This is a genomic window from Stenotrophomonas sp. NPDC077421, assembly GCF_049545505.1.
GTDB lineage: Bacteria > Pseudomonadota > Gammaproteobacteria > Xanthomonadales > Xanthomonadaceae > Stenotrophomonas > Stenotrophomonas nematodicola.
Genome location: NZ_JBMWDP010000026.1, coordinates 1 through 57,671, shown reverse-complemented (window position 1 = coordinate 57,671; position 57,671 = coordinate 1). Strand labels below are relative to the sequence as shown.

At 69.1% G+C, this 57,671-nt stretch carries 44 protein-coding genes and 1 riboswitch (1 of these 45 running past the window's edge); of the genes, 40 read left to right on the top strand and 4 right to left on the bottom strand.

Annotated elements, in window-relative coordinates; all coding sequences use genetic code 11:
- The 28 genes from purL to ACPEH1_RS14100 all read left to right on the top strand — a co-directional run.
- Positions 1-2,909 carry the 3' portion of a phosphoribosylformylglycinamidine synthase gene (gene purL / locus ACPEH1_RS14235; RefSeq protein WP_423715962.1) on the top strand. The gene continues 1,021 nt to the left of window position 1, outside the view, so the window shows 2,909 of its 3,930 coding nt (coding positions 1,022-3,930); its start codon lies beyond the left edge, outside the window; its stop codon occupies positions 2,907-2,909.
- Between the two features lie 447 nt (positions 2,910-3,356).
- Positions 3,357-10,934, top strand: a complete 7,578-nt coding sequence (locus tag ACPEH1_RS14230; RefSeq protein WP_423715961.1) for an ESPR-type extended signal peptide-containing protein — start codon at positions 3,357-3,359, stop codon at positions 10,932-10,934.
- A 158-nt stretch (positions 10,935-11,092) separates the two neighbouring features.
- On the top strand, positions 11,093-12,952 hold the full coding sequence (locus ACPEH1_RS14225; protein ID WP_026070909.1) for a S8 family peptidase: 1,860 nt from the start codon (positions 11,093-11,095) through the stop codon (positions 12,950-12,952).
- A gap of 123 nt (positions 12,953-13,075) precedes the next feature.
- The gene (gspE, locus tag ACPEH1_RS14220; protein ID WP_423715960.1) at positions 13,076-14,803 is read left to right on the top strand and encodes a type II secretion system ATPase GspE; all 1,728 of its coding nucleotides are present in this window, start codon (positions 13,076-13,078) and stop codon (positions 14,801-14,803) included.
- 37 nt (positions 14,804-14,840) lie between these two features.
- A complete protein-coding gene (xpsF, locus tag ACPEH1_RS14215) occupies positions 14,841-16,061 on the top strand; it encodes a type II secretion system protein XpsF (protein ID WP_262071570.1) in 1,221 nt (406 codons plus the stop codon).
- A 47-nt stretch (positions 16,062-16,108) separates the two neighbouring features.
- Positions 16,109-16,537 carry a type II secretion system major pseudopilin GspG gene (gspG, locus tag ACPEH1_RS14210; RefSeq protein WP_017357535.1) on the top strand — a complete coding sequence of 143 codons (429 nt, stop codon included), beginning with the start codon at positions 16,109-16,111 and terminating at the stop codon, positions 16,535-16,537.
- Positions 16,537-17,037: a type II secretion system protein XpsH gene (xpsH, locus tag ACPEH1_RS14205; protein ID WP_166473631.1), complete on the top strand. Its 501-nt coding sequence runs from the start codon at positions 16,537-16,539 to the stop codon at positions 17,035-17,037. Before gspG ends, xpsH begins: the two co-directional genes overlap by 1 nt.
- A complete protein-coding gene (gene xpsI, locus ACPEH1_RS14200) occupies positions 17,034-17,462 on the top strand; it encodes a type II secretion system protein XpsI (protein WP_017357533.1) in 429 nt (142 codons plus the stop codon). Before xpsH ends, xpsI begins: the two co-directional genes overlap by 4 nt.
- Positions 17,459-18,100 (top strand): prepilin-type N-terminal cleavage/methylation domain-containing protein, encoded by a 642-nt coding sequence (locus ACPEH1_RS14195; protein WP_153164921.1) that lies wholly within the window; start codon positions 17,459-17,461, stop codon positions 18,098-18,100. Before xpsI ends, ACPEH1_RS14195 begins: the two co-directional genes overlap by 4 nt.
- The gene (locus ACPEH1_RS14190) at positions 18,097-18,963 is read left to right on the top strand and encodes a general secretion pathway protein GspK (RefSeq protein WP_017357531.1); all 867 of its coding nucleotides are present in this window, start codon (positions 18,097-18,099) and stop codon (positions 18,961-18,963) included. The genes ACPEH1_RS14195 and ACPEH1_RS14190 overlap by 4 nt, the downstream gene beginning before the upstream one ends.
- A complete protein-coding gene (locus tag ACPEH1_RS14185) occupies positions 18,960-20,120 on the top strand; it encodes a PilN domain-containing protein (protein WP_423715959.1) in 1,161 nt (386 codons plus the stop codon). The genes ACPEH1_RS14190 and ACPEH1_RS14185 overlap by 4 nt, the downstream gene beginning before the upstream one ends.
- Complete coding sequence (gene gspM, locus ACPEH1_RS14180; protein WP_136003626.1) at positions 20,095-20,853, top strand: type II secretion system protein GspM; 759 nt, start codon at positions 20,095-20,097, stop codon at positions 20,851-20,853. Before ACPEH1_RS14185 ends, gspM begins: the two co-directional genes overlap by 26 nt.
- The gene (locus ACPEH1_RS14175) at positions 20,843-21,649 is read left to right on the top strand and encodes a hypothetical protein (RefSeq protein WP_423715958.1); all 807 of its coding nucleotides are present in this window, start codon (positions 20,843-20,845) and stop codon (positions 21,647-21,649) included. Before gspM ends, ACPEH1_RS14175 begins: the two co-directional genes overlap by 11 nt.
- A gap of 9 nt (positions 21,650-21,658) precedes the next feature.
- Positions 21,659-23,860, top strand: a complete 2,202-nt coding sequence (gene gspD, locus ACPEH1_RS14170) for a type II secretion system secretin GspD (protein ID WP_136003631.1) — start codon at positions 21,659-21,661, stop codon at positions 23,858-23,860.
- A 65-nt stretch (positions 23,861-23,925) separates the two neighbouring features.
- The gene (locus tag ACPEH1_RS14165; protein ID WP_017356672.1) at positions 23,926-24,780 is read left to right on the top strand and encodes a glycosyltransferase family 2 protein; all 855 of its coding nucleotides are present in this window, start codon (positions 23,926-23,928) and stop codon (positions 24,778-24,780) included.
- On the top strand, positions 24,777-25,622 hold the full coding sequence (locus ACPEH1_RS14160) for a glycosyltransferase family 2 protein (protein WP_017356673.1): 846 nt from the start codon (positions 24,777-24,779) through the stop codon (positions 25,620-25,622). Before ACPEH1_RS14165 ends, ACPEH1_RS14160 begins: the two co-directional genes overlap by 4 nt.
- A 111-nt stretch (positions 25,623-25,733) precedes the next feature.
- Entirely contained in the window at positions 25,734-26,909 is a 1,176-nt protein-coding gene (gene pncB, locus ACPEH1_RS14155; protein WP_017356674.1) for a nicotinate phosphoribosyltransferase, read from the top strand.
- 172 nt (positions 26,910-27,081) lie between these two features.
- Positions 27,082-28,266, top strand: a complete 1,185-nt coding sequence (wecB, locus tag ACPEH1_RS14150) for a non-hydrolyzing UDP-N-acetylglucosamine 2-epimerase (RefSeq protein ID WP_017356675.1) — start codon at positions 27,082-27,084, stop codon at positions 28,264-28,266.
- Positions 28,263-30,479: a hypothetical protein gene (locus tag ACPEH1_RS14145; protein WP_423715957.1), complete on the top strand. Its 2,217-nt coding sequence runs from the start codon at positions 28,263-28,265 to the stop codon at positions 30,477-30,479. Before wecB ends, ACPEH1_RS14145 begins: the two co-directional genes overlap by 4 nt.
- Positions 30,480-30,485: 6 nt before the next feature.
- Entirely contained in the window at positions 30,486-32,630 is a 2,145-nt protein-coding gene (locus ACPEH1_RS14140) for a glycosyl transferase family protein (RefSeq protein WP_423715956.1), read from the top strand.
- Positions 32,627-35,446 carry an NfrA family protein gene (locus ACPEH1_RS14135; RefSeq protein WP_423715955.1) on the top strand — a complete coding sequence of 940 codons (2,820 nt, stop codon included), beginning with the start codon at positions 32,627-32,629 and terminating at the stop codon, positions 35,444-35,446. The genes ACPEH1_RS14140 and ACPEH1_RS14135 overlap by 4 nt, the downstream gene beginning before the upstream one ends.
- A gap of 20 nt (positions 35,447-35,466) precedes the next feature.
- Complete coding sequence (locus tag ACPEH1_RS14130; protein ID WP_423715954.1) at positions 35,467-36,504, top strand: alginate O-acetyltransferase AlgX-related protein; 1,038 nt, start codon at positions 35,467-35,469, stop codon at positions 36,502-36,504.
- A gap of 4 nt (positions 36,505-36,508) precedes the next feature.
- Entirely contained in the window at positions 36,509-37,633 is a 1,125-nt protein-coding gene (locus ACPEH1_RS14125; RefSeq protein ID WP_423715953.1) for an alginate O-acetyltransferase AlgX-related protein, read from the top strand.
- 13 nt (positions 37,634-37,646) lie between these two features.
- Entirely contained in the window at positions 37,647-39,227 is a 1,581-nt protein-coding gene (locus ACPEH1_RS14120) for an MBOAT family O-acyltransferase (protein ID WP_017357449.1), read from the top strand.
- A 13-nt stretch (positions 39,228-39,240) separates the two neighbouring features.
- Entirely contained in the window at positions 39,241-39,471 is a 231-nt protein-coding gene (locus tag ACPEH1_RS14115) for an acyl carrier protein (protein WP_017357450.1), read from the top strand.
- 29 nt (positions 39,472-39,500) lie between these two features.
- Positions 39,501-40,976 carry an AMP-binding protein gene (locus ACPEH1_RS14110; protein ID WP_136003644.1) on the top strand — a complete coding sequence of 492 codons (1,476 nt, stop codon included), beginning with the start codon at positions 39,501-39,503 and terminating at the stop codon, positions 40,974-40,976.
- Entirely contained in the window at positions 40,973-41,659 is a 687-nt protein-coding gene (locus ACPEH1_RS14105) for an alginate O-acetyltransferase AlgF (protein WP_136003646.1), read from the top strand. Before ACPEH1_RS14110 ends, ACPEH1_RS14105 begins: the two co-directional genes overlap by 4 nt.
- A 3-nt stretch (positions 41,660-41,662) precedes the next feature.
- Entirely contained in the window at positions 41,663-42,796 is a 1,134-nt protein-coding gene (locus ACPEH1_RS14100; RefSeq protein WP_017357453.1) for an acyl-CoA dehydrogenase family protein, read from the top strand.
- Positions 42,797-42,802: 6 nt separating this feature from the next.
- Here ACPEH1_RS14100 and ACPEH1_RS14095 read toward each other — a convergent pair whose 3' ends face one another.
- From ACPEH1_RS14095 to ettA, 3 genes are all read right to left on the bottom strand, one after another.
- A complete protein-coding gene (locus ACPEH1_RS14095; protein ID WP_313241873.1) occupies positions 42,803-43,819 on the bottom strand; it encodes a DUF4434 domain-containing protein in 1,017 nt (338 codons plus the stop codon).
- A gap of 44 nt (positions 43,820-43,863) precedes the next feature.
- Positions 43,864-45,180 carry an NCS2 family permease gene (locus tag ACPEH1_RS14090; protein WP_153164911.1) on the bottom strand — a complete coding sequence of 439 codons (1,317 nt, stop codon included), beginning with the start codon at positions 45,178-45,180 and terminating at the stop codon, positions 43,864-43,866.
- A gap of 473 nt (positions 45,181-45,653) precedes the next feature.
- On the bottom strand, positions 45,654-47,318 hold the full coding sequence (gene ettA, locus ACPEH1_RS14085) for an energy-dependent translational throttle protein EttA (RefSeq protein WP_017356142.1): 1,665 nt from the start codon (positions 47,316-47,318) through the stop codon (positions 45,654-45,656).
- 236 nt (positions 47,319-47,554) lie between these two features.
- On the opposite strand from ettA, the gene ACPEH1_RS14080 reads away from it, so the two are divergent.
- The 7 genes from ACPEH1_RS14080 to ribD all read left to right on the top strand — a co-directional run bounded on the left by ACPEH1_RS14080 (position 47,555) and on the right by ribD (position 52,553).
- Positions 47,555-48,028, top strand: a complete 474-nt coding sequence (locus ACPEH1_RS14080) for an RcnB family protein (protein WP_136003653.1) — start codon at positions 47,555-47,557, stop codon at positions 48,026-48,028.
- Between the two features lie 148 nt (positions 48,029-48,176).
- A complete protein-coding gene (gene glyA, locus ACPEH1_RS14075; protein ID WP_423715952.1) occupies positions 48,177-49,430 on the top strand; it encodes a serine hydroxymethyltransferase in 1,254 nt (417 codons plus the stop codon).
- Position 49,431: 1 nt separating this feature from the next.
- Positions 49,432-49,896, top strand: a complete 465-nt coding sequence (locus ACPEH1_RS14070; RefSeq protein WP_153164910.1) for a hypothetical protein — start codon at positions 49,432-49,434, stop codon at positions 49,894-49,896.
- The gene (locus tag ACPEH1_RS14065) at positions 49,889-50,323 is read left to right on the top strand and encodes a hypothetical protein (RefSeq protein WP_017356146.1); all 435 of its coding nucleotides are present in this window, start codon (positions 49,889-49,891) and stop codon (positions 50,321-50,323) included. The genes ACPEH1_RS14070 and ACPEH1_RS14065 overlap by 8 nt, the downstream gene beginning before the upstream one ends.
- 26 nt (positions 50,324-50,349) lie before the next feature.
- Positions 50,350-50,784, top strand: a complete 435-nt coding sequence (locus ACPEH1_RS14060) for a hypothetical protein (protein ID WP_017356147.1) — start codon at positions 50,350-50,352, stop codon at positions 50,782-50,784.
- Positions 50,785-50,879: 95 nt separating this feature from the next.
- Entirely contained in the window at positions 50,880-51,401 is a 522-nt protein-coding gene (gene nrdR, locus ACPEH1_RS14055; RefSeq protein ID WP_017356148.1) for a transcriptional regulator NrdR, read from the top strand.
- A gap of 69 nt (positions 51,402-51,470) precedes the next feature.
- On the top strand, positions 51,471-52,553 hold the full coding sequence (ribD, locus tag ACPEH1_RS14050) for a bifunctional diaminohydroxyphosphoribosylaminopyrimidine deaminase/5-amino-6-(5-phosphoribosylamino)uracil reductase RibD (protein WP_423715951.1): 1,083 nt from the start codon (positions 51,471-51,473) through the stop codon (positions 52,551-52,553).
- Between the two features lie 81 nt (positions 52,554-52,634).
- Here ribD and ACPEH1_RS14045 read toward each other — a convergent pair whose 3' ends face one another.
- Positions 52,635-53,258 (bottom strand): autotransporter outer membrane beta-barrel domain-containing protein, encoded by a 624-nt coding sequence (locus ACPEH1_RS14045; RefSeq protein WP_017356150.1) that lies wholly within the window; start codon positions 53,256-53,258, stop codon positions 52,635-52,637.
- Between the two features lie 161 nt (positions 53,259-53,419).
- Positions 53,420-53,564, top strand: a riboswitch (FMN riboswitch).
- Between the two features lie 78 nt (positions 53,565-53,642).
- Between ACPEH1_RS14045 and ACPEH1_RS14040 the strand changes: the two genes are divergently transcribed.
- From ACPEH1_RS14040 to thiL, 5 genes are all read left to right on the top strand, one after another.
- Positions 53,643-54,269 (top strand): riboflavin synthase, encoded by a 627-nt coding sequence (locus ACPEH1_RS14040; protein ID WP_017356151.1) that lies wholly within the window; start codon positions 53,643-53,645, stop codon positions 54,267-54,269.
- On the top strand, positions 54,266-55,363 hold the full coding sequence (gene ribB, locus ACPEH1_RS14035; RefSeq protein ID WP_017356152.1) for a 3,4-dihydroxy-2-butanone-4-phosphate synthase: 1,098 nt from the start codon (positions 54,266-54,268) through the stop codon (positions 55,361-55,363). Before ACPEH1_RS14040 ends, ribB begins: the two co-directional genes overlap by 4 nt.
- A 166-nt stretch (positions 55,364-55,529) precedes the next feature.
- Positions 55,530-55,997, top strand: a complete 468-nt coding sequence (ribH, locus tag ACPEH1_RS14030; protein ID WP_017356153.1) for a 6,7-dimethyl-8-ribityllumazine synthase — start codon at positions 55,530-55,532, stop codon at positions 55,995-55,997.
- Positions 55,994-56,473 (top strand): transcription antitermination factor NusB, encoded by a 480-nt coding sequence (gene nusB / locus ACPEH1_RS14025; protein ID WP_017356154.1) that lies wholly within the window; start codon positions 55,994-55,996, stop codon positions 56,471-56,473. Before ribH ends, nusB begins: the two co-directional genes overlap by 4 nt.
- Before the next feature lie 4 nt (positions 56,474-56,477).
- Entirely contained in the window at positions 56,478-57,443 is a 966-nt protein-coding gene (gene thiL / locus ACPEH1_RS14020; protein WP_229296511.1) for a thiamine-phosphate kinase, read from the top strand.
- Positions 57,444-57,671: the final 228 nt, after the last annotated feature.

Below are 57,671 nucleotides of genomic sequence, written 5' to 3'. Positions count from 1 at the left end.
CGTGGGAAGCGCCGCGCGCGCTGAACCCGCGCATGGCCCCGGCGCTGGACATCATGCTGGACGGCCCGCTCGGCGGCGCCGCGTTCAACAACGAGTTCGGCCGTCCCAACCTGCTTGGCTACTTCCGCAGCTTCGAGCTGCCCGAAGGCGAGGGCCTGACCCGCGCCTACGACAAGCCGATCATGCTGGCAGGTGGCCTCGGTGCCATCGACCAGGTCCAGGTCGAAAAGCTCAGGCTGCAGCCGGGCGACGCGGTGATCGTGCTCGGCGGTCCGGCGATGCTGATCGGCCTGGGCGGTGGTGCCGCCAGTTCGGTGGCCTCGGGCGAAAGTGCCGAAGACCTCGACTTCGCCAGCGTGCAGCGCGACAACCCGGAAATGGAACGCCGCTGCCAGGAAGTGATCGACCGCTGCGTCGCGCTGGGCCTGGACAATCCGATCCGCTGGTTCCATGACGTCGGCGCCGGTGGTCTCTCCAACGCGATTCCCGAACTGCTGCACGACTCGGGCGTGGGCGGCGTGATCGACCTGGGCAAGGTGCCCACCGACGACCCGTCGCTGTCGCCGATGCAGCTGTGGTGCAACGAATCGCAGGAGCGCTACGTGCTTGGCGTGCCGCAGGCGCGCCTGGCCGAGTTCGCCGCGCTGTGCGCGCGTGAACGCTGCCCGTTCGCCGCCGTTGGCGTGGCGACCGCCGAAGAACGCCTGGTGGTGGCCTACGGCGCGACCGTGGACAACATCCCGGCCGACGCGCCGATCGACCTGCCGATGGACGTGCTGTTCGGCAAGGCGCCGAAGATGCACCGCGATACCGTTCACCCGGCGCCGCCGCGCTGGCCGGCGCTGAAGACCGCCGGGCTGGACCTGCATGACGCCGGCCTGCGCGTACTCGCGCATCCGTCGGTGGCGTCCAAGAACTTCCTGGTCACCATCGGCGACCGCAGCGTTGGCGGCCTGACCGCGCGCGAGCAGATGATCGGTCCGTGGCAGCTGCCGCTGGCCAACGTCGCCATCACCCTGGCCGGGTTCGACACCGTGGCCGGCGAAGCGATGGCGATCGGTGAGCGCACCCCGCTGGCGCTGCTGGACGCGGCCGCGTCGGCACGCATGGCGGTGGGCGAAGCCATCACCAACCTGTGCGCCGCTCCGGTGGACGCGCTGGAGACGGTGAAGCTGTCGGCCAACTGGATGGCTGCGGCCGGCCACAACGGCGAAGACGCGCTGCTGTACGACGCCGTGCGTGCGGTGGGCATGGAGCTGTGCCCGCAGCTGGACCTGAGCATTCCGGTCGGCAAGGACTCGCTGTCCATGCAGGCGCAGTGGCACGACGCCGGTACCGCGCACAAGTCGGTCTCGCCGGTTTCGCTGGTGATCTCCGCGTTCGCGCCGGTGGCCGACGCCACCACCCAGCTGACCCCGCTGCTGGACCGCGATGCCGACAGCGAGCTGTGGCTGATCGGCCTGGGCGCCGGCAAACAGCGTCTGGGCGGGTCGATCCTGGCCCAGGTGCATGCCGACCACAGCGCGCTGCCCGCGTTCGCCGGTGCCGTACCGGACCTGGACGATCCGCAGCGCCTGCGTGCGTTCTTCGAGCTGATCCGTGACGCGCGCCAGGCCGGCCTGCTGCTGGCCTACCACGACCGCAGCGATGGCGGCGCGTTCGCCGCGCTGTGCGAAATGGCCTTTGCTTCGCGTCTGGGCATGGACATCACCCTGGATGCCTGGGGCGATGATCCGTTCCGCAGCCTGTTCAACGAAGAACTCGGTGCGGTGGTGCAGATCGCCAAGGAAGACCGCGCCGCGTTCGCCGATCTGGTCGAGCGCCATGCGCTGACCGAATGCGCGCAGCGCATCGCACGGCCGACCACCGCGCCGGTGGTGCGGGTGTCGCTGCAGGGCGAAAGCCTGGTCGAGTGGCGCTGGGAAGCACTGTTCGATGCCTGGTGGTCGGTGACCCACGCCATGCAGAAGCTGCGCGACAACCCGGACAACGCCGACCAGGAGCGTGCGGTCGCGCGCAGCTTCACCGCGCCGGGCCTGAAGCCGAAGCTGACCTTCGACCTCAACGAGGATGTGGCGTCGCCGTATCGGGATGCACCCGTGTCGCGGGCGCAGGAGGGGCAGGAGCGGCGCATCAACATCGGCGCGCGTCCGCGCGTGGCGGTGCTGCGCGAGCAGGGCGTCAATGGCCAGATTGAAATGGCCAACGTCTTCGAACGTGCCGGTTTCCGCACCTTCGACGTACACATGAGCGACCTGATCGAAGGCCGCGTCGCGCTGTCGGACTTCACCGGGCTGGTTGCCTGTGGTGGCTTCAGCTACGGCGACGTACTCGGTGCGGGCCGCGGCTGGGCCACTTCGGTGCTGGAGCGCACGGCGCTTCGTGACGCCTTCGCGGCGTTCTTCGCGCGGCAGGACAGCTTCGCGCTGGGTGTGTGCAACGGTTGCCAGATGATGAGCCAGCTCAAGGACATCATCCCGGGTGCCGAGCATTGGCCGCAGTTCCGCCGCAACCGCAGTGAGCAGTTCGAAGCGCGCACCGCCCTGCTGGAAGTGGTGGAATCGCCCTCGATCCTGCTGCGTGGCATGGCCGGCTCGCGCCTGCCGGTGGCCGTGGCGCATGGCGAAGGCCAGGCGGTGTTCGCCTCCGCCGTGGACCAGGCGGCCGCCCGCGTCGCGCTGCGTTACGTGGACGGCGATGGCAATGTGGCCAGCCAGTACCCGCTCAACCCGAACGGGTCGCCGGACGGCATCACCGGCCTGACCACCACCGACGGCCGCGTCACCATCATGATGCCGCACCCCGAGCGCACGCCGCGCGCGGTGAATCTGAGCTGGCATCCGGCCGAGTGGACCGGCGACTCGCCGTGGCTGCGGATGTTCCGCAACGCACGCGTATGGTGCGGATGATCAACCCTACTGTTGCGAATGGTTGCACTGTGAAAGTCGCATGAAGAAAGTCGCCGGTATCACCGGCGACTTTTTTTTGCGCCGCGATTTTCATCGCTGGCAATGAGTTACAGCGCGTTACATGGCCGAAATCCGTTTTCACGTGGTTTCACACTGTTATAACGAAATAACCGAGTATCGCGTCGAAAATGTGACGAAACACACGGTCATATGTTTTTCCACGTCAATGTCTTGACGGATTTGGCACGGTAAGTTAACACTGCATTCTCATTTCGACAGCGTTCAGTCAGCAGTAACCGCACGGAAAGCGAGCAACGCTGTACGTCTCTGCCTGCCGTTCGGCATAACGCAGTAAATCAAGCGAAAACGCCCCCAGGGGACGTTGGGCCACGCGGCCCGGCGTTGGCGTCGCTTTGCCTAAAACCAGCCTAATCAGGAGCCGTATCGATGAATCGGATTTATCGCAAGGTCTGGAACAAAGCACTGGGGCAGATGGTCGTCGCCTCGGAATTGGCCAGCAGCCAGTCCCCGGGGGGAGTCATCGATCAGCGCCGATCCACTGGCGGCCGCAACGCCACGTTGCTGTCGGCCGCCATCGCCTTGACGCTTGGCCTCGGCGCGGCTGTTGTCACGCCAACCGCCCGTGCGCAGTCGGTTGAAGTGGGGGGCAACGCGAACTGCGTGGTGCTCAACAGCAAGATCCTCGACAGCTGCGTGGTCGACGGCAGCGCCAGCGCCACCGGCACCAATGCGGTGGCCATCGGCAGCAGCAGCACCGCGTCGGCGGCCAACAGCGTGGCGCTGGGCGCCGGCTCGCGCGCCAACCGCGCCAACACGGTGTCGGTCGGCGATGCCGGCAAGGAGCGCCAGGTCACCAACGTCGCGGCCGGCACCGCCGCCACCGATGCGGTGAACAAGGCGCAGCTGGACAAGGTCGCGGTCGCCGCCGAAGGCGCGACCCGTTACTTCAAGGCCGATGGTGACGGCGACGACACCGATGCGGCCCGTATCGATGGCGAGGGTGCGCTGGCGGCCGGCGCCAGTGCCACTGCAGAAGGCGACGGAGCAACCGCGTTGGGGCGCGGCAGCCAGGCGCTGGCCAATGCGACTACGGCCGTGGGCAGTGACGCGATCGCCGCCGGCCTCGGTGGCAGCGCCTTCGGTCAGAACGCACTGGCCTTGGGCGATGCGAGCACCGCCGTGGGGCAGAGTGCGGTCGCTGTCGGCCTCGGCGATGTCGCGCTCGGCGCGTCGGCCGTCGCGGCCAGCGAAAACGGCGCGGCGACCGCCATCGGCGGCCTGGCCGAAGCCAGTGCCGATGGCGCGACCGCTGTCGGTGGTGGCGCGCTCGCCATCGGCCTGGGCAGCACCTCGCTTGGCCGCGGTGCCGGCAGCGGCGGCGAAGCCTCCGTGGCGGTCGGCGCGTTCAGCGTGGCCGTCGGCGATTTCAGCGCCACCCTCGGCGCCAACTCCGCCGCCGTTGCGGTCGGCAGCGTGGCGCTCGGTGCCGGCTCCTACGCCGACCGCGTGGACACGGTGTCGGTCGGCAATGCCGACAACGGCCTGCGCCGGCAGATCACCAATCTTGCCGAAGGCACCGAAGCCACCGATGCGGTGAACAAGGCCCAGCTGGATGAAGTGGGCGCGGTGGCCGCCACCACCGACAAGTACTTCCAGGCCAGTGGCAGCGCCGACAGCGATGCCGGTGCGTACGTCGATGGCGACAACGCCACGGCAATCGGCGAAGCATCCAATGCACTCGGCAACGGCGCCACCGCACTGGGCAGCGGCGCCACGGCCGTGGCGCAGAACGCCACGGCGGTCGGCTACAACGCCGTGGCCAGCGGCCAGAACAGCGCGGCCTTCGGCAACAACGCACAGGCCAACGGCCCGGGCAGCGTGGCCGTCGGCGGTGCAGCAGTGGATGCCGACGGCAATCCGCTGATCACCAATGGGGGCGTGCCGGTGGATACCGGCGCCACCAGCGCCGGCGTCGGTGGCACGGCCGTCGGTGCCAGCGCCGAAGCATCCGGGTTCGCAGCCTCGTCCTACGGTGTCGGCGCATACGCAGGCGGTGCGCAATCGTCGGCGTTCGGTGCGGTCGCCAATGCGACCGGTGACTATTCCACGGCGGTCGGCACGCAGAGCGTGGCCACCGGCGCGAGCAGTACCGCCATCGGCGGTCCGGCCGATCTGCTGCCGGGGCTGGGCTTCTTCGTGCAGACCCAGGCCAGCGGCGAAGCCGCCACGGCCGTCGGTGCCGGCGCCATTGCCAGCGGCGATTACGCGGTCGCCAACGGCACCCTGAGCGAAGCATCGGGCACCGAAGCGACGGCGGTCGGCTACTTTGCCTATGCACCGGGCGAGGGAGCCTCGGCGCTGGGCGCGGAAAGCTGGGCCAGCGGCGACCTGAGCACCGCCGTGGGCTTCTACAGCACCGCGCGCGGCGCCAACAGCGTGGCGCTGGGGGCAAACTCCACCGCCACCCGCGACAACACCGTTTCGGTGGGCGATGTCGGCAACGAGCGGCAGATCACCCACGTGGCCGCCGGTACCGAGGCGACCGACGCCGTCAACAAGGCGCAGCTCGATGGCGTGGCGCAGGTCGCCAACGTCACCGCCAACCGCTTCAAGGCCAACGCCTCCGACGGCAGTGACGTGGGTGCCTTCGCCGACGGCGATGGCGCGCTGGCCGCCGGCGAAGCGAGCAACGCGCTCGGTGCCGGTGCCGCTGCGCTGGGCAACGGCGCCAGCGCGGTGGGCGATGACACGGTGGCCGTCGGTCGCAACGTGGCCGCCAACGGCAACGGCAGCGTCGCCATCGGTGGGCTCGGGCAGGCGTACGACGCGTACAACCAGCCGCTGGTCGATGCCGACGGCAACGCGGTCCTGGTCGGCACCACGGCCGTCGCGGACGCGGTTGCGGTGGGAGCCGGTGCACAGGCCACCGGTGCACTGAGCAATGCCTTCGGCAGCGGCGCGCAGGCCACGGGCGACAACAGCCTGGCTGGCGGCTACAAGGCCCGCGCGACCGGCGACTACAGCGTCGCTCAGGGCGACAACGCCTTCGCCAGCGGTGAGGAATCCACCGCGACCGGCGCCTATGCGTGGGCAACGGCAGACGGCGCGACCGCCTTCGGTGCGAGTGCGTGGGCCACCGAAGCCAATGCCACGGCCGTAGGCCAGTCGGCCTGGGCCAGCGGCACCGGTTCCACCTCCATCGGCTACAACAGCTGGGCACGCGGCAGCAGTGCCACCGCGCTCGGGCGTGGTGCGTTCGGCTATGGCGACAACAGCGTCGCGGTCGGCTTCCAGGCGTTGGGCAACAGCATCAACAGCATTGCCATCGGCACCAACGTGGTGGCCGGCGGCGAGAGCGCGATCGGCATCGGTGCCGGCAGCGCGGCCAGTGCCAGCAATGCGGTCGCGCTCGGTGCCGGCTCGGTGGCCGATCGTGCGTACACGGTGTCGGTGGGCAGCGATGCACGCCAGCGCCAGATCACCCAGGTGGCCGCCGGTACCGAAGGCACCGACGCGGTCAATCTGGACCAGTTGAACGCGGCAACCGACCAGTTCCAGGCCAGCGGTGATGGCGTGGCGGTGGCCGGTGGTGAAGAGAGCGTGGCCGCCGGTGCCAACGCCGCCACCGATGGCGACTACGCCACGGCCGTGGGCTCCAGCAGCTACGCCGGCGCTGACGGCGCCTCCGCGCTGGGCAGTGGTGCGTTCGCATTGGCCAACAATGCCAGCGCGGTCGGCTTCAATGCGCTGGCCAGTGCGGCCAACGCGGTTGCGGTGGGTGCCAACGCGCAGGCCACCGGCGAGTACGCCACCGCCAGCGGTGCCGAAAGCGAAGCCTCCGGCGAGCAGAGCACCGCCACCGGTGCGGCCAGCATCGCCTCCGGTGCCGGCAGTCTCGCCGGCGGTGCGCTGTCCGAAGCGGCCGGTGAAGAATCGGTGGCGCTGGGCTACTTCAGCACCGCCAGTGGCGAGGGTGCCACTGCGGTCGGTGCCGAGAGCGTGGTCAGCGGTACGCTCGCGGCCGGCTACGGCTTCGCCTCCGAAGCCACCGCCAACTACGCCACCGCGATTGGTGGCTATGCCGTCGCCTCGGCCTTCAATGCCACCGCGCTCGGCAGCTTCGCGCAGGCCACCGGCTCCAACAGCGTGGCTGTGGGTGGCGATGCCGAAGCCTCCGGCGCCTACAGCACCGCCACCGGCCAGGGCAGCCTGGCCAGCGGCACCAACAGCGTGGCCGTCGGTGGCGCCCTGTTCGGTCTGCTGCCCACCGAGGCCTCCGGCAACTATTCCACTGCCGTCGGTGGTGGGGCGTGGTCGCCGGGTGTGAACAGCACGGCACTGGGCAATGCAGCCACCTCCAGCGGCGCCAACAGCGTTGCCCTCGGCGCCGACTCCATCGCCGACCGCGACGATACCGTGTCGGTCGGCAGCGCCGACGCGCAGCGCCAGATCACCAACGTGGCTGCCGGCACGCAGGACACCGATGCGGTCAACGTGGCGCAACTGAAGGAGGTGGCAGCGGTGGCCGAAACCACCAGCAAGTACTTCCAGGCCAGTGGCAGCGACGACAGCGATGCCGGTGCACTGGTCGACGGCGACAACGCGCTGGCGGCCGGCGAAGCGGCCAACGCCATCGGTGACGGCACCACCGCGCTCGGCAGCGGAGCCAATGCGCTGGCGGACAACGCCACCGCGATCGGTGTCGATGCTCTGGCGACCGGCGCAGGTGCCTCGGCCATCGGCAGCAATGCCCAGGCCACCGGCGAAAACAGCGTGGCGGTGGGTACCGGTGCCAGCGCCAGCGAGCTGGGTGCCAGTGCGATCGGCACTGCGGCACAGGCCTCCGGCGCCTACAGCACCGCCACCGGCGCCGAGTCGATCGCCAGCGGCCAGCAGGCCACCGCCACCGGCTTCCGCAGCAGCGCCAGCGATGCCGGCGCCACCGCCTACGGCAGCTACAGCGAAGCCAGCGGGCGTCTGTCGGCGGCACTGGGCTACGGCGCCATCGCCTCCAGCAACCTGGCCACGGCGGTCGGCACCTCGGCGACCGCGTCCGGTGCCAGCGCGGTCGCGCTCGGCGAATCCAGCGAGGCTACCGGCGATGAAAGCGTGGCCATCGGCGGCTCGACCTTCTACGGTCTGCTGCCGGCACGCGCGTCGGGCACGGGGGCGGCGGCCTTTGGTGCCGGCGCATGGGCCACCGACGACTACGCCACCGCGATCGGCTGGAATGCATGGGCCGATGCGGCCAGCGCCACCGCGCTGGGTGAAAGCGCAGTGGCCAGTGGCGTCAACAGCGTCGCCCTGGGCGCCGGGTCGACCGCAGACCGCGACAATACCGTCTCGGTGGGCACGGCCACCGCGCAGCGTCAGATCACCAACGTGGCGGCGGGTACCGAAGGCACCGACGCGGTCAATCTGGACCAGTTGAATGCCGTGGCCGATGTGGCCGAGGAAACCAACCGGTACTTCAAGGCGTCGGGCAGCGGCAACGGCGATGATGTCGGCAGCTATGTCGACGGTGCCTACGCCACGGCGGCAGGTGAGGCGGCCAACGCCTTCGGCACCGGCGCATCGGCATACGGCAGCGGCGCGCTGGCGTCCGGCCGCAACGCGTCGGCCTCGGGCTTCAACGCGTCGGCCACGGCCGATTCGGCCACCGCGATCGGTGGTGCGCTGTACTACGAGGACGCCAACGGCAACGTGGTGCTCGACCAGGCCACCAGTGCCAGCGGTATCGGCGCCACCGCGCTGGGCGCCGGTGCACAGGCAGAGGGCGTGTTCAGCACCGCCACGGGTGCGGCCGCCACCTCGGCCGGGCTGCAGTCGGCCGCGTTCGGCTTCAGCGCCGAGGCGGGCAGCGACTACAGCACCGCCGTGGGCGCCTTCAGTGCCGCCACCGGCGTGCGTACCACCGCGCTCGGTTACGGTGCCGAGGCCAGCGGCGACTACGCTGCCGCGCTGGGCTGGGGCAGTGCCGCGTCGGGCAGCTATGCCAACGCGATCGGCTACGCGTCGCAGGCCAGCGGCGCCAACAGCCTGGCCGCCGGCGCCAACGCCTGGGCCACTGCCGCGCAGAGCACGGCGGTGGGGCAGCTGGCGTGGGCGACCTCGGCCGGTTCCACCGCACTGGGCCAGGACAGCTATGCCTACAGCGGCATCAATGCCACCGCGCTGGGCAAGAGCGCCTCGGCCAGCGGCGAAGGCAGCGTCGCGCTTGGCGCCGGTGCACGAACCAGCGAGGCCAACGTGGTCTCGGTCGGCGGCGGCAACGGCACCACCGGTCCGGCAACCCGCCGCATCACCAACGTGGGTGCGGGCGTCAACGCTACCGATGCGGTCAACAAGTCGCAGCTGGACAGCGTGGCCGCCACTGCCGATGCGGTAGGCAAGCACTTCCAGGCCAGCGGCAGCGGCGTCGCCACGGCGAGCGGCACCGACGCACTCGCCGCCGGTGCCGGTGCGACCGCCAGCGCGACCCGCAGCAGTGCGCTGGGTACCGCTGCGGTGGCGTCGGCCACCGGAGCCACCGCGATCGGCGCCGATGCATCCGCACGCGGCACCAACAGCACGGTGATCGGCCGCCAGGCCTCCACCAATGCGACCAACGGCGTGGCCATCGGCAACGGCGCCTTCGCCAGCAACGGTGCCAACAGCATCGCCATCGGCTCTGCGGCGGGCGTGTCCGGCGCCAACGCGGTCGCGCTGGGTGCCGGTTCGCGCGCGGTGGAAGCCAACGTGGTCTCGGTGGGCGGCGGCAACGGTACCGATGGTCCGGCCACGCGCCGGATCGTCAACGTCGGCGCCGGTCGCATCGCCGAGGGCAGCACCGATGCGGTTACCGGCGGGCAGCTCAACACCACCAACCAGCGCGTGGGCGCGGTGGAAACCCGCGTGGGCGATATCGACACCCGCATCGGCACGGTGGAGAACGTGGCGGCCAATGCGCTCACCTATGACGACAGCAGCCGCGACACGTTGACCCTGGCCGGTCTGCAGGGCACCACGCTGGAGAACGTGGGCAACGGCTCGATCGCGTCCGGCAGCCGCCAGGCGATCAACGGCGGCCAGCTGTTCCAGTCGTTGAGCGATGCTGCCAGCTTCCTCGGCGGCGGTGCCAGTGTGGGCATGCAGGGCGTGTTCGTGGCGCCCAACTACGTGATCCAGGGCGCCAGCTACGCCAACGTCGGCGATGCATTGGGTGCGCTCGACCGCAAGGTCACCGAGCTTGACCAGCGCATGGCCGGCAGTGGCGGCACGGCACGGGCACGCGGTGCCGGTGCCACGGTGGCCAGCGCCAGTCTGGCCACCGTGGAAACGGCCGTACCGCTGTCCAGTGATACGGCGCTGGCCGACGTGCAGGGCACGCCGACCGCCGCCAGCGTGGGCGGCAGCCAGGCTTACGTGGCACCGTCCGCCGCCGCCTCGTCTGCCGTGAACGCGGTGGCGATGGGCGAGGGCGCGGTTGCCAGCGGGGCCGCGTCCACCGCGATCGGTCAGGGGGCGTCGGCGACCGCAGCCAACTCGGTGGCGCTGGGCCAGGGCTCGGTCGCCGACCGCGCCGACACGGTCTCGGTCGGTGCCACCGGCAACGAACGCCAGGTCACCCATGTCGCGGCCGGTACCCAGGCCACCGACGCGGTCAACAAGGGCCAGCTCGACGGTGGCATCGCCAGCGCCAACAGCTACACCGACCAGCGTTTCACCACGATGGCCGACAGCTTTGACATCTACAAGGGCGAGATCGACCAGCGCCTCCGTCACCAGGATCGCCGCATCGACCGCCAGGGCGCGATGAGCGCGGCGATGCTCAACATGGCCACCAGTGCCGCCGGCGTACGCACGCAGAACCGCGTCGGTGTCGGCATCGGGTTCCAGGGCGGCGAATCGGCGCTGTCGCTGGGCTACCAGCGCGCCATCAGCGAGCGCGCCACGGTCACCCTGGGCGGTGCGTTCAGCAGCGATGACAGCTCGGTCGGCGTGGGTGCCGGCTTCGGCTGGTAAGCGTGTGGACGGGGCGGCACCGGCAGGGTGTCGCCCCGGGAAATGCAAGGCCTGAGGGGGCGGGTCACGGGAACCCTGGCCAGGGCCGGCCAGTGGTTGTCGCATGGAGTGTTGGCCTGAACAGTCGTTTGATCCATGACCTTGAAGAGGACTTCAACGTGATCAGTAAGCAGAACCTTCGCATCAACGTACTGGCAGCCGCGCTGCTGTCGATGTCGGTCGGCACCGGTGCCGCGTTTGCCGGCACCCTTCGCGCCGAAGAGCCGGTACGCGCGGCCACTGTCGCGCAGCAGGTCAGCGACGGCATCATCATCAAGTACCGCAGCGGCACCGCTGCTGCGTCCGACCGCTCGGCCAAGCTGCAGGTGGTGCATTCGGCGCTGTCGCGGGCGAGCCTCAACGGTGGCACCGTGCGCGCCAACGCGCTCAGCCCGCAGGTGGTGCGCACGCTCGGCGTGGGTGCCGACCTGATCCGCCTGCAGAGCCGGCTCGGCGGCGCCGAACTGCAGAAGGTACTGGCCGAACTGTCGGCCGATCCCTCGGTGCAGTACGCCGTGGCCGACGTGCTGATGCAGCGCGCCGACCTGCGCGCCAAGGCCGACGCCACCCCGCAACTGGTGCCCAACGACCAGTACTACCAGCAGTACCAGTGGCATTTCCACAACGCCGTGGGCGGCATCAACGCACCGGCCGCCTGGGACGTGTCCCAGGGTGAGGGCGTGGTGGTGGCGGTGATCGATACCGGCATCGTGCCCAACCATGTGGACTTCACCGGCAATCTGCTGGAGGGCTACGACTTCATCAGCAACGCGGCGCGCTCGCGTCGCCCCACCAATGACCGCGTGCCCGGCGCCCTGGACTACGGCGACTGGGTGGAAAACGACAACGAGTGCTACCAGGGCTCGCTTGCCGATGACAGCTCCTGGCACGGCACGCACGTGGCCGGTACCGTGGCCGAAGCGACCAACAACGGCATCGGCATGGCCGGTGTCGCGTACAAGTCCAAGGTGCTGCCGGTACGCGTGCTCGGCAAGTGTGGTGGCAGCCTGTCGGATATCGCCGATGCGATCACCTGGGCGTCCGGCGGCACCGTGGCCGGCATTCCGGCCAACCCCAACCCGGCCGAAATCATCAATATGAGCCTGGGCGGCGGTGGCGCGTGCGATCCGGTCTACCAGGCCGCGATCAACGGTGCGGTGCAGCGCGGCACGGTGGTGATCGTGGCGGCAGGCAACGACGGCGGCCCGGTGGCCAACGCACGTCCGGCCAACTGCAACAACGTGGTGGCCGTCGGTGCCACCCGCATCACCGGTGGCATCACCTACTACTCCAATTACGGCCCGGCAGTGGATCTGTCCGCACCGGGTGGCGGCGGCAGCGTCGACGGCAACCCGGGCGGCTTCGTCTGGCAGGCCGTGTCCAGCAGCACCACCTCGCCGGATCTGGGCACCTCCACCTACGGTGGCAAGGGCGGCACCTCGATGTCCTCGCCGCACGTGGCCGCCGTGGCCGCGCTGGTGCAGAGCGCCTTGATCGCCAACAACCGCGACCCGCTGACCCCGGCGGCGATGGAGACCCTGCTCAAGGAGACGGCCCGTCCGTTCCCGGTCAGCATTCCGGCGTCCACCCCGATCGGCACCGGCATCCTCGATGCCAAGGCCGCGCTGGACAAGGCGCTGGAAGAGCCGTGCACCGAGGACTGCGGCCCGACCGCGACGCCGCTGACCAACAAGGTGGCGGTGGGCGGCCTGAGCGGCGCCGGTGGCAGCGAAGTGCTCTACAGCTTCGAGGCCCAGGCCGGCAAGGTGCTCAGCCTGCTGACCTACGGTGGCAGCGGCAACGTGTCGGTGTACGTCAGCCAGGGCAAGGAACCGACCGCGACGGCCTACGACGCCAAGTCGACCCGTCCGGGCAACAGTGAAACCGTGCGCTTCACCGCGCCGGTGGCGGGCACGTACTACATCAAGCTGGTCGGCGAGTCCGCGTTCAGCGGCGTGAGCATCGTCGCCAACCAGTAAGCGTATCGCCCTGCTGCGGGAGTCCGTCTTGTGACGGGCTCCCGCTTTTGCATTCCGCACCGGGGAATCCCGCGTAGGATCGCGACGAACTGCTAAAGTCGCAGGGGTTGCCAGGAGAGCTTCGTGAACGCGGTTGCCCACGGTCCCACTGCCGAATCCGCAGCGGAAACACGACTAGTCGACGTATTGCTGCAGAAGGGGCGCCTGAAGGAAGGCGACCTCGCGCGCGCGCGTCCGTTGCACCGTGAATCCGGCGGCAGCCTGCTGCAGCTGCTGGTGCGGCTGGGTCTGGTGTCCGAGCGCGACCATGCCCAGACCAGCAGCGAGGTGCTGGGGCTGCCGTTGCTGGATGCCAAGGCGGTTCCGGAAAGCCCGCCCGAGGCCCTGCTCGAAACGCTGCCGCTGTCGCTGCGTTTTCTCAAACAGTTTCACGTCTGCCCGCTGGCGCTGCAGGACGGCGTGCTCGACCTGTGGGTCTCCGACCCGCAGGACCCGTACGCCGCCGAGGCGGTGCAGCTGGCCACCTCGGTTCCGGTGCGCCTGCACGTGGGGCTGCGCTCGGAGATCGACGATCTGATCGAACGCTGGTTCGGCCAGGGCCGCAGCGCGATGGGCGCGATCATCGAGACCGCTGACGGCGAAGGCGCTGCGGTGGACGACATCGAACATCTTCGCGACCTGGCCTCCGAAGCGCCGGTGATCCGCCTGGTGAACCTGGTGATCCAACGCGCGGTGGAACTGCGCGCCTCGGACATCCACATCGAACCGTTCGAGAACCGCCTGAAGGTGCGCTATCGCGTCGACGGTGTGCTGATCGACGGCGAAAGTCCGCCGGCCAATCTGACCGCGGCGGTGATCAGCCGCGTCAAAATCATGGCCCGGTTGAACATTGCCGAACGCCGCCTGCCGCAGGACGGCCGCATCATGCTGCGCGTGCAGGGCAAAGAGCTGGACCTGCGCGTGAGCACGGTCCCCACCGCGCACGGCGAGAGTGTGGTGATGCGCCTGCTCGACCGGGACACGGTGGTGTTCGACTTCCAGCGCCTCGGCTTCACCGACGCCTTCCTGCCGCAGTTCCGCCGGGTGCTGGAACAGCCGCATGGCATCCTGCTGGTTACCGGCCCGACCGGATCGGGCAAGACCACCACGCTGTACACCGCGCTGAGCCAGCTGAACACCGCCGACGTCAAGATCATCACCGTCGAAGACCCGGTGGAATACCAGATCGAAGGCATCAACCAGATCCAGGCCAAGCCACAGATCGGGTTGGATTTCGCCAACGCCCTGCGCAGCATCGTGCGCCAGGATCCGGACATCATCATGATCGGCGAAATGCGCGATCTGGAAACGGCGCGCATCGCCATCCAGTCCGCGCTCACCGGCCACCTGGTGCTGTCCACGCTGCATACCAACAACGCCGCCGGTGGCATCACCCGCCTGCTCGACATGGGCGTGGAGGATTATCTGCTGACGTCCACCATCAACGGCATCCTCGCCCAGCGCCTGGTGCGCCGCCTGGAGCCGTCGCATGCGCTGCGCTATCCGGCCTCGCCGGAGGAGATCGAGAAGTTCGGCCTGCGCCGCCTGCAGCCGCAGGGCGAGATCTTCCTGTACCGCGCGCAGCCGTCGGCGGCAGCGCCCACCGGTTACCTGGGGCGCACCACGATCATGGAGTTCCTGGTGATGAACGACGAACTGCGGCGTGCGGTGATGCGGCGTGCCGGCATGGGCGAGATCGAGCAGATCGCACGCGCCGCCGGCATGCGCACCATGTATGAAGATGGCCTGTCCAAGGCGCTGCAGGGCCACACCACCCTTGAGGAAGTGCTGCGCGTGACGGAGGAATCCTGATGCGCCGCGCGTGCCGGCAGCGGAGCGGCGGCTGAGCATGCCCCAGTACCGCTACAAGGCGCTCAACGCCCACGGTGAGCTGTTCGACGGGCAGATGGAGGCCGCCAGCCAAGCCGAGGTCGCCGCGCGGCTGCAGGACCAGGGCCACGTGCCGATGGAAGCGCGGCTGGCCAGCGACGGCGTGGCCAGCGCATCGTCGTGGGCCACGCTGCTGCGGCGCAAACCGTTCGACGGCGCCGCGCTGGTGCAGTTCACCCAGCAGCTGGCCACGCTGCTCGGCGCGGGCCAGCCGCTGGATCGCGCGCTGACCATCCTGCTGGAGCTGCCCGAGGACGAGCGCAGCCGCCGGGTGATCACCGAGATCCGCGACATCGTGCGTGGGGGCGCCGCGCTGTCCACCGCACTGGAACGCCAGCACGGCCTGTTCTCGCGGCTGTACATCAACATGGTGCGCGCCGGTGAGGCCGGCGGCAGCCTGCACGACACCCTGCAGCGCCTGTCGGACTACCTCGAACGCAGCGCCGAGCTGAAAGGCCGGGTGATCAACGCGCTGATCTATCCGGCGATCCTGCTGGCCGTGGTCGGCGGCGCGCTGCTGTTCCTGCTCGGTTATGTGGTGCCGCAGTTTGCCACCATGTACGAAAGCCTGGACGTGGCCTTGCCCTGGTTCACCCAGTGGGTGCTGGCGGCCGGCACGGTGGTGCGTGAAGGCTGGATCGCAGTGATCGTGGTCCCGGCGCTGGTGGCGCTGGTGATCGAGCGCAAACTGCGCCAGCCGGCGTTCCGCCTGGCGCTGGATGGCTGGCTGCTGCAGCGCCGCGGCATCGGCGCGCTGGTGGCCAAGCTGGAAACCGCGCGGCTGGCACGCACCCTCGGCACGCTGCTGCGCAATGGTGTGCCGCTGCTGTCCGGCCTGGGCATCGCCCGCAACGTGCTGGGCAACCGCGCGCTGGCGGCCGACGTGGACGCGGCCAGCGACGAGGTCAAGAACGGCAACGGCCTGTCCGCCTCGCTGGCGCGCGGCAAGCGCTTCCCACGTCTGGCCCTGCAGATGATCCAGGTCGGCGAGGAATCCGGCGCGCTGGATACCATGCTGCTCAAGACCGCCGACACGTTCGAACAGGAAAGCGCACGCGCGATCGACCGCCTGCTGTCGGCGCTGGTACCGGTGATCACCCTGGTGCTGGCCTCGGTGGTCGGGCTGGTGATCGTGGCCGTGCTGGTGCCGCTGTACGACCTCACCAACGCCATCGGCTGAGCGCCGCCGGCCCATCCCCGACCGACCCGATCCAAGGAGCCCACTGCATGCAACGCCGCCTGATCCGCTTCTCCTCGCCGCGCAACCAGTCGGGCATGAGCCTGCTGGAAATCATCATCGTCATCGTGCTGATCGGCGCGGTGCTTACCCTGGTCGGCAGTCGCGTTCTCGGCGGCGCCGACCGCGGCAAGGCCAACATCGCCAAGGCCCAGGTGCAGACCGTGGCCGGCAAGATCGAGAACTACCAGCTGGACACCGGCAAGCTGCCGGCCAAGCTCGACGACCTGGTCACCCAGCCCGGCGGCAGCAGCGGCTGGCTCGGCCCGTACGCCAAGCCGGCCGATCTCAACGATCCGTGGGGCCACGCGCTGGAGTACCGCGTGCCCGGCGAAGGCCAGCCGTTCGAGCTGATCAGCCTCGGCAAGGACGGCAAGGTCGGCGGCAGCAGCTACGACGCGGACATCCGTTACGAGTGATCGAGGCGGCCGCCCCGCACCCGCCGCGCCACCACCGCGCTGCCCCGCGGACGGGCGCGCGTGGCCTGTCGCTGCTGGAAATGCTGCTGGTGGTGGCCCTGATCGCGGTGGTCGGGCTGATCACCGCCAGTGGCATGCGGGGGGGCATCGACGGCATGCGGCTGCGCAACGCCGGCAAGGAAATGGCCAACCAGCTGCGCTACACCCGGACCCAGGCGATCGCCACCGGTGAGCAGCAGCGCTTCGTGGTGGACCCGAAGGCGCGTACCTGGACCGCCGCCAATGGCCGCCACGGCACCCTGCCGGCGACGCTGGAGGTCCAGGTCAGTGCGGCGCGCGAAGTCGCCCCCGGGCCCGGCCAGGCCGCCATCGCGTTCTATCCCGATGGCGGCGCCAGCGGGGGACGGATCGCATTGAGCGCGCGCGATGCGGTGTGGGACATCCAGGTGGGCTGGATCACCGGCGAGGTGCGCTCGGGCATGCGGCGGGACCGTCCATGAAGCGCCAGCGCGGCTATTCGCTGCTGGAAGTGATCGTCGCGTTCGCGCTGCTGGCGCTGGCGTTGACCCTGCTGCTGGGCAGCCTGTCCGGCGCGTCGCGACAGGTCGGCCAGTCCGATCTGCGGACCCGCGCGGTACTGCATGCGCAGTCGCTGCTCGAGGCCACCGGCATCGACGCGCCGCTGCAACCGGGGCAGACCCGCGGTGAGTGGGAGGACGGCCGCTACCGCTGGCAACTGCAGGTGGAGCCGTTCGTGGACGCGCGTGGCGATACCGCGCCGTCGGTCATCGACCCCGCTGCGCCGCGCCTGGCCCGGATCACCCTGCAGGTGCGCTGGGGCGACGGTGGCGGCGAGACGCTGCAGTGGCGCAGTCTGCGCCTGCTGCCGCCGGCAACGGCCGCAGTGCCGGGGGCACCCCGATGAGGCCGCTGGCGGTTCACACCCGCGCAGGGTTCACCCTGATCGAAGTGCTGCTGGCCACCGCACTGCTGGTGGGCGGGCTGGCCCTGGCGTTCGCTACGATCCGCTCGGCGATGGCGATCAGCCAACGGGGCGAAGCGGTGGCCGCGCACAACGAGCGCATGCGGGCGGTCGAAGGGTTCCTGCGGCGCCGCCTGGCAATGGCCACGCGCACCGCCACCACGCCGCCGGACCCGACCCGCGAGCCGGTCTACTTCGCCGGTGACGCGCAGCACATGCTGTTCGTGTCCGAACTGCCGGGCTATCTCGGCCGGGGCGGGCCGTATGTGCACGAACTCGCGCTGCGCCCCGATGGCCGCAATCAGCGGCTGGACCTGACGCTCACCCTGGTGCAGAACGGCGAGCGCATCGAGGAAACCCCGCCGCGCGCCCCCGAACTGCTCGTCGATGGCCTGCGGGGCGTGCACTTCCGCTATCGCGGCATCGACCCGCGCACCGGCGACGTCGGCGCCTGGCAGGACCGGTGGGACGATACCCGGCGCCTGCCGCTGCTGGTGTCCATCGATGTGCAGCCCGCACAGGGGCCGGCCTGGCCCACGCTGGTGGTGGCGTTGTCGCAGCAGCAGGCCGCGCGCCCATGACGCGGCGCATGCGGGGGGCCGCGCTGGTACTGGTGCTGTGGCTGATCGCGCTGCTGACGGCCGTGGTGGGCGCGTACGCGCTTACCGCCCGGGTGGAGCATCTTCAGCAACGCGTGGTCGGCGATGACGCAATCGGCCAGGAGCATGCGCGGGCGGGGCTGGAATACGCGCTGCACCGCCTGCAGCCCACCGCCACGCAGCCGGCGTGGGTACCCGATGGCCGGCGCTACCGGTGGCAGTTCGACGAACGACGTATCGACCTGCGTATCGTCGATGAGAACGGCAAGATCAATCTCAACCTTGCCGATGCGGCGTTGTTGTCCGGCTTCCTGCGCGCGCTGGGTGAACCGCCGCCACGTGCCCAGCAGTTGGCCGGGGCGATCCTGGACTGGCGCGACGCCGACAACCTCAAGCAACCCGGCGGCGGCGCCGAAACGGCGGACTACCGGGCAGCCGGGCTGCCGTATGGCGCGCGCAATGCGCGCTTTGACAGCCTGGGCGAACTGCAGCGGGTGCTCGGCATGGATGCGGCGCTGTATGCGCGCATGGAGCCGATGCTGACGCTGTACAGCCGCCAGTCGCGGCCGGACCCTCGCTTCGCCGCCGGTCCGGTATTGAGCGCGCTGGGGCTGGATGCCGAGCGGCTGCTGGCCGAACGCGAGCGTGCGCAGGCGGCGGTCGAAGCCGGTGTTCCTGTCGCACCGCTTGCCAGCGGCGGCGGCACCTATAGTATCGAGAGCCGCGCCACGGACGCGCGGGGCCGTGTTTCGGTGTTGCGCGCCGTCGTGCGGATGGGGTCGGCGGGTACGCCGGGAAGGGTCTACACAGTGTTTCGCTGGGAACAGGGAATGGCAGCACGATGACGGCATGGCGTGACAGTCTGGTGCGGGCGCAGGGGCAGATGGCGCCGGGTGTGGGCCGTGGCCTGCGCTGGTGGCGGCGTTCGCTGCTGGCGTGGTTGCCGGCGCGCTGGCAGTGGGCGCTGGGCTGGTCGCGCTCGCGCCTGCTGCTGTCCGTGCAGGCGGGGCAGGTGCGCCTGATGCAGGAAACCGGCGCGATGATCGGCCCGGTCGTGGACGTGCCGCTCTCGACGTCGCCCACTGCGCTGGACAGTCTCCGCGACGCACGCCTGCGTACCCTGCCGCGGCATTGGCTGCTGCCGGCCTCGGCGGTGCTGCGGCGGCCACTGCGGCTGCCGGCGGCCGCGGCCGAGCGGCTGCACGACGTGGTGCGTTTCGAGATCGACCGGCAGACGCCGTTCGATGCAAGCCAGGTCGCCTTCGACGTACGCGAGCTCGGCGTGCTCGACGACGGCCAGCTCCAGGTCGAACTGGTGGTGGTGCCGCTGCAGGCGCTGGCGCAGTGGGCGCAGCAGTACGGCGCGTGGTCGCAGGGGCTGGCCGGACTGGATGCGGTCGATGCAGCCGGCGTGCCGCTCGGCGTGAACCTGCTGCCGCCGGCACAGCGCCAGGCCACGCGCGATCCGATGCGGCGCTGGAACCTGCTGCTGGGCGCGGCCAGCGTGCTGCTGCTGGTACTTGCTGGCCTGCAGCTGCTGGACAACCGCCAGGCGGCGGCCGAGCGCCTGCGGGCGCAGGTCGATGCAGCGGCGCGCGACGCCCGCCAGGTGGCGGCCGAACGCCAGCAGCTGCAGTCGCTGGTGGACGGTGCGGCGTTCCTGGAACAACAGCGCGGGCGCCATGCCAGCAGCGTGGAAATCTGGAACGAGCTGACCCGGCTGCTGCCCGACGGAACCTATCTGGAGAAGCTGTCCATCGAAGGCAACACGCTGCAGTTGATCGGGCTCAGCCGTGAAGCCTCGCAGCTGGTGCCGCTGCTGCAGGTGTCGCCGTTGTGGCGCAAGGTCAACCTGACCGGTGTGCTGCAGGCCGACGGTGGCGCCGCCGGCCGCGACCGCTTCACGTTGACCGCCGAGCTGCAGCCACTGCCCGGCCAGGGCACCGCCTCCATCCCGTCAACGTCGGAGGGTGCCGATGGCGCAACCAACGACACGCCGTGACCGCTGGCTGGCGCTGGCACTGCTGATCGCGGTGATCGGCGTGGCCTACCTGCTGCTGGTGCACCCGTGGTTTACCCAGCCGCTGCGCGCCATCGATGCCGACATTGCCGGGCTGCAGGAGCGCCAGCAACGCGTGCAGGCCCAGCTGCAGCAGCGCACACAGGTGGCGCAGGGCCTGGCGCAGGCACGCGCGGCGCTGCAGGGACGCCCCGGTTTCCTGCGCGAGGCCACCGCCGAATCCGCCGCCGCCGCGCTCTCCACCCGCCTGCAGGATGCGGTTGCTTCGGCCAGCCCGGGCAATCGCAGCTGCACGATCAGCAACCGCTCGCCCCTGCCTGATACCACGCCGGATGCGCGCTTTGCACGGGTGGCGCTGCAGGTGCGGCTGCGCTGCGGCATACCGGAAATGGCGGCGGTGCTGCACACCCTGGAAACCGGCACGCCGCGTCTGTTCATCGACAATCTCAACCTGCTCGCGCAGCGCTTCCAGCAGTCGCCCAGCGAAACCGGGACGGGGCTGGACGTGTCGTTCGAGCTGGTGGGGTATCTGGACGACACCGCGACCGATGGCATCGCGCAGGCGCCCGTTGCGGCCGACGCCGCCGGTGCCGCGGCATCCGCCGCAGCGGTCGCCGCGCCGTCGATGGGGGATGCGATGGCCATGCCCGCCGCACCGATGGACGCGGACGGTGGCGACGCGGTGCCGGATGAGGAGGGCGCGCATGAAAATTGACGTGGCGCCCCTGCGCACCTGGTGGTTGGCTGCGGTACTGGCCTGGGCCGCGGCAATCTGGCTGGCGACCCTGTTCGGGCTGGGCGGTCGCCTGGGTCCGGCGCCGCCGCCCGGACGCGGCGCCGCCGCGCTGCCGGTCCTGCCGCCTGCGGCCCCCGAGCGCATGGCCACGGCCGCGAGCTACGCCGACATCGGCACGCGCCCGTTGTTTGCCGAAGACCGTACCCCCCGGCCCTACCTGCTGGGCGGCAGCGAACCGGGTGCGGCCAGCACGGTCAGTCTGACCGGCGTGCTGCTCACCGACAGTTTCGCGATGGCCATTCTCACCACCGACCAGCACCAGTCGTTGCGCCTGCGCCTCAATGGCGATGCTGTCAACGGCTGGCAGCTGCTGGCGCTGGAGCCGCGTCGTGCCACTGTCGCCGGCCCCGGCGGCACCCAGGTACTGGAGCTGCCGGTGTTCAACGGGCAGGGCGGCGAGCCGCCCACCGTGCTCGGCAACCCCACGCCCGGTGGAGGCGTGCCGCCAGCTGGTCAGCCGATGCCCGCGCTTCCACCACCGGCGTCGGTGGCGGCCCAGGCCCGGCCGACCAATGGCCCGTCACCCGCCGCGGTGGCGCGGCCGGTCGCACCGGCACCCGCGCCGGCACCGGCGCAGAACGAAGGCCCCAGCGAAGAACAGATGAGTGCGATCCGCGAGCGCATCCAGGCGCGCCGCCAGCAACTGCAGCAACAGCAGCAACAACAACAGTCGTCGCAGCGACCGCCCGCGGGCGGCTCCGGCCAAAACCCTTAGAGTGAAAGCATGACACTGCGTCTTTTCCCGATTTCCTTTGCCGTGGCCCTGCTGGTGGGCTGCGCCACCGTGCCTGCTCCCGAGGTGCGTCGCGACGCCGTGCTGGACGGGCCGCACCAGGTGGTGGCCGGCGACGGCTCGCGCGAGGGCGTGGCCACCGAAGGCCTGGAGGCCGGCGCACCGCAGGCGGTGATCCGCCGCGGCACCGGCACCATGATCAACCGCAGCGCCGCTGCGGCGCCGCAGCCGGCGCTCTCGCAGGCCGGCAGCGGGCAGGCGACCTTCAACTTTGAAGGCGAATCGGTGCATGCCGTGGTCAAGGCCATCCTGGGCGACATGCTCGGGCAGAACTACGTGATCGCGCCGGGCGTGCAGGGCACCGTGACGCTGGCCACGCCCAAGCCGGTGTCGTCGGCGCAGGCGCTGAACCTGCTGGAAATGGTGCTGGGCTGGAACAACGCGCGCATGGTCTACAGCGGCGGCCGGTACAACATCGTGCCCGCCGACCAGGCGCTCGCCGGCACGGTCGCGCCGAGCACCGCCCCGGCCGCCAGCGCGCGTGGCTTCGAGGTGCGCGTGGTGCCGCTGCAGTTCATTTCCGCCACGGAGATGAAGAAGGTCCTGGAGCCGTATGCGCGGCCCAACGCGATCGTCAACGTCGACAGCGGGCGCAACGTGATCACCCTCGGCGGTACCCGCAACGAACTGGAAAACTACCTGCGCACGGTGGAGATCTTCGACGTCGACTGGTTGTCGGGCATGTCGGTGGGCGTGTTCCCGATCCAGTCGGGCAAGGCCGAGCAGGTCGCTGCGGATCTGGAAAAGGTGTTCGGCGAAGAGAGCAAAACCCCCAGCGCGGGCATGTTCCGCTTCCTGCCGCTGGAAAACGCCAACGCGGTGCTGGTGATCACCCCACAGGCACGTTACCTGGACCAGATCCAGCAGTGGCTGGACCGCATCGACACTGCCGGCGGCAGCGCCCGCCTGTTCTCCTACGAGCTGCGCTACGTCAAAGCCAAGGACCTGGCCGAGCGCCTGGCCGAGGCGTTCGCCAGCGAGAACGGCCGCGGCCGTGGCAGCAGCAGCGCCTCGCTGGCGCCGGGGGGCTCGCAGATGGAGGTCGGCAGCCGCGACCTGGGCGGCAACACCAACAACATCAGTACCACCGGCAGCGGCAACGGCAACAGCCGTGGCGGGTTGGGCGAGGGCAGCATGAGCCTGCCGCAGCGGCAGGCAGGCAACGCCAGCTTCAACCTGGAAGTGCAGGGCGACAGCGTCGGCGTGTCGGCGGTGGAGGAAACCAACACCCTGCTGGTGCGGTCCACGCCGCAGGCCTGGCGCTCCATCCGCGAGGTGATCGAAAAGCTCGACGTGATGCCGATGCAGGTGCACATCGAGGCGCAGGTGGCCGAAGTGTCGCTCACCGGCGACCTCAGCTACGGCGTCAACTGGTTCTTCGAGCAGGCCGTGGCCACCGGCAAGACCGAAAGCGGCGTCGACCTGCCCAGCGCCCTGGGCCGCTCGATCTGGGGCAGCATTTCCGGGGTCGTCGGCGATGGGGGCGTGGGCTGGACCTTCCTTGGCAAGAACGCGGCCGCCGTGGTCACCGCGCTGGACAAGGTCAGCAACCTGCGCCTTCTGCAGACCCCCTCCATCTTCGTGCGCAACAATGCCGAGGCGACGCTCAACGTCGGCACCCAGATCCCGATCAACTCGGTCTCGGTCAACACCGGCGTGGGCGGCGACAACACTTACAGCCAGGTGCAGTACCTGGACACGGGCGTGATCCTCAAGGTGCGCCCGCGCATCACCCGCGATGGCGTGGTGTTCCTGGACATCGTGCAGGAGGTCAGCTCGGCCGGCGCGATTCCCGCCGGCTGCGATCCGACCAAGACCACCTGCAACCCGCCGATCAATACCCGCAAGATCTCCACCGAGGCGGCCGTGCAGAGCGGCGATACCATCATGCTGGCCGGACTGATCACCAACTCCGACGAGGATGGCAGCAACGGCGTGCCGGGGCTGAGCAAGATCCCGGTGCTGGGTGCGCTGTTCGGCAGGAAGACCCAGAACAGCGGTCGCTCGGAAGTGATCGTACTGCTCACCCCGACGATCGTGCGCAACGCGCAGGAGTCGCGCAACCTGACCGACGAATACAGCAGCCGCTTCCGTGCGATGGAGCCGTTCCCGAACCACCCGAAGAAGAACTGACGCGCCCCCCCGCGCTGCCTGTTACGCTGCGCGCATCCGGCACCCACCACAGACAGGGGGAAGCGATGGGGACGATCGTGTTGCTGCCGATCGGCGTCGACGACACCGCCCTGGACCAGTGCCTGGGCGCCCTGGAGACCGGCACCGCTGCCGGTACGGCGGTGTGGCTGGCCGACGACGGGCAGGCCGGGCCCCGGGCGCAGGCGGTGATCGAGCACTGGCTGGCGCAGACCCGGCTGCGTGCCGAATACACCCGGCGCGCGCGCAGCATCGGCGAGGTGGCGCACCTGGATGAGATGCTGCAGGCCTGTGCCGGTGCCGATGTGGTGGTGCTGGCGCCCGATGCGATCCCCGCGCCGGGCTGGTTGCAGCAGCTGGAGGCCTGTTTCGCGCACGATCCGTCGATCGGCTCGGCCACGCCGTGGTGCAATGCCGGTGAAACCGCCGCCTGGCCACGGCTGGGTGAAATCAATCCGGTCCCGGAGGCGCTCGATGCCGTGGCCCATGCCTGCGCGGCATTGCCGCCAGTGCACCCCGAACTGCCCTCGGCGGTGACCCACGCGGTGCTGCTGCGCGGCAACGCGCGGCGCAGGGCGGGGGGCCTGGACGCGCACAGCTACGGCTCCTGGAATGCGGCGCTGATCGACCTGAGCCTGCGCATGGCCGGGCTGGGCTGGCGCAATGCGCTGTGCGAAACCGCGTTCGTCGCGCGGGCAGACGAGGGCCGTGCGCACGACGGGGACATGGACGCGCTGGGCACGCGCTGGCCTGGCTGGCGGCCACGGCTTGCCGCCTTTCTGATGGGCGATCCGCTGCGCCAGGCACGCCAGGCGCTGCAGCAGAGCTACCAGCAGGCGATAATGCCACGTGCACAGGGTGACCTGTTCGCGCCGCCCGCCGCACCGGAGTTTCCCGCTTGAGCCACGCCATCGCCGCCATCATTGTCAGCTACCAGAGCGGCAGCACCCTCGATGCCTGCCTGACCCGGCTGCGCGCCGCCCACGATGTCGCCGAGATCCGCGTGGTCGACAACGGCTCGACCGACGCGACCCTGGACATCGTGCAGCGCCACGCCACGGCCGATGCGCGGGTACGCTTCATCGCCAATCCGGACAACCCCGGGTTTGCGGCCGCCAACAACCAGGGCGTGGCCGACTGCCAGGCGCCGTGGTTGGCCTTCATCAACCCGGACCTGCTGGTCGTGCCGGACACATTGTCGCGGCTGTGCGCCCGCGCCGCCGAACTGGGCGACTGTCTGCTCGGGGTGGAACAGGTGGACGAGGACGGTCGCCGCGACGACGCGGTACGCCGCCGCGATCCGGATTTCGCCGCGATGCTGCGCAATCCCGGCCGTGGCGCGCGCCTGGCGATTCCGGCCGATCCGGCGCAGACCCTGCAGGTCGTGCCGGCGCTGTCCGGTGCGCTGCTGCTGATGCCACGGAGTCTGTTCGACCGCCTTGGCGGGTGGGATGCCGGTTACCGCCTGCATGCCGAAGACCTGGACCTGTGCCGCCGCGCCCGCGATGCCGGGGCGGTGGTGGCCATTGCCAACGATCTGCAGGTCACCCACGTCCGTGGCGTCTCCAGCCGCTCGCGGCCGTTCTTCGTCGAATGGCACAAGCACCGCGGACTGTGGCGTTACTTCCGCAAGTTCGAGGCGCCGCGCCGCAACCTGCTGGTGCAGGGCGCGGTATGGACAGCGATCTGGGCCCACGCGGCGGCGCAGGTGCCGCGTCTGCTGCGGGCACGACGCCCGGCCTGAGGCCGCACCGAGATGAACGCGTGGTCAAGCACGGCCGCGCCCGGGCGGCGGTGAACGCCACGCCCGGCGCATACTTTACCGGCGCACCTTCCGAACGCGCGTGGATTCCGCATGATCATCCAGTCCCTGCTCGACACCGACCTGTACAAATTCACCATGATGCAGGCGGTGCTGCACCAGCATCCCGGCGCCCAGGTGCAGTACCGGTTCAAATGCCGCACGCCGGGTATCGACCTGGCGCAGTACATCGATCAGATCAACGACGAGATCGACCACCTGTGCCGCCTGCGTTTCACCGCCGAAGAGCTGGACTACGTACGCGGCCTGCGCTTCGTCAAGCCGGACTTCGCCGACTTTCTCGGGTTGTTCCACCTGGACCGCAAGTACATCGGCCTGCGCGCATCGGACACCGTTCCCGGCGAGATCGAGCTGGACATCACCGGCCCGTGGCTGCACACCATCCTGTTCGAAGTACCGCTGCTGGCGATCATCAACGAGGTCTGGTTCCGCAATACCAGCACGCCCGACTTCGCCGAAGGCGAGCGGCGGCTGCAGGCCAAGACCGCACTGCTGCGCGATACGCCCGGCTTCGAGCTGTGCCGCATTGCCGACTACGGCAGCCGCCGCCGCTACTCGCGCGCGTGGCACGCGCGCATGCTGCCGATGATGCGTGATGCGTTGGGCGCGCAGTTCGTGGGCACCAGCAACGTGCATTTCGCCCGCCTGTACGGCATGACGCCGCACGGCACGATGGCGCACGAGTACCTGCAGGCGTTCCAGGCATTGGGGCCGCGCCTGCGCGATTCGCAGGTGGCGGCGCTGGAATCGTGGGCACGCGAGTACCGTGGCGACCTCGGCATCGCCCTGTCGGACGTGGTCGGACTGGAGGCCTTCCTGCGCGATTTCGACATGTACTTCTGCAAGCTGTTCGATGGCGTGCGCCACGATTCGGGCGATCCGTTCGCCTGGGGCGACCGCATGCTCGCGCACTTCAACGCACGTCGTGTCGACCCGCGCAGCAAAGTGCTGGTGTTCAGCGACGGGCTCAACATCGAAAAGGTGATGCAGCTGTTCGACTATTTCCGCGGGCGCTGCCAGGTGGCGTTCGGCGTGGGCACGCACCTCACCAACGACCTCGGTCCGACGCCCCTCAACATCGTCATCAAGATGGTCCGCTGCAACGGCCAGCCGGTGGCAAAACTCAGCGACTCGCCCGGCAAGAGCATGTGCGACGACCCCGGCTACCTGGCCTATCTGCGCCAGGTGTTCGAACTTTCACCCGAGTAACGCGCCCACAGAGAGACAATCACATCCGGGTGGCGACACAAAGTGACGTACAGCGTCACATTGGATGTCGAAATGTGATACGCATCACGTTGAGCTGGCTAGGAAGCCCCACTTGGCCTACGATTTGCGTGATGGACGTCACACATCGTTAGTCAGCACATGGAGCGGTCAGGTGAAGGTTCTCTCTGTCTTTGGTACTCGCCCTGAAGCCATCAAGATGGGCCCCCTGGTCCGCGCGCTGGAAGCAGCGCCGGGAATCCACTCCGTGGTCTGCATCACCGGACAGCACCGGGCGATGCTTGATCAGGTGATGTCGCTGTTCGACATCCAACCCGATCACGACCTCGACGTCATGGTCGCCAACCAGACGCTCAACGGCTTGTGCGGCCGGTTGTTCGCCAAACTCGATGCGCTCTACGAGCAGGTGCAGCCCGACCGCGTTCTGGTGCATGGCGATACCAGCACCGCGATGACCGCTGCGCTGGCCGCCTTCCATCGGCGCATCCCGGTCGGGCATGTCGAAGCCGGGCTGCGCACCGGCAACCTCGATCAGCCCTGGCCCGAGGAAATGAACCGCCGCGTCATCGACGTGGTCGCCGATCATCTGTTCGCTCCTACTGCCAGCTCCCGCTACAACCTGGAGCAGGAGAATCTCGGGGGCCGCATCACCATCACCGGCAACACCGTGATCGATGCGCTGGAACAGACCGTGGACCGCATCGATCGCGACGCGCCGCTGCGCGCGGGTCTGGATGCCGCGTTCCCGTTCCTCACCCCGGGTCGCAAGCTGCTGCTGGTCACCGGGCACCGCCGCGAAAGCTTCGGCGACGGCTTTGCCAACATCTGCCGCGCGCTGGCCGAGCTGGCCCGTCGCCCGGATCTGGAAATCGTTTATCCGGTCCACCTCAATCCGAACGTGCAGGGCCCGGTGCACCAGCACCTCGGCGGCCTGGACAATGTGCACCTGATCCCGCCGCAGGATTACCTGCACTTCGTCCGCCTGATGCAGCGCGCGCATGTGGTGCTCACCGACTCGGGCGGTGTGCAGGAAGAAGCGCCGGCGCTCGGCCGTCCGGTGCTGGTGATGCGCGATGTCACCGAACGCCCTGAAGCCGTGCAGGCCGGGGTGGTCAAGCTGGTCGGCACCGACGCGGCGCGCATCGTTGCCGAGGTTGGCGCCGCCTGCGATGCCGCACCGACCCCTGCGCGGTTCCGCCCCGATGCCAGCCCTTACGGCGACGGCCGTGCATCCGCGCGCATCGTCGCCGCGCTGCGCGGCGTGCCCTTTGACGAGTTCGTGCCCGGCCGTGCGGTCGACGCTCTGTCCACTCCCTTCCTGACTGAAGCCACCTCATGACCAAGACCAACCGTAGTACCGCACGCTTCTCCAAGGTATTGCCGCTGGCCCTGGTCCTGATCTGTCCCCTGCCGACGGCGCTGGCTGCCGACAGTGTGGCCGGCCAGTTCACCGAGTGGGCCGGCGACAGCACGGTCAGCCGCAGCATGACCCTCCGCGACCTGGGCTTCACCCAGCCGGTGGTGCTGAGCGGGCAGGAGAGCCAGCGCGAGATCTACCTGCCGGTGCCCGCCGGGGTGGAGACCCGCGAGGCGCAGCTGCAGCTCGATGCCCGCTACGTGCGCGGCCATACCGGGCGTACCTCCAGTCTGCTGTCGGTTGATGGCGACCCGGTCTCGGCGCGCTCGATCACCGACGCGCAGGGCGACGCCAGCCAGTTGATCGGCATCGACGGCTTCGCCCGTCCCAGCGGCTTCGTCCGCTTCGGCGTGGGCTGGTGGTCCGTGGTGTCCGACTACCAGTGCGCCGACCAGAGCGCGCCGGCCAACGTGTTGCGGCTGTCGCCGGACACGCGCTTCAGCTATCGCTTCGATGGCCGCCAGATCGACACCGTGGCCAAGGCATGGGGCGCGTTGCCGGCCCGGGTCCGCCTGCTGGTCGATGGCCGCGCGCTCGGCGTGGAAAGCTACGACGCGGCCTGGCGCGTGGGCACTGCACTGGAAAATGGCGGCAAGCGCGTGGACGTGGTGGGCCTGCCGGCCGTGGGCGGCACGGTGGACCTGCGCGGGCTGGTGATCCCGGCCAGCCTGGCGGGCATTCCCGCGTATGCCGCCCTTGCAGATGGCAGCGCCGCCCACCGGATCGGCAGTCTGGCCGAAGTCGGCGCGCTGCTGTCGCTGGCCGACGGTCCGCTCGCGCCGGACGTGGCGGTGACCAGCGACCCGCTGCGTGCCGCCGTGCGCGCCGCGCTGGATGCGCTGGCGACCGAGGTCGCTGCGGCGTCGCCCGATGCGGCAGCGGCATTCACCCAGTGGCGCCGCGCCGACATGGCCGGCCTGGAAACCGCCCCGGGGACCGCGTCGGTGCAGGTGGCGATGGTCGGCGGGCGTCCGACCCTGCTGGTCGCGGTGGGGGCCGGCGCCAAGGTGGCCGGCCTGCTGACCGAACAGTGGCGCGCCTATGCGCTGGGCCGTTCGCTGCAGGTGGAGCAGGCGCTGCTGCCGCAGGCCGACAAGGACGTGGTGCTGCTCAGCCGCCTCGGAGCGATGGCCGGCACCCAGGACATCGTCACGCGCGGTGACCGCATTGCCACGTTCGATCTGGGCGGACTGTCCAGCGAAGGCCGTCTGCCCAGCGAAGTGGTGCTCGACGTGTCTGCCGCGCCGAACCCGGCCGGGCAGGGCGCGGTAGCGTCCATCTTCTTCAACGACTACCTGCTCGGCGCCAAGGTGCTGGCCAACGACGGCAAGCCGCAACGCCTGGTCGCCACCGTGCCCAGCTACGCGCTGGCCGCCCGCAATCAGGTAAAAATCAGCTTCCTGCGCCAACCGGCGCGGCCGTACTGCCATGACCCGGCCACCGGCTATCCGGTGTCGGTGCTGCCCAGCAGCCACCTGCGCCTGGCCGACCGCAGCATGGCGCCGGACTTCGTCGGCGCCGCCGCGCAGCTCGCCGGCAAGCACGACGTGTTCGTACCGGCGACCTGGCTGCAGGATGCGCCGGCCTCGCTGGCCAAGGTGATCCACATCGCCAGCGCCGCCGGCGCCTCGCCGACCCACGCGGTGCTCAAGGTCAGTGACGCCAAGGCGTCCATCGCGCCGGCCGGTGCCTACCTGAGCTTTGCGCTGGCCCCGCAGGACGTGGCGTCCAGCGGCGCGGTGCGCGATGGCCACCTGGTGATCGCCGGCACCGGCAAGCAGGTGCTGCTGGATGTGGCCGGGCTGGACCAGTCGGCGCTGGTGGAAGTCGTCGGCAGCGGCGACAGGACCGGGGTGATCTACCGCGAGCTCGGCGCGCATGCGCCGCAGATCGGTGAACCGTTCCGGCTGATCCGCGGCAACATCGCGCTGCTGGACGGGCGTGGCGTGGTCCAGGACTTCGATGGCCAGGACCCGACCGGCGCCAACGTCGCCAAGCAGGGCAATCCCGAACCGGTCTGGCAGCAGCACATGGTGTGGCTGCTGGTGCTGGTGGGCGTGGTGGTGTTCATGCTGCTGGCCGCGCGCGTTGCGCAGGTCCGTCGTCGCCGCAAGTCCGCCTCGACCGGTCACTGATTCGCCGTGGACGGCCTGCACTGGGATATCTACCTGGCCAACTACTACGCCGGACTGGAAACCGTCGCGGCGGCGGTGGCCGTGTTGATCCTGATTTCCAGCCTGGACGACCTGTTCATCGATGTCTGGTATTGGGTGCGCGAAACCTGGCGCACCCTGACAGTGAAGAAGCGCCGCGAATACCGGCCGCTGACCCAGCAGGACCTGCTGCAGCGGCCGGAACAGCCGCTGGCGATCATGGTGCCGGCCTGGGCCGAGTACGACGTGATCGCGCAGATGGTCGAGAACATGATCGACGTGCTCGACTACCGCGAGTACATCGTCTTCGTGGGCACCTATCCCAACGATGCCGAAACCATTGCCGAAGTGGAACGCATGCGCCGCCGCTACAAGCGGCTGCGTCGCGTCGAAGTGCCGCATCCGGGGCCGACCAGCAAGGCCGACTGCCTGAACTGGCTGATCCTGTCGATCTTCGACTACGAGAAGCGCCACGGCATCGAGTTTGCCGGAGTGATCCTGCACGACAGCGAGGACGTGCTGCACCCGATGGAGCTGCGCTTCTTCAACTACCTGCTGCCGCGCAAGGACATGATCCAGTTGCCGGTGACCTCGCTGGACCGCGAGTGGTACGAGCTGATCGCCGGCGTGTACATGGACGAGTTCGCCGAATGGCACGCCAAGGACCTGGTGGTGCGCGAGAGCGTTTCCGGCATGGTGCCCTCGGCCGGCGTCGGCACGTGTTTCTCGCGCAAGGCACTGCTGGCACTGAGCGAGGCCACCAACAACCAGCCGTTCAACACTGACAGCCTGACCGAGGATTACGACGTCGGCGCGCGACTGGCGGCGATGGGCATGCATTCCATCTTCGCGCGCTTCCCGGTGCAGTTCCGCGTGCGCCGTCCGTCGTGGTTTGGCTGGGGTCCGGTGCGCGAGCGCACCCAGGGCATGGCGCTGTGCGTGCGTGAGTACTTCCCCGACAACTTCCGCGCGTCCTACCGGCAGAAGGCGCGCTGGGTGCTGGGCATCGGCCTGCAGAGCTGGGAAACGCTGGGCTGGCGCGGCTCGCTGGCGACCAAATATCTGCTCGCTCGCGATCGCAAGGGCATTGTCACGTCCTTCGTCAGCATCATTGCCTACGTGATCTTCCTGCAGTTGCTGCTGTTCTGGGTGCTCAAGGTCAGCGGCCTGTGGAACACCCAGTTCCCCACCATCTTCCAGGCCGGCACCTGGCAGATGAACGTGGCGCTGCTGACCACCGCCGCACTGGCCACGCGCGTGGTGCAGCGCTTCTATTTCGTCAACAAGCTGTACGGCTGGGAACATGCGCTGATGTCGATCCCGCGCATGGTGGTCGGCAACATGATCAACTTCATGGCCACCGCCCGCGCGTGGCGGATGTTCCTGCTGTACCTGCTGTTCGGCAAGCGCATGGTATGGGACAAGACCATGCACGATTTCCCCAGCGCCTCGCAGCTTGTGCAGACCCGCAAGCGCCTGGGCGAGCTGCTCACCACCTGGCAGGCGGTCGAGCCGGAACGGCTGGAAGAAGCGTTGCAGCAGCAGGAGGGGGGGCGTCAGCAGCCGCTCGGCCGCATTCTGGTCTCGCAGGGGTGGTTGGATGATGAAACGCTGGCCGAAGCCATCGCCTTCCAGGGTGACCTGCCGCGGGCGGTGATCGACGTGGCGTACCTGCACAGCGGGCAGTTCCCGCTGCCGGTGGACGCATGCGTGCAGTGGCGGCTGCTGCCGCTGCCCTCGGACACGCCCGACGAACTGTCGGTGGCGGTCGCCAACCCGTTGTCCGAGGCCGAACAGGCGCAACTGCTGAAGGGGCTGCCGGCCACCTCGGTGGTGCAGTCGATCGCCCGCGAAAGCGAGATCAATGCCGGCCTGCGCCTGATCAGTGGCGAGACCTACCGCATCGACGCGGTGCCGCTGCTCGGCGACCTGCTGGTGGAAATGCGCCTGATCCCGCGCGACCAGTTCGAGCGCGTGCTGGACGAGTACAAGCCGCAGCGCGACGGCCGCATCGGCGACTATCTGGTCAAACATGGCGTGGCCACCGAAGCGGCCATCGCCACCGCCGTGCGCGAGCAGCACCGCCGCTCGGGCCTTCCCCAGTACAGTGCCAGCGGAGAGCTGAAGGCATGAGAACCACGCTGCTTTCGAGCATGATTGCGCTGAGCCTGCTCGGGCTGGGTTGCGCCAGCGCGCAGGCGCAGGAACCGCTGCCGCTGTCCGGCAACGCCTACCGCATTGCCGAGCAGGCGTTCGGTGCCTACGAGCGCGGTGACTATCCGCAGGCCTACCGCACGGCCACCGAGGCGGCGCGCCTGCGCCCCGACGTGGTCCGCCTGCGCCTGCTGCAGATCTACGCCGCGCAGAAACTCGGCCGCCCCGACGAGGCACGCCGCCTGGCCCAGCGGGCCATCGCCGATGGCCTGCGCGACCCGGCGCTGCCCGGTCTGGCCGCTGCGGCGCCAGCGCGCGGTGCCTCCACCAGCGGCGGCCGCCCGTCCGCGGCCGCCCGGCCAAGCGCGTCCGAACAGGCGTACCAGCGTGCCTTCGCGCTGGCCACGCAGGCGTACGAGGCCTACAACAACGACCGCATGGATGAAGCGGCCAGCAAGGCCGAGCAGGCCTTCCGCCAGCAGCCGCAGCAGGGCGCCTGGGCGACCCTGTGGGTGGCGTCGCTGGAAGCGCAGCAGCAGTTGGAACAGGCCGATGCGGCGGCGGCGATGGCCATCCAGTTGGGCGCGCCCAATGTCGGCGACCTGCAGGCCAAGCGTGTCGCGCTGGGGCGCCAGCGCGCGGTCAAGCCGGCGCAGGAAGGCTACCAGGCGCTGATCGCGCAGGATTTCAACGCGGCCACCGGCTATGCCCGGGAGGCCGTTGCGCGTGCGCCGGACGTGGCATCCCACCGATTGCTGCTGATGACCGCGCAACTGCTCGACGAGCAGTTGCCTGCGGCCGAGCGCACCGCCGACCAGGCGCTGGAAAACGACAGCGAAGATACCGTGGCACTGGTCATGCGCGCATACCTGCGCCAGCGCCAGGGCAAGACCGAGGCGGCCAATGCCGACTTCGATGCGGCCTTGCAGCAGGACTGGCTGGACGACCAGCAGCGGCGCAATGTGCGACTGCTCGCCACCGATGCCGCCATCGCGGCCGGTGACCGCGCGCGCGCGGCGGCGCTGCTGCAGCCGCTGCGGCAGGACACCTATGCCGACCTGGATGGCGATGCGCGCCAGGTCCTCGAGGCTGCCGTGGCGCAGCGTGCCAAGACGCTGCGCCATGCCGGAAGCGGCAAGGAACTCACCCTGGCCGATTACCCTGCACCGTTCCAGCAGTGCCGCGACACGCCCTACGGCACGCAGTGCGAACTGATGCCGGCCGACCTGCAGGGCGAAGGCGGCCCCGCGCAGCGTGCCTACGCGGCGTTCGGCCGGCAGGACTACCAGGAAGCGATCCGCCAGGCGCAGCGCGCAGTGGAGGAAGATCCGCAGAACCCGACACTGCAGTCGCTGCTGACCACCACGCTGTCGGCCGGTGATCGCGCCCAGGCGGCACAGGCCCGTGAGCGGCTGGATACGGCGTTGGCAGCCAGGCCCGCCGATGCCGGTCTGCTGATGCAGCGCGGCTACCTCAACCAGCGCGTCGGCCAGCCCGAACAGGCGCTGGCCGATTTCCGCGCGGCCCAGGCCACCGGCAAGGCACCGCCGACCGTGGTGCTGGACCAGGCCTACGCCAGTGCCGCCAGTGGCGACAACCGCCAGGCCGTGAGCCTGCTGCGCGGCGCCATCGACAGCGCCGACGCGGGGACGCTGAAGCTGGACAAAAGCCAGCGCTACAACACCCGCAGCTCGATCGCCAATCTCTCGCGCGAATGGGGCATCACCGCCTCGGCCGGCTACCGCGGTGCCCGCCAGGCCGCCACCAATCTGGGCGGCGCGGCCATCAGCACGCCCGGCGATTCGGTGTTCGGTACGCTGGAAGCGTTCTGGCGTCCGCCGGCGTTGAACACCCGCCACGGGACGCTGGAGGCGTATGCGCGCATCGCCAACACGCTGTACGACGAAGGCGGGACCTACGAGTCGATCCTGGCCGTGGACCCCTGCACGGGCGTGGCGACCGAAGACGCACGCGCGCGTGCCGAACGCCTCAGCCGGTCGCGCTCCATTGCCGGCTGGCCGTCCACCATCGCCTCGTTCGGCGTCCGCTACGCCTTCGGCCAGACCGGCCTGAGCGCCGGCATCGAGCGCCGCCAGTTCATCGGCACGGCCACCCGCAACGGCGGCGTCTACCCGGATTCGGCGGCGATCCAGTGCCGTATCCAGCTGGAATCCAGCCAGCCGCTGCAGATGACCACCGCCGCGCGCTACCGGCTCAGCGACAACGCCGGCGGCTGGATGTCCTACCTGACCTACGGCTTCTACAACGGCACCGGCGTGCGCACCGACGTCAATCAGTGGTGGACCATCAGCGGCTATGCCCAGGCCGGCTTCAGCTGGGATGACAACCGTGCGCATTTCACCGTCGACCGCATCGACATGAACGGTGACACGATGGCGCGCCTGACCGACTCCGACGGCCGCCTGCGCCGCCAGCAGTGGTTTGGCGCGGCCGAGCTGCGTGCCGGACGCAGCTACCGTTTCGGCGCCGACCAGACCCGCTGGGTGATCAATCCCTACCTGGTGGTCGGTGCGGACTGGATCGATCAGCGTTCCAAGGTGCGCGGCATCGCCTATCCGTTGATCGGCGCGCAGTCCTTCGACCTGTCCGACACCGCCAGCAGCTGGTCGCTGGGTGCCGGGCCGGGCGTGGGCGTGCGCTACTGGTTCCGCGAAGACCACTACAACGCGGCGCGCTCGTACCTCGATCTGGGCGTGCAGTACCGCTTTGCCATTGGCGGCGGCGACACCCAGCGGGCCAAGGGCCTGTTCGCCACCGCCACGCTCTACTACTGACCATCGAAAAGGAATCGACGATGACCCGACCCCATCGCCCCACGCCGCCGATCCGTTCGGCGCTGCTGCTGCCGGCCGCCTTGTGCGCCACGTTGCTGGCAACGGCCCCGGCAGTTGCCCAGGCGCCGGCCGCAGCGCCGGCCCCCGCCGCGGCCAACCAGGATTCCTCGATCGTGCTGATCGGCAAGGACGGCTGGTTGTTCCCGGCCTGGGGCAGCCTGACCGACGTGGATGCGCCGGCCATCGCCCGCAACACCGCACTGATCGCCGATGCCAAGCGCGCCCTGGACGCCGCCGGCGTCAAACTGGAGGTGCTGGTGCTGCCGGACAAGGCGCTGTTCTACGAGGACAGGCTGCCCGACGGCAAACGGCTGGGGGATGCGGTGCGGGGGCGCTATGCGCTGGTGCACGACGGCCTGGAGAAGGCGGGCGTGCCGGCGGTGGACGCGCTGCAGGTGCTGCGCCAGACCAAGCAGGGCGGGCAGGACGTGTTCTACCGCAGCGATCAGCACTGGACCCAGGCCGCCGCCGATGCGGTGGCCGTGGCCGTGGCTGCCCAGGTGCGGCAGCAGGTGCCCACGCTCGCTGGCGAGGCCGGCACCGGCATGGCGCTGGGCAGCGAGATCAAGGAGCGCCGCTTCGGCGATCTGGCCGAGCTGTTCCTCACCGACGCACAGCGCAAGGCCATCGGTCGCGACACCTTCACCGTGCGACGCCAGTCCGACCAGCAGTCGCTGCTGGATGACGCGCCCGCGCCCGTGCACGTGACCGGACACAGCATGGTGCAGCCGTACTTCGGGTTCCCGCAGAAGCTGTCCAATGTGCTCGACCGGCCGGTGTCGGTGAACTGGAAGCCCGGCAACGTGGGTCACTGGGTGATGCTGCTGGAGTACCTGGAATCGCCCGAGTTCAAGCAGCACAAGCCGCAGGTGCTGGTATGGCAGATGTTCGAGCCCTCCTACGTGCAGGGCCCGGACGCGCGTGGCCAGTGGGACAACGCCTCGATCATGACGCCGCAGCAGTGGCAGGCGCGCCTGCTCAAAGCCCTGGGACAGTGATCCGATGAGTGCCCGCCCCGGCGCACCCGCGCCCCTGCCACCGGCCGCGCCGGCCCGTGCGCACATCGCCACCGCTGTGGTGGTGATCGTGCTGCTCGTGTTCGGCCTGGCGTCCGGCGCCTGGATGCTGGCCCACGCCAGACTGCCGGCGGCCTCACTGGCGCCGGCGCGCTGGGCCGATGGCGAAGCCGGACGCGCGATCAACGACGCGCTGAAGCTGCCCATACAGGCGCAGGCCGATCTGGCCAGTGCCGCCGTGCGCTACCGCTTTCTGGGCGACACCGGTCCGCAGGTGGCGTTGGGCTGCCCGGACTGGCTGTTCTACCGCGATGGGCTGCGCCCGCCGGCCGGTACCGGCGATGCCGTCTTCGCCCAGCGTACGCGCCTGATGCAGCACTGGTCGCAGCAGCTCAAGGCGCAGGGCGTGCAACTGCTGGTGGTGGTGGTGCCGGACAAATCGCGGATTGAGGCGTCCCACACCTGCGGCCTGCGCCATTCCGCGCCGATGCGCGCGCGCCTGGGGCAGTGGCAGCAGGCGCTCGCCGCCGCCGGCGTGCCGTCCACCGACCTGCTGCCGGTGCTGCAGGACGCATCCGAACCGGTGTTCTTCCGCACCGACGTGCACATGAACCGGATCGGCGCGCAGCGCGCCGCCGATGCGGTCGCCGCGTCCGCCCTGCCGTTGCTGGGCGGTCGCGGACAGCAGGCGTTCGAGGTGGGCGCCCCGGGCCCGGCCCAGCCGCGCATGGGCGACCTCATCGTGCTGGCCGGGCTGGAGCATGCGCCGCCACGCTGGCGGCCGGCACTGGACCGCGAGCCTGTGCAGGTGATCGAACCGCTGCGCAGCGGTGGACTGCTCGATGACACCCCGCCGGTGGAGGTGCTGCTGCTGGGCAGTTCCAACGGCCGCCGCAGCCTGTTCGCCGAACGCCTCGGCAACGCGCTGGGGCGTGAAGTGTGGAACCAGAGCCTGGATGGCGGCCAGTTCTCCGGCGCATTGCTGGCCGCGCTGCCGCAGCGGGCGCAATGGCCGTCCAGCCTGAAACTGGTGATCTGGGAATACTCCGAAATGGCCCTGTCCTTGCCGTTGACCGACGGTGAGCAGGCGACGCTGGCCGAGATCGACTGAGCGCCGAACGACGATGCTTTTCAACTCCTTCCTGTTCCTGCTGGTGTTCCTTCCGATCGCACTGGGCATCCACTATCTGCTCGGTGCCTGGAAGCCGCGGATGGCCGCGCTGTGGTTGTGCGTGGCCTCGATCGTGTTCTACGGCTGGTGGAACCCGCAGTTCGTGGTGCTGCTGGCCGGCTCCATCGTATTCAACTATCTGGTCAGCCTGGCGATCCTGTCACTGGCCACGCGCCCGCGCCTGCAGGTGCTGGTCACCGCGCTGGGCGTGGCGGCCGACCTGTTGCTGCTGTTCCACTACAAGTATTTCGCGGCGATGGTGAATTTCGTCGGCGAGATGGGCTTCAACGTCGGCCCGATGGACGCGTTGATCCTGCCGCTGGGCATCTCCTTCTTCACCTTCACCCAGATCGGTTATCTGCTCGACTGCCGCGCCGGCGTGGTCAATGACCGCAGCCCGCTCAGCTATGTGCTGTTTGTGACCTTCTTCCCGCATCTGATCGCCGGCCCGATCCTCCATCACAAGGAGATGATGCCGCAGTTCAGCAAGCGCGAGACCTACCGCTTCCAGGCCGACAACCTGTCGGTGGGCGGCATGCTGTTTGTGATCGGCCTGGCCAAAAAGGTGCTGCTGGCCGACACCATCGCCCCGTATGCCGACGCCGGATTCGCCGAGACCGGCAGCGTGCAGTTCTGGGGCGCGTGGGCCACGGCGCTGAGCTACGCACTGCAGCTGTATTTCGACTTCTCCGGTTACTCGGACATGGCGCTCGGCCTGGCGCGCATGTTCGGCATCCGCTTCCCGCTCAACTTCAATTCGCCGTACAAGGCGACCAGCGTGATCGACTTCTGGGCGCGCTGGCACATGACGCTGACCCGCTACATCACCGCCTACCTGTACTACCCGGTGGCGATGGCGGTGACCCGTTGGCGCACCCGCCACGGCCGCCCGACCGGCCCCACCGCGGTAGCCTCGGCCGGTGGCTTCCTGTCGATGATCGTGCTGCCCACGGTATGGGCAATGGGCCTGGCGGGCATCTGGCACGGCGCCGGCCTGCAGTTCCTGATCTTCGGCCTGCTGCATGCGGGCTACCTGGCGATCAACCACGCCTGGCGCGTGTTCGTCGGCGGGCGCACGCCGGTGGCGCTGCGCAAGGTGAGCAGGCTGCAGCACGTGGGCTACCTGCTGCTGACCTTCGGCGCGGTCCTGGTGGCGCAGGCGTTCTTCCGCGCCGACGGCGTGGGTGATGCCTGGCAGCTGGTGCAGGGCATGGCCGGCGTGCGGGGCTGGGAAGCGCTCGAGAGCGTTTCCCATGCGGCCGGACTGGGCCTGGCCGACGGTGCGCGCCTGCTGATCGGGCATCACCTGCAGTTCGTGTATATCGTGGTGCTGCTGGCAATCGTGTGGGGCACCCCCAACGCACACCAGATCATGGGCGTGTACTCGCCTTCGCTGGCCAAGCCGAATCCGGCGCCGCGTGCGTGGATGCGCTGGCAGCCCACCCTGCGGTGGCTGCTGGTGATGCTGGTTCTGCTCGGGTTGTGCCTGATGAGCCTGCACAAAGAATCGCGTTTCCTCTACTTCCAGTTCTGACAAGGTGAACCACATGGATATCCAGACCCTCCAGACCCAGCTGATCGACATCGTCGAGTCGGTGATCGGCACCCGCGTGCAGCCCGACGAGTACATGGAGTCGCTGTTCGACTCCATGTCCAAGGTGCAGCTGATGGTCGAGGTCAAGGACCGCCTGGGTGTCACCCTGCCGGTCGATGAGATCGACGCGCTGGTCGATTCGGTGCAGGTGCTGGCCGACTACGTGGCCGCGCACCAGCGCTGAGCCGCCCACCTTCCGCAGGAGCCGACCGCATGCGATTCGATTTCGACCACGGCCGCTTCGTCGATCACGCGCACGCCCCGCACGCGGCGGCCCTGCACGATGCCGACGGGGTGATGGACTGGGCGGAGCTGGAGAGGGCCACCCAGGCCTGGATGACCCGGGCGCAGGCGGCCGGCGTGCTGCCCGGGCATGCCCTGGTGATTTCCGGCCACAAGCAGGCCGCCTTCGTTGTGGCCATGCTCGGCTGCCTGCAGATGGGCGTGACCTACGTGCCGGTGGATACCATCAATCCGCCGGCGCGCCTGCAGCGCATCACCGGGCTGGTGCATGCCGTTGCGGTCTACGATGCGGCCGCCGATACGTTCGGCCCCGGTGCTGCCGCGCCACGCGCGCTGACCGTGCCAGGGCTGGCCTACATCATGTTCACCTCCGGCAGCACCGGTGATCCGAAGGGCGTGCAGATCGGCCGCGACAGCGTGGCGCTGTTCACCGGCTGGATCCGGGACTGCCTGGCGTTGGGGGAGGCACCGGCGTTCCTCAACCAGATGCTCTTCAGCTTCGATTTCTCGTTGTTCGATCTGTGCGGCGCGCTGGGTCTCGGCGGCTGCTGCGTACTCTGTCCGCGTGAGGTGATCGCCGACAGCGAACGCTTTGTCGACCACCTGCGCCAGTCCGATGTCGCGGTGTGGGCCTCCACACCGTCGTTCGTTCGCCAGCAGATGCTCAACCCGCGTTTCACCGCCGCCCAGCTGCCGTCGCTGCGTGTGTTCGTGTTCGGCGCCGAGTCGCTGACCCCGCGCGTGGCCGAGGAACTGTGGGCGCGGTTCCCGCAGGCGCGCATCATCAACTCCTACGGCCCCACCGAGGCAACCTGTTCCACCACCTGGGTGGAGATCGATGCCGGGCTGCGCGCCGCCGCCCCCAATCCGTTCCCGATCGGCGTGGCCAAGCCGTATGCCGAAGTCTTCCTGGACGACGGCGAAATCTGCATGGCCGGCGACCACGTGATGCGGGGCTATCTCGACCGACCCGATCTCGATCAGGGCGTGCTGTTCGAACACAACGGCAAGCGTGCCTACCGCAGCGGCGACCTCGGCGATCTCGATGCGCAGGGCCGGGTGTACTTCCGCGGCCGCAAGGACGACCAGATCAAGCTCAACGGCTACCGCATCGAACTGGCCGAAGTGGATGCGGCGCTGTCCACGCTGGAGGGCGTTGTTGCGGGTGCGGCGGTGGTGCTGCGCCGCCCCGACGGCAGCCTGGTGCGCATGATCGGTTTCGTCGAGCTCACCCAGCCGGGCGAAGGCGCGGTGCAGCCCTTGCCCGAGGCCCTGCAGGACTGGAAGGACCAGCTTGGCCGGCGCATGCCGCCTTACATGATCCCCTCCGAACTGATTGCCGTGGACGCGTTGCCCACCGGCGCCACCAACAAGGTCGATCGCAAACAACTGGAGCAGCGCTACGCATTGGCGCGGACGCTCCGCAGCCAGGAACCCAAACGATGAAGATGCCGCTGACCCTGCTCGCCGCCGCCCTGCTGGCGTGCTCCCCCGTGGCCGCGAACGCGCAGCAGGGCGCGCCGGAAGGCCGCCTTGCGCAGTTGTATGCGGCGCGACCGCCCGCCGGTTCGGCATTCGTGCGCGTGCTCAATCCCGGCGCGACCGCGCTGAAGGTTGCTGTCGGCAACGGTGCCGACCAGAGCATCGGCCCGGCCACGCGCGCCACGCGCTATGCGATCGTCGAAGGCGGCAAACCGTTCCCGGTCCGTGTGGCCGGCAAGCCGCGCACGCAGGGGCAGGTCGCCGCGGGTACCTTCACCACGCTGGTGCTGGACCCGGCAACGCCGTCGCGGCCGTTGGCCGTGCTGGCCGACGGCGGGGGCAGCAGCGATGCGCTCAAGGCGGAAATCCGCTTCTACAACCTGGCCACGGGCTGCGCGCAGGCGCGGCTGGCGATGGCCGACAAGGGGGCGGTGGTGTTCCCGGCGGTCGCCGCCGGCGCCAGCAGCGCGCGCGCCATCAATCCGGTCAAGGCGCGACTGGTCGCCGGCTGCGGCGGCAAGGACAGCCTGCCGGTGGCGCTGCCCTCGTTGCAGCCCGGCGACCACTACAGCCTGTTCCTGACCGGCAGCGCCAGTGCGCCTGTCCTGCAGGGCCAGCTCAGCGGGACCGATCCGGTGGGGCGCTGATCCATGCATGCGCGTTCCATTTTCCGCGATGACCACACCCTGTTCCGCGACCAGGTGCAGCGCTTCATCGACGCGCATATCGCGCCGCACTACGCGCAATGGGAGCGCGACGGCATCACGCCGCGTTCGCTGTGGCGCGAGGCGGGCGAGGCCGGGCTGCTCAACTGCCAATTGCCCGATCCGTATGGGGTGGGCGGTGATTACGGGCACGCCGCCTGTGTGATCGAGGAGCTGGCGCGCGCCAATTATCTGGGTATCGGCTTCTCGATTCACTCGGACATGGTCGCGCCGTATCTGATGCAGTACGGCAGCGATGCGCTGCGTGATGCGTGGTTGCCGGCGATGGCGCGTGGCGAGGCGATCGGCGCCATCGCGATGACCGAGCCCGGCGCCGGCAGCGATCTCAAAGCGATCCGCACCCGCGCCGAGCGCCGTGGCGACCACTACGTACTGAACGGCCAGAAGACCTGGATCACCAACGGCGCCCATGCCGATGTCGTGGTGGTGGTGGCGACGGTCGCGCCGGAACTGGGCGCGCGCGGGCTCACTCTGCTGTGCGTGGACGCGCATCTGCCCGGTATCACCCGCAGCGCGCCGATGGCCAAGATCGGCCAGCACGCGCAGGACACCACCGAGCTCTTCTTCCAGGACGTGGAAGTGCCGGTATCGCACCTGCTCGGCGAGGAACAGCGCGGGTTCGACTATCTCGGCGAACAGCTGGCGGCCGAACGCCTGGCGATCGCGCTGCGTGCGGCGGCATCGGCCGAGGGCATGCTGGCCGAAACGGTGGCCTACGTGCGCCAGCGCAAGGCCTTCGGCCGGTTCCTGATCGACCACCAGAACACCCGGTTCGTGCTCGCCGATGCGGCGGCACGGCTGGCGATGCTGCGCACCTTCCTGGACCAGTGTCTGGGCGAGCAGATGGAGGGGCGGCTGGACGCGACCCGCGCGGCGATGGCCAAGCTCAATGCCACCGAACTGCAGGGGCAGGTTCTGGACGATCTGCTGCAGTTGCACGGTGGCTACGGTTACAGCAGCGAATACGGTATCGGCCGCGCTTGGGCCGACGCGCGCGCGCTGCGCATCTTTGGCGGCACCAGCGAAATCCTGCGCGAGATCATCGGGCGCGCGCTCTAGCGCGCGCTATGGCGCGCTGGTACGCCAGCGCCGGCGCAACGCCTGCGCGCGCGGGGTGTCCTGCGACAGCCACGGGTCCAGCGCGAAGGCGAACACGCCGGCCGCGCCGCTGCGCTCGGCCCACGCCAGCTGCTTGGCGATGCGGGCGGCGTCGGCGGTCTGTGCCTGGAAATGGCTGCCGTCGGCGGGCGAGCTGGCCAGTTCCTCGAACAGTTCCACCACCACGTCGAAGTCGACGTTGCGCGCGCGCAGCAGCGCCAGCAGCGGATCGACGCCGTCCAGGTTGTCCAGGCCAGCCACGCCGACGCCGTCCTGCACCATCGGCCGCAGCGGCGCCTGTTCCAGGATGCGGGTCCACAGCTGCGCCAGCGATCCGGTGGTGGGCAGCCGGCTGAAATACGTGGAAATGGCGGTGACGTGCGGCGTACCTGCTTTCGCCGCCGCGCTCAGCGCGGCCAGCCAGGTGCACAGCCGCTGCTGGCGGTCGTCCTGCGCCCAGTGGAACTGTTCCAGTTCGTAGGGCAGGTACCAGCCGGAAAAATTGGCCTGCCGCGCCCACGGCGCCCGTTGCAGGTAGCGGCGGGCGTGGTCCAGGGTGAGTGCGAGAAACGCATCCAGCGCGGCCGGATCTGCTGCCTGCAACGCCTTCCACCAGCCGCTGTGATACGGCAGCCCGACGCGCACCTGCAACCCTTCCGCCGCGGCGGTGGAAAAGATCAGCTGCATCACCGGATCGGGCACATCCCAGTCGGCGTCGCCGCCGCTGCCGTACAGCCCCGCCCACTGCACCACGATCTGGCGGCAGCCAAGCTGCCGGGCCAGCACCATGTGCCGTTGCCAGTCCTGTGCGGTGAGGTCCAGGTGGCTGCGCCAGGGCTGGATGAAGCTGCCGTCGAAATGCGGCGGGGTCGAACACCCGGGCAAGGTCGCCAGTGCGGCGGCCGCAGGCGCGAGCAGCGCTGCGCGCAGCAGGCGCCGGCGCAGCGGGGACGACAGATCGGTGGGCTGGCGGACATCGGTCATGCACGCATCATCCCAGAGCCGCGTTGCCGAGGGGTGAACCGCGTTTATTCCAGCGCGTAGCGCAGTACGAACAACCCGGCCACCAGCCATACCGCCGGGTGCACGTCGCGCCAGCGCCCGGTGCCGGCCTTGAGCACGGCATAGGCGATGAAACCGAACGCCAGGCCATTGGCGATGGAGTAGGTGAACGGCATCGCCAACGCGCACAGGGCCGCCGGAACCGATTCGGTCAGGTCACCCCATTCCACATCGACCAGTTCGCGCAGCATCAGGCCGGCAACGAACAGCAGGGCAGGGGCGGTGGCGTAGCCGGGCACCATCGCCGCCAGCGGCGAGAACAGCAGCGCGGCCAGGAACAGGGCCGCCACCACCAGCGCGGTCAGGCCGGTGCGCCCGCCCGCCTGCACGCCGGAGGCGCTTTCAGCGAAGGCGGTTGTGCTGCTGGTGCCCAGCAGCGAGCCGGCAACAATGGCGGTGCTGTCAGCGAGCAGGGCGCGGCCGAAGCGCTTCTGTGCGCCCGGCAGTTTGAGCAGCCCCGCGCGTCCCACCACGCCGTACAGGGTGCCGGTGGCATCGAACACCTCCACCAGCACGAACACCAGCACCACCTGCAGCAGCACAGCGATCGGCGCACCGCCGTCGTGGTGCAGCAGGCCGGGCAGGTCCAGCTGCAGGAAGGTGGGGGCCAGGCTCGGCGGCAGCGACACCACGCCGTGGAACTGCACGTCACCCAGCAGCCAAGCCGCGCCGGTGACCGCGAGAATGCCGATCAGGATCGCGCCCCGCACGCGCCGCGCTTCGAGGATGGCGATCAACAGGAAGCCGGCCAGCGCGAGCAGGGGCGGTGCGGTGTTGAGGGGCCCGAGCGCGACGAGGGTGTCGGTGTTGGCGATGATCACGCCGGATTTCTGCAGGGCGATGATCGCCAGGAACAGACCAATGCCGGCGACGATGGCCGCGCGCAGCGACGCGGGGATGCCCGCCACCAGCCAGGCGCGCACGCCGGTGAGCGACAGCACCAGAAACACCAGCCCGGAAATGAAAACGGCCGCCAGCGCCTGCTGCCACGGCAGCCCGGCCGCACCGACCACGGTAAAGGCGAAGAAGGCGTTCAGGCCCATGCCCGGTGCCATGCCGACCGGGAAGTTGGCGGCGAACGCCATCACCAGCGAGCCGAGCGCGGCGGCCAGGCAGGTGGCGACGAATACCGCGCCCGGATCCATGCCGGTGGTGGACAGGATGTCGGGGTTGACGAAGACGATGTAGGACATCGTCAGGAAGGTGGTCAGCCCGGCCAGCAGTTCGGTGCGCACGGTGGTGCCGTGCTGCTGGAGCTGGAACAGGCGTTCAAACAGGTTCATGGCTTGGGTCCACGGGTGTTGGTTTTCTTCGTTGGATATTTAGCGAAGCCAAGAGCCTTCGTCTGGTGCAACTGTGGGTTAGGGCCGGCGGGTGCGGGGGTACGGGACACGCCGTGAATACGTCCATGTAGGCTCGTAGAAAACATCCATGTTTTCTACGGTCCCGTACCCCCACACCCGCCGGCCCTCCGACAGCATGTCGGTGGCCACGGGAATTCAGACCCAACCGCGGCGCACGCGATCTATCGGGGGAGGCCGGCGGGTGGCCCCTGTAGGGACTGTCAAAAACATGGATGTTTTTGCCAAGCCCCCAAGGATGGGTTTACGGCGTGTCCCGTAAGGGGCTGCCCGTCGGCCTCCCCAGCCCGCAAAAACTGAAGCGCTGCAGTTGACCTTGCCCTACGACCTACGACCTACGACCGTGGCCTACCTCAAAGCAGAACGGCCGCGCAGAGCGCGGCCGTTCTTTTCTCTTACTTCAGCGCCTTGAAGCGCAGGCGCTTCGGGGCGGCGTCGTCGCCCATGCGGCGGCGCTTGTCTTCTTCGTATTCGCGGTAGTTGCCCTGGAAGAACTCCACGTGCGAATTGCCTTCGAACGCCAGGATGTGGGTCGCGATGCGATCCAGGAACCAGCGGTCATGCGAAATGACGAAGGTGTTGCCCGGGAATTCCAGCAGCGCATCTTCCAGCGCACGCAGCGTTTCGATGTCCAGATCGTTGGACGGTTCGTCGAGCAGCAGCACGTTGCCCCCCTGCAGCAGGGTCTTGGCCATGTGCAGGCGACCACGCTCACCACCGGACAGCGAACCGACCAGCTTCTGCTGGTCCTGGCCCTTGAAGTTGAAGCGGCCGATGTACGCGCGCGACTGGATTTCCACGCCGTTGATGTTGAGGATGTCCAGACCGCCGGCGATTTCCTGGAAGACGTTGTGGTTGCCTTCCAACGCGTCGCGGCTCTGGTCCACGTAGGACAGCTGCACGGTCGGGCCGACCACGATTTCGCCGGAGTCCGGCTTTTCCTGGCCGGTGATCATCTTGAACAGGGTCGACTTGCCCGCACCGTTGGGGCCGATGATGCCCACGATCGCGCCGGCCGGGACCAGGAAGTTCAGGTCGTCGAACAGCAGACGGTCGCCGAACTTCTTGGACACGTTCTTGAACTCCATCACCGAGTTGCCCAGGCGCTCGCCCGGCGGGATGAAGATTTCGTTGGTCTCGTTGCGCTTCTGGTAATCAACCGACTGCAGCTCTTCCAGGCGGGCCAGACGGGCCTTGCCCTTGGTGCGGCCACCCTTGGCGTTCTGGCGCGACCACTCCAGCTCCTTCTGGATCGCCTTCTGGCGGGCCTTTTCCTGGTTGTCTTCCTGCTTCAGGCGCTCGTCCTTCTGCATCAGCCAGTCGGTGTAGTTGCCCTTCCACGGAATGCCGCGGCCGCGGTCCAGTTCCAGGATCCACTCGGCGGCGTTGTCCAGGAAGTAACGGTCATGGGTCACTGCCACCACGGTGCCGGTGTAGCGCGCCAGGAACTGCTCCAGCCATTCCACGGACTCGGCGTCCAGGTGGTTGGTCGGTTCGTCGAGCAGCAGCATGTCCGGCTTCTGCAGCAGCAGGCGGCACAGTGCCACGCGGCGCTTTTCACCGCCGGACAGCTTGCCCACGATGGCATCCCACGGCGGCAGGCGCAGTGCGTCGGCGGCCACGTCCAGCTGGTTTTCCAGGGTGTGCGCGTCGCCGGCGGCGAGGATCGCCTCCAGGCGCTCCTGTTCCTTGGCCAGCTTGTCGAAATCGGCGCCTTCCTCGGCATAGGCCAGGTAGACCGCGTCCAGCGCGGCCTGCGCCTGCAGCACTTCGCCCACGCCTTCCTCGACCGCTTCACGCACGGTCTTGTTGGGGTCCAGCTCCGGTTCCTGGGCCAGATAGCCGACCTTGATGCCGGCCTGCGGGCGGGCTTCGCCCTCGAAGTCGGTATCCACGCCGGCCATGATCTTCAGCACCGTCGACTTGCCGGCGCCGTTCAGGCCCAGCAGGCCGATCTTGGCACCCGGGAAGAACGACAGCGAGATGTCCTTGATGATCTGCCGCTTGGGCGGGACCACCTTGCTGACGCGGTTCATGGTGTAGATGTATTGCGAGGACATGTGGTCTCCGAAGGCGCAACCCTGCGCCCGTTCCGTTGGGAACAGGAACAGATGTAAAGGAATACCCCCGATTATAGCGGGAAGCGGTGACAACCGCCGGCCGGCCCGGGAGGGTGGGGCTTGCCGCCGCCTGAACGGGTCGTCAAAGCCCTTGAAATGGAAACCGTTTCCAGCCGGAAACCGTTCAGATCCGGTCAGCATGATGTAATCATCCATCCACTCGAGCGAGGCCCGTCATGCGCATGAATCGAATTGTGGTCGGGGCCGTGGCCTCGCTGCTGGCCCTGGGCGCGGTTGCACCGGCCTTCGCCGACAACGACCATCGCGGCCGTGGTCACGACCGCCATGACCGTTACGACCGTCATGATGATCGCCACGACCGCCGCCATGACCGCCGGGAGTGGCGCGATGACCGCCGCGAAGCCCGCCACGACCGTCGCTATTACGACAACCGTGGCTACTACCGCCCGGCGCCCCCGCCGCGCGTGGTCTACCGCCCGGCACCCGGCTACGGCTCCTACGGCTGGGCGCGTGGCCATCGCTACCGCGAGTACTACGGTGGCCCGGTCTACGTGGTCAACGACTACAGCCGCTACTCGGTGCGCCGTCCGCCCCGCGACCACCACTGGATCCGCGACGACCGTGGCAATCTGCTGCTGGTGGCCATCGCCACCGGCATCATCGCCGACTACGTGATCAACAACCGGTAAGGCCAGCCACGGCCTCGCCACCCAGGACGGCGCCCTCGCGGGCGCCGTCCGTCGTTCTGGGGGCGGTCGACACGATTGGTCACCCCGCGTCGCGGGGACTACAATCCAGAGCTCGCGCTGTACCCCCTCTGCCTGCCTGGAGTAACCGATGTTCCCGCGTGACGTCCGCATCGAAACCTACGATCCCGAACTGGCCAAGGCCATCGCCGCCGAAACCCAGCGCCAGGAAGACCACGTCGAGCTGATCGCCAGCGAGAACTACACCAGCCCGGCCGTGATGGAGGCCCAGGGCAGCCAGCTGACCAACAAGTACGCCGAAGGCTATCCGGGCAAGCGCTACTACGGTGGCTGCGAGTATGTGGACATCGCCGAGCAGCTGGCCATTGACCGCCTCAAGCAGCTGTTCGATGCCGACTACGCCAACGTGCAGCCGCACAGCGGTTCGCAGGCCAACCAGGCCGTCTACTTCGCGCTGCTGCAGCCGGGCGACACCATTCTGGGCATGTCGCTGGCCCACGGCGGCCACCTGACCCACGGCGCCAAGGTCAACGCCTCGGGCAAGCTGTTCAACGCCGTGCAGTACGGCGTGGACGAGCAGGGCCTGATCGACTACGACGAAGTCGAGCGCCTGGCCCTGGAGCACAAGCCGAAGATGGTCGTGGCCGGCTTCTCGGCCTATTCGCAGGTGGTGGACTGGGCGCGCTTCCGCGCCATCGCCGACCAGGTCGGTGCGTACCTGTTCGTGGACATGGCGCACGTCGCCGGCCTGGTTGCCGCCGGGGTGTACCCGAGCCCGCTGCCGCACGCGCATGTGGTCACCTCGACCACCCACAAGACCCTGCGCGGCCCGCGCGGCGGCATCATCATCGCCAAGGGGGCAAACGAGGACCTGGTCAAGAAGCTGCAGTCGATCGTGTTCCCGGGCATCCAGGGCGGTCCGCTGATGCACGTCATCGCCGGCAAGGCCGTGGCGTTCAAGGAAGCGCTGGAACCGGGCTTCAAGACCTACCAGCAGCAGGTGGTCAAGAACGCCCAGGCGATGGCCACCACGCTGATCGCGCGTGGCTACAAGATCGTTTCCGGCGGTACCCGGAACCACCTGATGCTGGTGGACATGATCGGCAAGGACGTCTCCGGCAAGGACGCGGAAGCCGCACTGGGCAAGGCCCACATCACCGTCAACAAGAACTCCGTGCCCAACGACCCGCGTTCGGCGTTCGTGACCTCGGGCCTGCGCCTGGGCACCCCGGCGGTCACCACCCGCGGCTATGTCGAACAGGACTGTGTGGACCTGGCCAACTGGATCGCCGACGTGCTCGACGCCCCGGCGGACGAGGCGGTGATCGCCCGCGTGCGCGAGGCGGTCAGCGCGCAGTGCCGCAAGTACCCGGTCTACGGGTGAGATGGGCGAGGGCCGCGCGCAGCGACGCTACGCGATCCTGGCCCTCGCGTTCGGCGTCCCCGGCCTGGCCGGGGGCGGCGCCCTGGCGCTGTTCGGCATCGTCCTGTCAGTGTTCGGACCGCACTACATGGGTCTTTCCGAGCGCCTGCTGACGCTGGCGTTCGGCTTGGCTGGCGCAGCCGCACCGGCCGGCTGGTTGTGGCTGAGCGTGGCCTACCTCCGGCGTGGTCGAGAGGGGCTGCGCCGCGCCGGGGTGGTGCCGTGGATCGGCCTGCTGCTGGGGCTGCTCACCGGCCTGTTCGTTCTGGCCACGCTGCTCTGGCACTGGCAGGACGGCGGGCGGCAGACCGTCGCACTGGTGCTGGCCGGCCTGCTGCTGGCGGTGCCCGCCGCGGCCCTGGCCGCGCGCGCCCGGCCTGATGCCAAACACACGCCCCCCGCACGGACGCTGACCACGGATGAATGACATCGCGCAACGTCGCACTTATGCGGTGGTGGCTCTGCTGCTGGGCCTGCCCACGCTGGCCGTCGGCGGCACCTTGTCGGTGCTAGCGGTCATCGTCTTTTTCTCCCGCAACAGCTACATGGGCACCCTCGAAAGCCTGGCGCTGCTGGCCTGGGGCCTGTCGGGCATTCTCGGTCTGCTGGGCTGGCTGTGGCTGAGCGGCGTGTACCTGCGGCACGGCCGCGAGGGCCTGCGCCGCAGCAGCCCGCTGGGCTGGATCGGCATTGCCTGCGGCGTCATCGGCGCGCTGAGTGTGCTGGTGGTCGTCATGCGCCTTCTCCCCCAGGGCGGCTGGGAGGTGCTCGGTTATCTGACCGCCGGTCCGCCGTTGCTGGTGCCGAGCGCACAACTGGCATGGATGCGCTGGTCGGGCCAGACGCAGGCATGAGAGCCAGGTCGCGAGGTGGGCCGGTCATGCGCGATGGCGTCCACCGGCGTCTGTACGCGCTCCAGTGCGGGCTGCTGGGGCTGCCAACCGTGGTGGCCTGCGGCGTGGCTGGGGTCCAGGGCCTGCGCCATGTCGATGTACATCGCGGTTTTCTGCTCGCGGGCAACGAGGGCGGTCTGCTGCTGCTCTGGGGCGGCGCCGGTCTGCTCGGCCTGCTGGCCTGGCTGTGGCTGAGCGCCCGGTATCTCCGGCGCGGCCGCGACGGGCTGCGTCGGGCCGGGACCCTCCCGTGGGCCGGTCTGGCGATGGGGGCACTGGCGGCGGGCGGCCTGCTGCTCGTCCTCCTGTACGCCGGGGCCGTGGGACGCTGGCAGGTGCTGGGGTATCTGGTGTTTGGCCCGCTGCTGCTGGTGCCCAGCGCACACCTGGTGTGGTTGCGCCGATCGGAGGGGCCAAGCTGATGCACAGACGCGTATTTGCCGCCCCGGTTCTTCTCAGGTACCGTTGCGACGCTGCCATGACCGTGGCATGACGTTTTTCTCCAGCTAGGCGTTCCATGTACTGTCCGTTCTGCCAGCATGCCGATACCCGTGTGATCGATTCGCGCGTCTCCGAAGACGGCGCGACGATCCGGCGTCGTCGCGAATGCGAGGCCTGCAACGAGCGCTTCAGCACCCTGGAAACCATCGAACTGAAGCTGCCGGCGATCATCAAGAGCGATGGCAGCCGCGAGGCCTTCGACGCCCGCAAGCTGCGCAGCGGCTTCGACCGCGCGCTGCAGAAGCGCCCGGTGCCGGAAGACAAGATCGAACTGGCGGTCCGCGCGGTGATGCAGCAGGCGCGGACCTGCGGCGAGCGCGAAATCCCGTCGATCAAGGTCGGCGAGTTCGTCATGAACGAACTGCGCAAGCTCGACCACGTGGCCTACGTGCGCTTCGCCTCGGTGTATCGCAGTTTCGAGGACGTGGCCGATTTCCGCGAGGAGATCGAGAAGCTCGAACGCGAGCTGCCCTCCAGCACCGAGCAGCTGCAACTGCTCGGGGATGTGATCGCACTGGGCAAGAAGAAGAAGGGCTGAGCCCCCACGCTTCGCCGTCGGCCCGGCTGGGCTACCATCGCGGCTGCTTGCCTGCCGATGACCGTTGCCATGACCGACTTCTCCGCACTGGACCACCTGCACATGGCGCATGCCCTGCGCCTGGCCGAGCGCGCCGCGTACACCACGCGGCCCAACCCGATGGTGGGCTGCGTGATCGCGCAAAGTGCCGACGTGGTGGGCGAGGGCTGGCATCAGCGCACCGGCGGCCCGCATGCGGAAGTGTTCGCGCTGCGCCAGGCGGGTGAGCGTGCACGCGGGGCCACCGCGTACGTCACCTTGGAGCCCTGTGCCCACTACGGGCGCACGCCGCCGTGCGCACTGGCGCTGATCGAGGCGGGTATCGGCCGTGTGGTGGCGGCGATGCGCGATCCGTTTCCGAAGGTCGACGGCGGTGGGTTCGACCTGCTGCGCGCGGCCGGCATCGACGTCGCCGAAGGGCTGATGGCCGCGCAGGCGCGCGACCTCAACCACGGCTTCCTGTCGCGCATCGAACGCGGTCGCCCGTGGCTGCGGGTCAAGCTGGCGGCCAGCCTGGACGGCCGTACGGCAATGGCCGACGGCAGTTCCAAATGGATCACCGGTGCAGCCGCGCGCGAGGACGTACAGCACTGGCGCGCGCGCGCCGGTGCGATTCTGACCGGCGCCGGCACGGTGCTGGCCGACGATCCGATGCTCACCGTGCGGCTGGCCGACACCGAGGTCGTCGCGCCGCTGCGCGTGGTGCTCGATGCGCGCCTGCGCTCGCTGGAGTGCGCGCGCGTGCGCGAGGGCGGGGCACCCACGCTGTACCTGCACGACGCAGCCGTGAGCCCCCCCGATGCCGCCGATGCGGCGTTTGCCAGCGTGCCCAGCCACAACGGTCGCCTCGATCTTGCCGCAGTGCTGGCCCTGCTCGCCGACCGTGGGATCAACGAGGTGCATACCGAAGCCGGCGCCACCCTGTCCGGCGCGCTGGTACAGGCCGGCCTGGTCGACGAACTGCTGCTCTACCAGGCGCCGATCCTGCTCGGCGAGCATGGGCGGCCGCTGCTGTCCGGACTGTGCATTCACGCGATGGACCAGCAGCGCCGCCTGCGCGTGATCGACCAGCGCGTGCTCGGCAACGACCTGCGCCTGCTGCTGCGGCAGTGAGGGCGCGCCCGCCAGGCAAAAAAAAACGGACCCCTTTCGGGGCCCGTTCGATCATGGCGCGACCCGGAGGCCGCCGCCCGATCAGAAACTCGCGCGCACGCCCACCGAGTACTGGGTGACGTCTTCGTAAGCCTGCACTTCACCGACCAGGCCCCAGGCCTTGGTGAAGTTGACCTGGCCGCCGAGGGTGCCGATCCAGGTGCCGTCCATGTCGCTGCCGTCCAGGTAGCCGGCCTTCAGCCAGGCTTCGGTGCGCGGCGAGGGCTTGCCACGCACGCCCATGCTGGCGCGGCCGCCGTTGGTGTGGTCCTTCTCGCGCACGGTGCCAAAGCCGTCGTAGGTCGACTTGGCTTCCACGTTCTGGCGCACCCAGGCGATGTCGGCGGTGAAGTCGACGCGGTCGCTCATCGGCATGTGGTAACCGATACCCAGCTCCGGCTGGTTCAGTTCCAGCTTCAGGCTGCCATCGGCGTAGTTGTACTTCTTGGAGACCGTCGACCACGCGCCGAAGACATGCACCTGCTCGGCGATCGCGAACGAGCCGCGGATGTAGCCGCCGTCCACCTTCGGGTCGTTGAGGTAGTCGTCGTTGACCTGGATCTGGGTCCAGCCAGCTTCGGCGTAGGTGTAGCTCAGGCCGTCCGCAGCCGAGGCAGCGATCGGGGTGGCAGCCAGCAGGGCGGCCAGAATCAGGGTCTTGCGCATGGGTAGATCCTCACGGGTGGTGATGTCCGTTTCAGCCGCCACCTTCTTGGCGGCGGCAGGAGCGACGTCGTGTCGCGCGGCGCGGATATTAACAAGTTTTTTACAGAAAGCGAGCACTCAGGCTTCGCTGGTACAATGCGCGGGCCGGTTCGCCGGTACACAAACGTCTTCAGGGCGGGGTGCGATTCCCCACCGGCGGTAGGTGCGCAAGCACGAGCCCGCGAGCGCTTCCAGGTCTGCTGGAAGGTCAGCAGATCCGGTCAGATGCCGGAGCCGACGGTATAGTCCGGATGAAAGAAGACGGTGCTACAGGGCCTTTGCCGGCCCTGCGCCCGCCTGTTTGCCTTGCGGCGTTTTTCGCTCACTTTTCGCGGAGAACGTTACTTGTTTACTGGAATCATCGAAGGCGTCGGCCATGTGGCCGCACGCGAGACCCTCGGCGGCGACGTCCGCTTCACCTTCCACGTCGGCAGCCTGCCGTTCGACGCCGTGCAGCTTGGTGAGAGCATCGCCATCAACGGCGTGTGCCTGACCGTGATCGCGTTCGACGCCAGCACCTTCCAGGCCGACGCCTCCACCGAAACACTGGGCCTGACCACGCTCGGCCAGCTCGCCGATGGCGCGGTGATCAATCTCGAACGCGCGATGCGCCCGACCGACCGCCTTGGCGGCCATCTGGTCAGCGGCCATGTCGATGGCCTCGGTCAGGTCCTGTCCATCCACGACGATGCCCGCGCCCAGCGCTGGCGTTTTGCCGCGCCGGCCGCGCTGCTGCGCTACATCGCCAGGAAAGGCTCGATCTGCGTGGACGGGGTCAGCCTGACGGTCAACGACGTGGACGACGCCGGCTTCGAAGTCGCGTTGATTCCGCATACCGTTGCCAATACCGCGTTCGCCGCGACCGGTGTGGGCAGTGCGGTCAATCTGGAAATCGATCTGGTCGCCCGCTATGTGGAGCGGCTGATCAGCGTGCCCGCCCAGCGTGGGCAGGCACAGGGAGAGGCCGCATGAACTTCGCCCCCATCCCCGAAATCCTCGAGGACATCCGCCTGGGCCGCATGGTGGTCATCGTCGATGACGAAGACCGCGAGAACGAAGGCGACCTGATCATGGCCGCCGAGCTGGTCAAGCCCTCGGACATCAATTTCATGGTGACCCACGGCCGCGGCCTGGTGTGCCTGCCGCTGACCCGCGAGCGCGCCGCCGACCTGGGCCTGGCCCCGATGGTCCAGGCCAACACCGCGCAGTTCCAGACCAACTTCACGGTGAGCATCGAGGCCGCCGAGGGCGTCACCACCGGTATTTCGGCCTACGACCGCGCCCACACCATCCGCACGGCCGTGAAGCCCGATGCCAGGCCGGCCGACCTGCACCAGCCGGGCCACATCTTCCCGCTGATCGCCCAGCCGGGCGGCGTGCTCACCCGCGCCGGCCACACCGAGGCCGGCGTGGACCTGGCCATGCTGGCCGGGCTGGAACCGGCCGGCGTGCTGGTGGAGATCCTCAACCCGGACGGGAGCATGGCGCGCCGGCCGGAGCTGGAGGTGTTCGCCCGCGAACACGGCCTGAAGATGGGCTCCATCGCCGACCTGATCGCCTACCGTCTGGCCACCGAGAAGACCGTCGAACGCGTTGATGAGCGCCCGATCGACACCGAGTTCGGCCCGTTCACCCTGGTCACCTACCGCGACCGGATCGCCCACGATCTGCATTTCGCCCTGGTCCGTGGCCCCGTCGATGCCGAACCGACCCTGGTCCGGGTGCAGGTGGAGAATCCGCTGGCCGACCTGCTGCACTGGCGTCGCGACGATTTCGGCGTGGCCTCCACCGACGCCCTGCGCGCCATTGCCGCCGCCGACCGTGGCGTGATGGTGGTGCTGTCGGCCCCGCGCGACACCAACGGTCTGCTGGCCCGCCTGCGCCAGCAGCCGGCCCCGCTGACCCCGGGCAAGGACAAGGATGTGAGCCAGTGGCGCCGCAACGGTGCCGGCGCGCAGATCCTGTCCGACCTCGGCCTGGGCAAGCTGCGCGTGCTGGGCACCCCGCGCCGCCAGATCGGCCTGGCGGGTTACGGCCTGGAAGTCGTCGAGACCGTCGCGCCCTGACGCCCCCGTAGCGCCGGGCTTCGCTGCCGCGTCAGCCGGGCAGCGCCTGGCACTGCAGCCGCGTCAGCCGGGCAGAGCCCGGCGCTACAGCCGCGTCAGCCGGGCAGAGCCCGGCTCTACGGGGCCTGTTAGAATATTCATCTATCAAATGGACCCTACGCCGACCATGAGCCACTACGAAGGCGACCTCCGGACGCCGGAAAAGGCCCGTTTCGCCATTCTCGCCAGCCGCTGGAACGCCCGCATCACCGATGTGCTGGTGGCCGGTGCACGCAAGAGCCTGGCTGGCAACGGCATCGAGGAAGCAGCGATCGACGTGATCCGCGTGCCGGGCGCGTGGGAGCTGCCGCTGGTGGCCGCCCGCCTGGCGGCCGCGCATGAACATGCCGCCATCATCGCCCTGGGGTGCGTGATCCGTGGCGATACCCGCCACTACGAACACGTGGCCGACGGCTGTGCCGAAGGCCTGATGCGCGTGCAGCTGGATTTCGGCGTGCCGGTGCTCAATGGCGTGCTGGCGGTCGAACGTGTCGAGGATGCCGATACCCGCGCGGGCGGCAGCCACGGCAACAAAGGTGAGGAAGCCGCACTGACGGCGTTGGAAATGGTCAATCTTCTGGAGCAGTTGCCGTGAACAAGTCGACCCCGGGCAAGCCCTCCGGAAAGCCCGTCCGCCGTGATGGCATCGACCCCGTGCTGCGTTCGCGCGCGCGCCGTCGTGCCCTGCAGGCGATCTATGCCTGGCAGATCTCCGGCGGCAACGCGCAGTCGGTGATCGCCCAGTTCGCCCACGAACAGGCCCGCGAGATCGCCGACCTGGCGTACTTTGAAGCCTTGGTCCACGGCGTGCTCGACCACCGCAAGGACCTGGACGAGGCGCTGGACCCGTACCTGGATCGCGGCATCGAAGAAGTGGACGCCATCGAACGCGCCGCGCTGCGCGTGGCCGCCTACGAAATGCGCTACCGCCTGGATGTGCCGTACCGCGTGGTGATCAACGAGGCCATCGAATCGGCCAAGCGGTTCGGCTCCGAACACGGCCACACCTACGTCAATGGCGTGCTCGACCGCGCCGCCGTTGAATGGCGCAAGGTCGAAAACGGGGGTTGACCCCGTGTCGCTCGCCGAATTCGCCCTGATCAACCGCATCCGCGTCCGCACCCGCGAGCGCGCGGACGTGGTGTTGGGCATCGGCGACGATGCCGCGCTGCTGCAGCCGCGCGCTGGCGAGCAGCTCGTGGTGACCGCCGACACCCTCAACAGCGGCGTGCATTTCCCTGCCGAGACCCCGGCCGGCGACATCGGCTGGAAGACCCTGGCGGTGAACCTCTCCGACCTGGCGTCGATGGGCGCGCGCCCGGCCTGGTGCACGTTGGCGCTGTCGCTGCCCGACGCCACCACGGACTGGATCGACGCCTTTGCCGAAGGCTTCTTCGCGCTGGCCGACGCACACGACATCGTGCTGATCGGAGGCGACACCACCCGTGGCCCGCTGTCGCTGTCGGTGACCGCGATGGGCCAGGTGCCGGCCGGTACCGCGCTGCGTCGCGATGCAGCGCAGGCGGGCGACGACATCTGGGTCAGCGGCACACCCGGCGACGCGGCCGGCGCGCTGCGCGCGTGGCAGGCCGGCACGCTCGACGTGCGCCAGCCCCATGCCGATCCCCGGTGGGAAGCCCTGCGCCTGCGCCTGGCACGGCCTACCCCGCGCGTGGCCCTGGGCCGCGCGCTGGTCGGGCTGGCGCATGCCGCCGTAGACGTGTCCGACGGGCTGATCGCCGATCTGGGACACATCTGCGCACGCAGCGGTCTTGGTGCGCAGCTCGATGCCACCGCGCTGCCATTGTCGGATGCCCTGCGCGGCCTGTTCGCGGACGCGGACGCACGCCAGTGCGCGCTGCGCGGCGGTGACGATTACGAGCTGTGCTTCACCGCGGCTCCTGCGCGGCGCGATGCGCTGGCGGCGCTGGCGGCGCAGTTGCAGCTCCGGCTGACCTGCATCGGCACCATCACCGACGGGCAGGGTGTTGCCTGCGACGGAGACGATGCAGGTGCGGGTGGCTACCAGCACTTCGGTTGAGCCATACGCACCAGGATAAAGGAACGCCGGGCAGTGCCCGGCGTTCCTGTCTGTACGGCCAACGGGTGGGATGGATTACCAGGCGTAGGACATCCCCAGCTGCGCACTGGCTTCGCGGTAGCCGCTGTCGCCACGCATCAGGCCCAGCCCACCCCAGGCCGAAACGCCCGGGCGGAATGCAACCTTGGCACCGGCGCTGAGCGCATAGCGGTTGCGCGGCGTGCTGGC

What these genes read in the sequence shown, in the direction of transcription:
- ACPEH1_RS14230 (WP_423715961.1), top strand. Translation starts at nt 3,357, where the DNA reads ATGAATCGGATTTATCGCAAGGTCTGGAACAAAGCACTGGGGCAGATG.
- xpsF (WP_262071570.1), top strand. Translation starts at nt 14,841, where the DNA reads ATGCCCCAGTACCGCTACAAGGCGCTCAACGCCCACGGTGAGCTGTTC.
- gspG (WP_017357535.1), top strand. Translation starts at nt 16,109, where the DNA reads ATGCAACGCCGCCTGATCCGCTTCTCCTCGCCGCGCAACCAGTCGGGC.
- xpsI (WP_017357533.1), top strand. Translation starts at nt 17,034, where the DNA reads ATGAAGCGCCAGCGCGGCTATTCGCTGCTGGAAGTGATCGTCGCGTTC.
- ACPEH1_RS14195 (WP_153164921.1), top strand. Translation starts at nt 17,459, where the DNA reads ATGAGGCCGCTGGCGGTTCACACCCGCGCAGGGTTCACCCTGATCGAA.
- ACPEH1_RS14190 (WP_017357531.1), top strand. Translation starts at nt 18,097, where the DNA reads ATGACGCGGCGCATGCGGGGGGCCGCGCTGGTACTGGTGCTGTGGCTG.
- ACPEH1_RS14185 (WP_423715959.1), top strand. Translation starts at nt 18,960, where the DNA reads ATGACGGCATGGCGTGACAGTCTGGTGCGGGCGCAGGGGCAGATGGCG.
- gspM (WP_136003626.1), top strand. Translation starts at nt 20,095, where the DNA reads ATGGCGCAACCAACGACACGCCGTGACCGCTGGCTGGCGCTGGCACTG.
- ACPEH1_RS14175 (WP_423715958.1), top strand. Translation starts at nt 20,843, where the DNA reads ATGAAAATTGACGTGGCGCCCCTGCGCACCTGGTGGTTGGCTGCGGTA.
- gspD (WP_136003631.1), top strand. Translation starts at nt 21,659, where the DNA reads ATGACACTGCGTCTTTTCCCGATTTCCTTTGCCGTGGCCCTGCTGGTG.
- ACPEH1_RS14165 (WP_017356672.1), top strand. Translation starts at nt 23,926, where the DNA reads ATGGGGACGATCGTGTTGCTGCCGATCGGCGTCGACGACACCGCCCTG.
- pncB (WP_017356674.1), top strand. Translation starts at nt 25,734, where the DNA reads ATGATCATCCAGTCCCTGCTCGACACCGACCTGTACAAATTCACCATG.
- ACPEH1_RS14145 (WP_423715957.1), top strand. Translation starts at nt 28,263, where the DNA reads ATGACCAAGACCAACCGTAGTACCGCACGCTTCTCCAAGGTATTGCCG.
- ACPEH1_RS14135 (WP_423715955.1), top strand. Translation starts at nt 32,627, where the DNA reads ATGAGAACCACGCTGCTTTCGAGCATGATTGCGCTGAGCCTGCTCGGG.
- ACPEH1_RS14130 (WP_423715954.1), top strand. Translation starts at nt 35,467, where the DNA reads ATGACCCGACCCCATCGCCCCACGCCGCCGATCCGTTCGGCGCTGCTG.
- ACPEH1_RS14125 (WP_423715953.1), top strand. Translation starts at nt 36,509, where the DNA reads ATGAGTGCCCGCCCCGGCGCACCCGCGCCCCTGCCACCGGCCGCGCCG.
- ACPEH1_RS14120 (WP_017357449.1), top strand. Translation starts at nt 37,647, where the DNA reads ATGCTTTTCAACTCCTTCCTGTTCCTGCTGGTGTTCCTTCCGATCGCA.
- ACPEH1_RS14115 (WP_017357450.1), top strand. Translation starts at nt 39,241, where the DNA reads ATGGATATCCAGACCCTCCAGACCCAGCTGATCGACATCGTCGAGTCG.
- ACPEH1_RS14110 (WP_136003644.1), top strand. Translation starts at nt 39,501, where the DNA reads ATGCGATTCGATTTCGACCACGGCCGCTTCGTCGATCACGCGCACGCC.
- ACPEH1_RS14105 (WP_136003646.1), top strand. Translation starts at nt 40,973, where the DNA reads ATGAAGATGCCGCTGACCCTGCTCGCCGCCGCCCTGCTGGCGTGCTCC.
- ACPEH1_RS14100 (WP_017357453.1), top strand. Translation starts at nt 41,663, where the DNA reads ATGCATGCGCGTTCCATTTTCCGCGATGACCACACCCTGTTCCGCGAC.
- ACPEH1_RS14095 (WP_313241873.1), bottom strand. Translation starts at nt 43,819, where the DNA reads ATGACCGATGTCCGCCAGCCCACCGATCTGTCGTCCCCGCTGCGCCGG.
- ACPEH1_RS14090 (WP_153164911.1), bottom strand. Translation starts at nt 45,180, where the DNA reads ATGAACCTGTTTGAACGCCTGTTCCAGCTCCAGCAGCACGGCACCACC.
- ettA (WP_017356142.1), bottom strand. Translation starts at nt 47,318, where the DNA reads ATGTCCTCGCAATACATCTACACCATGAACCGCGTCAGCAAGGTGGTC.
- ACPEH1_RS14080 (WP_136003653.1), top strand. Translation starts at nt 47,555, where the DNA reads ATGCGCATGAATCGAATTGTGGTCGGGGCCGTGGCCTCGCTGCTGGCC.
- glyA (WP_423715952.1), top strand. Translation starts at nt 48,177, where the DNA reads ATGTTCCCGCGTGACGTCCGCATCGAAACCTACGATCCCGAACTGGCC.
- ACPEH1_RS14070 (WP_153164910.1), top strand. Translation starts at nt 49,432, where the DNA reads ATGGGCGAGGGCCGCGCGCAGCGACGCTACGCGATCCTGGCCCTCGCG.
- ACPEH1_RS14065 (WP_017356146.1), top strand. Translation starts at nt 49,889, where the DNA reads ATGAATGACATCGCGCAACGTCGCACTTATGCGGTGGTGGCTCTGCTG.
- ACPEH1_RS14060 (WP_017356147.1), top strand. Translation starts at nt 50,350, where the DNA reads ATGCGCGATGGCGTCCACCGGCGTCTGTACGCGCTCCAGTGCGGGCTG.
- nrdR (WP_017356148.1), top strand. Translation starts at nt 50,880, where the DNA reads ATGTACTGTCCGTTCTGCCAGCATGCCGATACCCGTGTGATCGATTCG.
- ribD (WP_423715951.1), top strand. Translation starts at nt 51,471, where the DNA reads ATGACCGACTTCTCCGCACTGGACCACCTGCACATGGCGCATGCCCTG.
- ACPEH1_RS14045 (WP_017356150.1), bottom strand. Translation starts at nt 53,258, where the DNA reads ATGCGCAAGACCCTGATTCTGGCCGCCCTGCTGGCTGCCACCCCGATC.
- ribB (WP_017356152.1), top strand. Translation starts at nt 54,266, where the DNA reads ATGAACTTCGCCCCCATCCCCGAAATCCTCGAGGACATCCGCCTGGGC.
- ribH (WP_017356153.1), top strand. Translation starts at nt 55,530, where the DNA reads ATGAGCCACTACGAAGGCGACCTCCGGACGCCGGAAAAGGCCCGTTTC.